The organism is Gryllotalpicola reticulitermitis (assembly GCF_042651345.1).
Lineage (GTDB): Bacteria > Actinomycetota > Actinomycetes > Actinomycetales > Microbacteriaceae > Gryllotalpicola > Gryllotalpicola reticulitermitis.
Genome location: NZ_JBHSCN010000005.1, coordinates 226,794 through 281,919 on the forward strand (window position 1 = coordinate 226,794; position 55,126 = coordinate 281,919).

General features: G+C 67.7%; 61 protein-coding genes and 2 tRNA genes (2 of these 63 only partly in view). 38 read left to right on the forward strand and 25 right to left on the reverse strand.

Translation table 11 applies throughout. From position 1 onward, the window contains the following. The 6 genes from ACFOYW_RS08195 to ACFOYW_RS08220 form a co-directional block, all read left to right on the forward strand. Positions 1-427: the end of a GDP-mannose 4,6-dehydratase gene (locus ACFOYW_RS08195; protein WP_390228372.1), read on the forward strand. The gene continues 560 nt to the left of window position 1, outside the view; the window shows 427 of its 987 coding nt (coding positions 561-987); its start codon lies off the left edge, out of view; the stop codon is at positions 425-427. A 195-nt stretch (positions 428-622) separates the two neighbouring features. Continuing rightward, positions 623-1,339 carry a hypothetical protein gene (locus ACFOYW_RS08200; protein ID WP_390228373.1) on the forward strand — a complete coding sequence of 239 codons (717 nt, stop codon included), beginning with the start codon at positions 623-625 and terminating at the stop codon, positions 1,337-1,339. Between the two features lie 101 nt (positions 1,340-1,440). Then, on the forward strand, positions 1,441-3,264 hold the full coding sequence (locus ACFOYW_RS08205) for a DUF4012 domain-containing protein (protein WP_390228374.1): 1,824 nt from the start codon (positions 1,441-1,443) through the stop codon (positions 3,262-3,264). Next, a complete protein-coding gene (locus ACFOYW_RS08210) occupies positions 3,261-3,797 on the forward strand; it encodes a hypothetical protein (RefSeq protein ID WP_390228375.1) in 537 nt (178 codons plus the stop codon). The genes ACFOYW_RS08205 and ACFOYW_RS08210 overlap by 4 nt, the downstream gene beginning before the upstream one ends. Positions 3,798-4,111: 314 nt before the next feature. Next, complete coding sequence (locus tag ACFOYW_RS08215; protein ID WP_390228377.1) at positions 4,112-4,672, forward strand: hypothetical protein; 561 nt, start codon at positions 4,112-4,114, stop codon at positions 4,670-4,672. A 125-nt stretch (positions 4,673-4,797) separates the two neighbouring features. Continuing rightward, positions 4,798-5,820 carry an LLM class flavin-dependent oxidoreductase gene (locus ACFOYW_RS08220; protein ID WP_390228379.1) on the forward strand — a complete coding sequence of 341 codons (1,023 nt, stop codon included), beginning with the start codon at positions 4,798-4,800 and terminating at the stop codon, positions 5,818-5,820. On the opposite strand, the gene ACFOYW_RS08225 is transcribed toward ACFOYW_RS08220, so the two are convergent. The 5 genes from ACFOYW_RS08225 to ACFOYW_RS08245 form a co-directional block, all read right to left on the reverse strand. After that, positions 5,813-6,265 carry a MarR family winged helix-turn-helix transcriptional regulator gene (locus ACFOYW_RS08225; RefSeq protein ID WP_390228380.1) on the reverse strand — a complete coding sequence of 151 codons (453 nt, stop codon included), beginning with the start codon at positions 6,263-6,265 and terminating at the stop codon, positions 5,813-5,815. The two genes, ACFOYW_RS08220 and ACFOYW_RS08225, sit on opposite strands and share 8 nt — an antisense overlap. Before the next feature lie 213 nt (positions 6,266-6,478). Continuing rightward, positions 6,479-6,552 (reverse strand) — tRNA-Pro (locus ACFOYW_RS08230). A gap of 98 nt (positions 6,553-6,650) precedes the next feature. Beyond that, complete coding sequence (locus ACFOYW_RS08235; RefSeq protein ID WP_390228381.1) at positions 6,651-9,113, reverse strand: transglycosylase domain-containing protein; 2,463 nt, start codon at positions 9,111-9,113, stop codon at positions 6,651-6,653. Between the two features lie 106 nt (positions 9,114-9,219). Further along, positions 9,220-10,161: a metallophosphoesterase gene (locus ACFOYW_RS08240; protein WP_390228382.1), complete on the reverse strand. Its 942-nt coding sequence runs from the start codon at positions 10,159-10,161 to the stop codon at positions 9,220-9,222. Beyond that, a complete protein-coding gene (locus ACFOYW_RS08245; protein ID WP_390228383.1) occupies positions 10,154-12,910 on the reverse strand; it encodes a transglycosylase domain-containing protein in 2,757 nt (918 codons plus the stop codon). Before ACFOYW_RS08245 ends, ACFOYW_RS08240 begins: the two co-directional genes overlap by 8 nt. A gap of 119 nt (positions 12,911-13,029) precedes the next feature. Between ACFOYW_RS08245 and ACFOYW_RS08250 the strand changes: the two genes are divergently transcribed. Continuing rightward, complete coding sequence (locus ACFOYW_RS08250; protein ID WP_390228385.1) at positions 13,030-13,185, forward strand: DUF4177 domain-containing protein; 156 nt, start codon at positions 13,030-13,032, stop codon at positions 13,183-13,185. Further along, positions 13,185-13,652, forward strand: a complete 468-nt coding sequence (locus ACFOYW_RS08255; RefSeq protein ID WP_390228386.1) for a RidA family protein — start codon at positions 13,185-13,187, stop codon at positions 13,650-13,652. Before ACFOYW_RS08250 ends, ACFOYW_RS08255 begins: the two co-directional genes overlap by 1 nt. Positions 13,653-13,825: 173 nt before the next feature. Here ACFOYW_RS08255 and ACFOYW_RS08260 read toward each other — a convergent pair whose 3' ends face one another. Together ACFOYW_RS08260 and acs are read right to left on the reverse strand one after the other, a co-directional pair. Further along, complete coding sequence (locus tag ACFOYW_RS08260; RefSeq protein ID WP_390228387.1) at positions 13,826-14,677, reverse strand: endonuclease domain-containing protein; 852 nt, start codon at positions 14,675-14,677, stop codon at positions 13,826-13,828. A 170-nt stretch (positions 14,678-14,847) separates the two neighbouring features. After that, positions 14,848-16,821, reverse strand: a complete 1,974-nt coding sequence (acs, locus tag ACFOYW_RS08265) for an acetate--CoA ligase (protein WP_390228388.1) — start codon at positions 16,819-16,821, stop codon at positions 14,848-14,850. Between the two features lie 351 nt (positions 16,822-17,172). On the opposite strand from acs, the gene ACFOYW_RS08270 reads away from it, so the two are divergent. After that, positions 17,173-17,640 carry a hypothetical protein gene (locus ACFOYW_RS08270; protein WP_390228389.1) on the forward strand — a complete coding sequence of 156 codons (468 nt, stop codon included), beginning with the start codon at positions 17,173-17,175 and terminating at the stop codon, positions 17,638-17,640. Positions 17,641-17,693: 53 nt separating this feature from the next. Here the strand turns inward: ACFOYW_RS08270 and ACFOYW_RS08275 are convergent, their stop codons facing one another. From ACFOYW_RS08275 to ACFOYW_RS08300, 6 genes are all read right to left on the reverse strand, one after another. Next, positions 17,694-17,888 carry a hypothetical protein gene (locus ACFOYW_RS08275; RefSeq protein WP_390228390.1) on the reverse strand — a complete coding sequence of 65 codons (195 nt, stop codon included), beginning with the start codon at positions 17,886-17,888 and terminating at the stop codon, positions 17,694-17,696. Positions 17,889-18,199: 311 nt separating this feature from the next. After that, positions 18,200-19,249 carry a hypothetical protein gene (locus ACFOYW_RS08280; RefSeq protein ID WP_390228391.1) on the reverse strand — a complete coding sequence of 350 codons (1,050 nt, stop codon included), beginning with the start codon at positions 19,247-19,249 and terminating at the stop codon, positions 18,200-18,202. 302 nt (positions 19,250-19,551) lie between these two features. Beyond that, positions 19,552-19,827, reverse strand: a complete 276-nt coding sequence (locus tag ACFOYW_RS08285; protein ID WP_390228392.1) for a hypothetical protein — start codon at positions 19,825-19,827, stop codon at positions 19,552-19,554. After that, positions 19,824-19,949, reverse strand: a complete 126-nt coding sequence (locus ACFOYW_RS08290) for a hypothetical protein (protein WP_390228393.1) — start codon at positions 19,947-19,949, stop codon at positions 19,824-19,826. The genes ACFOYW_RS08285 and ACFOYW_RS08290 overlap by 4 nt, the downstream gene beginning before the upstream one ends. Next, the gene (locus tag ACFOYW_RS08295; RefSeq protein ID WP_390228394.1) at positions 19,946-20,317 is read right to left on the reverse strand and encodes a hypothetical protein; all 372 of its coding nucleotides are present in this window, start codon (positions 20,315-20,317) and stop codon (positions 19,946-19,948) included. The genes ACFOYW_RS08290 and ACFOYW_RS08295 overlap by 4 nt, the downstream gene beginning before the upstream one ends. Before the next feature lie 334 nt (positions 20,318-20,651). After that, positions 20,652-21,236, reverse strand: a complete 585-nt coding sequence (locus ACFOYW_RS08300; protein WP_390228395.1) for a hypothetical protein — start codon at positions 21,234-21,236, stop codon at positions 20,652-20,654. Positions 21,237-21,259: 23 nt separating this feature from the next. Here ACFOYW_RS08300 and ACFOYW_RS08305 point away from each other — a divergent pair, with 23 nt between their 5' ends. The 7 genes from ACFOYW_RS08305 to ACFOYW_RS08335 all read left to right on the forward strand — a co-directional run bounded on the left by ACFOYW_RS08305 (position 21,260) and on the right by ACFOYW_RS08335 (position 25,130). Then, positions 21,260-21,430, forward strand: a complete 171-nt coding sequence (locus ACFOYW_RS08305) for a hypothetical protein (protein ID WP_390228396.1) — start codon at positions 21,260-21,262, stop codon at positions 21,428-21,430. Then, a complete protein-coding gene (locus ACFOYW_RS08310; RefSeq protein ID WP_390228397.1) occupies positions 21,427-21,591 on the forward strand; it encodes a hypothetical protein in 165 nt (54 codons plus the stop codon). The genes ACFOYW_RS08305 and ACFOYW_RS08310 overlap by 4 nt, the downstream gene beginning before the upstream one ends. Continuing rightward, entirely contained in the window at positions 21,591-22,187 is a 597-nt protein-coding gene (locus ACFOYW_RS08315; protein WP_390228398.1) for a hypothetical protein, read from the forward strand. Before ACFOYW_RS08310 ends, ACFOYW_RS08315 begins: the two co-directional genes overlap by 1 nt. An 83-nt stretch (positions 22,188-22,270) precedes the next feature. Then, entirely contained in the window at positions 22,271-23,101 is an 831-nt protein-coding gene (locus ACFOYW_RS08320) for a hypothetical protein (RefSeq protein ID WP_390228400.1), read from the forward strand. Positions 23,102-23,195: 94 nt separating this feature from the next. Further along, a complete protein-coding gene (locus tag ACFOYW_RS08325; RefSeq protein WP_390228401.1) occupies positions 23,196-24,266 on the forward strand; it encodes a hypothetical protein in 1,071 nt (356 codons plus the stop codon). Between the two features lie 172 nt (positions 24,267-24,438). Then, entirely contained in the window at positions 24,439-24,621 is a 183-nt protein-coding gene (locus tag ACFOYW_RS08330) for a hypothetical protein (RefSeq protein ID WP_390228402.1), read from the forward strand. Between the two features lie 26 nt (positions 24,622-24,647). Beyond that, the gene (locus ACFOYW_RS08335; protein WP_390228403.1) at positions 24,648-25,130 is read left to right on the forward strand and encodes a hypothetical protein; all 483 of its coding nucleotides are present in this window, start codon (positions 24,648-24,650) and stop codon (positions 25,128-25,130) included. 35 nt (positions 25,131-25,165) lie between these two features. On the opposite strand, the gene ACFOYW_RS08340 is transcribed toward ACFOYW_RS08335, so the two are convergent. Beyond that, on the reverse strand, positions 25,166-25,432 hold the full coding sequence (locus ACFOYW_RS08340) for a helix-turn-helix transcriptional regulator (RefSeq protein ID WP_390228404.1): 267 nt from the start codon (positions 25,430-25,432) through the stop codon (positions 25,166-25,168). A gap of 123 nt (positions 25,433-25,555) precedes the next feature. On the opposite strand from ACFOYW_RS08340, the gene ACFOYW_RS08345 reads away from it, so the two are divergent. Together ACFOYW_RS08345 and ACFOYW_RS08350 are read left to right on the forward strand one after the other, a co-directional pair. After that, entirely contained in the window at positions 25,556-26,182 is a 627-nt protein-coding gene (locus ACFOYW_RS08345) for a hypothetical protein (RefSeq protein WP_390228406.1), read from the forward strand. Between the two features lie 198 nt (positions 26,183-26,380). Then, positions 26,381-27,034 (forward strand): hypothetical protein, encoded by a 654-nt coding sequence (locus ACFOYW_RS08350; protein WP_390228407.1) that lies wholly within the window; start codon positions 26,381-26,383, stop codon positions 27,032-27,034. Positions 27,035-27,069: 35 nt separating this feature from the next. Here ACFOYW_RS08350 and ACFOYW_RS08355 read toward each other — a convergent pair whose 3' ends face one another. From ACFOYW_RS08355 to ACFOYW_RS08365, 3 genes are all read right to left on the reverse strand, one after another. Further along, the gene (locus tag ACFOYW_RS08355) at positions 27,070-27,387 is read right to left on the reverse strand and encodes a hypothetical protein (protein WP_390228409.1); all 318 of its coding nucleotides are present in this window, start codon (positions 27,385-27,387) and stop codon (positions 27,070-27,072) included. A 223-nt stretch (positions 27,388-27,610) separates the two neighbouring features. Continuing rightward, positions 27,611-29,317 (reverse strand): recombinase family protein, encoded by a 1,707-nt coding sequence (locus ACFOYW_RS08360; protein ID WP_390228410.1) that lies wholly within the window; start codon positions 29,315-29,317, stop codon positions 27,611-27,613. Then, a complete protein-coding gene (locus ACFOYW_RS08365) occupies positions 29,314-29,934 on the reverse strand; it encodes a hypothetical protein (RefSeq protein WP_390228411.1) in 621 nt (206 codons plus the stop codon). Before ACFOYW_RS08365 ends, ACFOYW_RS08360 begins: the two co-directional genes overlap by 4 nt. Positions 29,935-30,047: 113 nt before the next feature. Here ACFOYW_RS08365 and ACFOYW_RS08370 point away from each other — a divergent pair, with 113 nt between their 5' ends. From ACFOYW_RS08370 to ACFOYW_RS08435, 14 genes are all read left to right on the forward strand, one after another. Next, a complete protein-coding gene (locus tag ACFOYW_RS08370) occupies positions 30,048-30,767 on the forward strand; it encodes a CpaF family protein (protein WP_390228412.1) in 720 nt (239 codons plus the stop codon). Further along, on the forward strand, positions 30,764-31,846 hold the full coding sequence (locus ACFOYW_RS08375; RefSeq protein ID WP_390228413.1) for a type II secretion system F family protein: 1,083 nt from the start codon (positions 30,764-30,766) through the stop codon (positions 31,844-31,846). Before ACFOYW_RS08370 ends, ACFOYW_RS08375 begins: the two co-directional genes overlap by 4 nt. A gap of 170 nt (positions 31,847-32,016) precedes the next feature. Further along, a complete protein-coding gene (locus ACFOYW_RS08380; protein ID WP_390228414.1) occupies positions 32,017-32,211 on the forward strand; it encodes a DUF4244 domain-containing protein in 195 nt (64 codons plus the stop codon). A gap of 37 nt (positions 32,212-32,248) precedes the next feature. After that, positions 32,249-32,587, forward strand: a complete 339-nt coding sequence (locus tag ACFOYW_RS08385) for a TadE family type IV pilus minor pilin (protein WP_390228416.1) — start codon at positions 32,249-32,251, stop codon at positions 32,585-32,587. Positions 32,588-32,643: 56 nt separating this feature from the next. Next, positions 32,644-33,012 (forward strand): Rv3654c family TadE-like protein, encoded by a 369-nt coding sequence (locus ACFOYW_RS08390; RefSeq protein WP_390228417.1) that lies wholly within the window; start codon positions 32,644-32,646, stop codon positions 33,010-33,012. Between the two features lie 166 nt (positions 33,013-33,178). After that, positions 33,179-35,920 (forward strand): type I DNA topoisomerase, encoded by a 2,742-nt coding sequence (gene topA / locus ACFOYW_RS08395; RefSeq protein ID WP_390228418.1) that lies wholly within the window; start codon positions 33,179-33,181, stop codon positions 35,918-35,920. Next, on the forward strand, positions 35,917-36,567 hold the full coding sequence (gene tmk / locus ACFOYW_RS08400; protein WP_390228419.1) for a dTMP kinase: 651 nt from the start codon (positions 35,917-35,919) through the stop codon (positions 36,565-36,567). The genes topA and tmk overlap by 4 nt, the downstream gene beginning before the upstream one ends. A gap of 10 nt (positions 36,568-36,577) precedes the next feature. Beyond that, on the forward strand, positions 36,578-37,723 hold the full coding sequence (locus ACFOYW_RS08405) for a DNA polymerase III subunit delta' (RefSeq protein ID WP_390228420.1): 1,146 nt from the start codon (positions 36,578-36,580) through the stop codon (positions 37,721-37,723). Between the two features lie 50 nt (positions 37,724-37,773). Beyond that, complete coding sequence (locus ACFOYW_RS08410; protein WP_390228422.1) at positions 37,774-39,342, forward strand: alpha/beta hydrolase; 1,569 nt, start codon at positions 37,774-37,776, stop codon at positions 39,340-39,342. A 78-nt stretch (positions 39,343-39,420) separates the two neighbouring features. Then, entirely contained in the window at positions 39,421-40,074 is a 654-nt protein-coding gene (locus ACFOYW_RS08415) for a TetR family transcriptional regulator (RefSeq protein ID WP_390228423.1), read from the forward strand. Positions 40,075-40,180: 106 nt separating this feature from the next. Next, complete coding sequence (locus ACFOYW_RS08420; protein WP_390228424.1) at positions 40,181-41,914, forward strand: cytochrome c biogenesis protein CcdA; 1,734 nt, start codon at positions 40,181-40,183, stop codon at positions 41,912-41,914. A 120-nt stretch (positions 41,915-42,034) separates the two neighbouring features. Then, a tRNA-Thr gene (locus ACFOYW_RS08425) sits at positions 42,035-42,107 on the forward strand. 103 nt (positions 42,108-42,210) lie between these two features. Then, positions 42,211-42,624 carry a MerR family transcriptional regulator gene (locus tag ACFOYW_RS08430; RefSeq protein ID WP_390228426.1) on the forward strand — a complete coding sequence of 138 codons (414 nt, stop codon included), beginning with the start codon at positions 42,211-42,213 and terminating at the stop codon, positions 42,622-42,624. A 43-nt stretch (positions 42,625-42,667) separates the two neighbouring features. Next, positions 42,668-43,102 carry a nuclear transport factor 2 family protein gene (locus tag ACFOYW_RS08435; protein WP_390228427.1) on the forward strand — a complete coding sequence of 145 codons (435 nt, stop codon included), beginning with the start codon at positions 42,668-42,670 and terminating at the stop codon, positions 43,100-43,102. Positions 43,103-43,275: 173 nt separating this feature from the next. Here ACFOYW_RS08435 and ACFOYW_RS08440 read toward each other — a convergent pair whose 3' ends face one another. Continuing rightward, positions 43,276-44,253 (reverse strand): aldo/keto reductase, encoded by a 978-nt coding sequence (locus ACFOYW_RS08440; RefSeq protein WP_390228428.1) that lies wholly within the window; start codon positions 44,251-44,253, stop codon positions 43,276-43,278. Positions 44,254-44,331: 78 nt separating this feature from the next. On the opposite strand from ACFOYW_RS08440, the gene ACFOYW_RS08445 reads away from it, so the two are divergent. Next, positions 44,332-44,928 carry a TetR/AcrR family transcriptional regulator gene (locus ACFOYW_RS08445; RefSeq protein WP_390228429.1) on the forward strand — a complete coding sequence of 199 codons (597 nt, stop codon included), beginning with the start codon at positions 44,332-44,334 and terminating at the stop codon, positions 44,926-44,928. 13 nt (positions 44,929-44,941) lie between these two features. On the opposite strand, the gene ACFOYW_RS08450 is transcribed toward ACFOYW_RS08445, so the two are convergent. After that, positions 44,942-45,493 carry a hypothetical protein gene (locus ACFOYW_RS08450; protein WP_390228431.1) on the reverse strand — a complete coding sequence of 184 codons (552 nt, stop codon included), beginning with the start codon at positions 45,491-45,493 and terminating at the stop codon, positions 44,942-44,944. Positions 45,494-45,650: 157 nt separating this feature from the next. Here ACFOYW_RS08450 and ACFOYW_RS08455 point away from each other — a divergent pair, with 157 nt between their 5' ends. Then, positions 45,651-46,040 (forward strand): VOC family protein, encoded by a 390-nt coding sequence (locus ACFOYW_RS08455; RefSeq protein WP_390228432.1) that lies wholly within the window; start codon positions 45,651-45,653, stop codon positions 46,038-46,040. Between the two features lie 19 nt (positions 46,041-46,059). Here ACFOYW_RS08455 and ACFOYW_RS08460 read toward each other — a convergent pair whose 3' ends face one another. From ACFOYW_RS08460 to phoU, 3 genes are all read right to left on the reverse strand, one after another. Beyond that, positions 46,060-46,731 (reverse strand): aminoglycoside phosphotransferase family protein, encoded by a 672-nt coding sequence (locus ACFOYW_RS08460; RefSeq protein WP_390228433.1) that lies wholly within the window; start codon positions 46,729-46,731, stop codon positions 46,060-46,062. 9 nt (positions 46,732-46,740) lie between these two features. Continuing rightward, positions 46,741-47,277: a GNAT family N-acetyltransferase gene (locus ACFOYW_RS08465; RefSeq protein ID WP_390228434.1), complete on the reverse strand. Its 537-nt coding sequence runs from the start codon at positions 47,275-47,277 to the stop codon at positions 46,741-46,743. A 431-nt stretch (positions 47,278-47,708) separates the two neighbouring features. Continuing rightward, the gene (gene phoU, locus ACFOYW_RS08470) at positions 47,709-48,362 is read right to left on the reverse strand and encodes a phosphate signaling complex protein PhoU (protein ID WP_390228435.1); all 654 of its coding nucleotides are present in this window, start codon (positions 48,360-48,362) and stop codon (positions 47,709-47,711) included. A 170-nt stretch (positions 48,363-48,532) separates the two neighbouring features. Between phoU and ACFOYW_RS08475 the strand changes: the two genes are divergently transcribed. Further along, positions 48,533-49,123, forward strand: coding sequence for a hypothetical protein (locus ACFOYW_RS08475; RefSeq protein WP_390228436.1), 591 nt, complete (start codon positions 48,533-48,535; stop codon positions 49,121-49,123). Here ACFOYW_RS08475 and pbfA read toward each other — a convergent pair. Continuing rightward, positions 49,103-50,515 (reverse strand): (R)-1-hydroxy-2-aminoethylphosphonate ammonia-lyase, encoded by a 1,413-nt coding sequence (pbfA, locus tag ACFOYW_RS08480; RefSeq protein WP_390228437.1) that lies wholly within the window; start codon positions 50,513-50,515, stop codon positions 49,103-49,105. The two genes, ACFOYW_RS08475 and pbfA, sit on opposite strands and share 21 nt — an antisense overlap. 93 nt (positions 50,516-50,608) lie before the next feature. Between pbfA and ACFOYW_RS08485 the strand changes: the two genes are divergently transcribed. The 3 genes from ACFOYW_RS08485 to ACFOYW_RS08495 all read left to right on the forward strand — a co-directional run bounded on the left by ACFOYW_RS08485 (position 50,609) and on the right by ACFOYW_RS08495 (position 52,804). After that, entirely contained in the window at positions 50,609-51,385 is a 777-nt protein-coding gene (locus ACFOYW_RS08485; protein WP_390228438.1) for a DUF899 family protein, read from the forward strand. Positions 51,386-51,532: 147 nt separating this feature from the next. Further along, complete coding sequence (locus ACFOYW_RS08490) at positions 51,533-51,979, forward strand: PaaI family thioesterase (protein WP_390228439.1); 447 nt, start codon at positions 51,533-51,535, stop codon at positions 51,977-51,979. A 75-nt stretch (positions 51,980-52,054) separates the two neighbouring features. Beyond that, positions 52,055-52,804, forward strand: a complete 750-nt coding sequence (locus tag ACFOYW_RS08495) for an SDR family NAD(P)-dependent oxidoreductase (RefSeq protein WP_390228440.1) — start codon at positions 52,055-52,057, stop codon at positions 52,802-52,804. Between the two features lie 88 nt (positions 52,805-52,892). On the opposite strand, the gene ACFOYW_RS08500 is transcribed toward ACFOYW_RS08495, so the two are convergent. Beyond that, positions 52,893-53,474, reverse strand: a complete 582-nt coding sequence (locus ACFOYW_RS08500) for a TetR/AcrR family transcriptional regulator (protein ID WP_390228441.1) — start codon at positions 53,472-53,474, stop codon at positions 52,893-52,895. 42 nt (positions 53,475-53,516) lie between these two features. Beyond that, positions 53,517-55,126, reverse strand: the 3' portion of a protein-coding gene (locus tag ACFOYW_RS08505; RefSeq protein ID WP_390228442.1) for an FAD-dependent oxidoreductase. The gene runs 625 nt beyond the window's last position; the window shows 1,610 of its 2,235 coding nt (coding positions 626-2,235); its start codon lies beyond the right edge, outside the window; its stop codon occupies positions 53,517-53,519.

A 55,126-nucleotide genomic window follows, 5' to 3' on the forward strand; every position in this document is an offset into this window, starting at 1 on the left:
GCGGAAGATCACACTCGCGGCGGCTCGGATCAAGGCCGGCCTCCAGTCGTCAGTGACTCTCGGCGACCTCACCATCAGGCGGGATTGGGGTTGGGCGCCCGACTATGCTGATGCGATAGCGCGCATCGCGACCGGTGATGTCGCGGGCGACTTCGTTGTCGCGACGGGTGAGTCGCACACAATCGAGGACTTTGTACGCGCGGCGTTTGACTCTGCGGGAATCGCCGATTGGCGTTCACACGTCGACACTGATCCCGCGCTTCAACGACCCGCGGACGCGGCAGATCTCCGAGGCGATGCGTCCAAGATCCGTGAGACATACGGATGGGGCCCCACGGTTGGATTCAACGAGATTGTCCGGCGGATGGTTGAAGCCGATGTCGCGGCGCTCCGCCCCCGAGCGTCGCCCCCCAACCGGGGCACGTGAAAAGTATGTAAACAAGGGTTGCGCTCGTCCCGGGCGTGACTAATCTGAGCCTCGTCCGGACCGACCTCCGGCACTTATGGCAACACAAAGGGGCAACACCTGTGCGTTCGTTCGCGCAGTCGGAGGCCGGGCCGCGTAGTGGAAACACGCACGCAATTGACCTAAGCCACACCGACCTGCGGAATAGGACAGCTCATGCACAAGACACTCAAGGCGACTCTCTCGATCGCCGTCGGCCTCTCGCTCGCACTCGGGGTTCCTCTCGCGGCCAGCGCGACGCCCGTCGCCCCGGCTTCAGCCACTCAGTCAGTTGTGGCGGCGCGCGCGATCAGCGACTACCACTCCTACGGCTACGGCAACCACAGGCCGGCGCCCAAGCCGAAGCCGAAGCCCACCAAGCCGGCGTACCCGCCGACGAAGCCGCCGAAGCCTCCCGTTCAGCACCACCACCCGTTCTGGCACGGTGGGTTCTGGTGGTTCCCGTTCATCTTCCCGGCCCACACCTTCCACCCCCACGCGATCGTGCACGTGTGGATCACCGGCTTCGGTGGCTTCTCGTTCTTCGGAACGTTCGAGGCCAGCGACTCCGGCAGCCTGACCCTCGGGACCGCTGCCGCCGACGGCTCGCTCAACGCGCAGCTCAAGGCGGCCGGCGCCAAGGACCTCGCGGGCCAGACATTGAACGCCACGGTTACCGACAGCGCTGGTACCTCGTTGTCGCAGACGATCGCGGTGCCGTCCACGGCAACAACCACGTCGTCGGTCAAGGCGGTCGACTCTGCGACCCTCGCACAGTCGGGCACCTACATTTCGCTCGCGACCGTGTGGGGTGCCGTCGGACTCGTCGCCCTCGGTGGCGGTTTCCTCGTCATGCGGACCATCACCCGCCGCAGGAACCGCGCCAACCTCTGATTCCGGCACCGATGAAGGCTGCCCGCGCCGCGGGCAGCCTTCATCGCGTTGTGGGCTCGTTTCCGGAGGCCCTCACGGAACCCTCTGCTTAGATGGGGCGCATGTCGACAGCCGCCGCCGACCATCGTCCGCGTCGAGTACGCCGTGAACGGCGGGTGAGGTGGGGGTGGATCGTCCTCTTCGTCGTGCTGGTCCTCGTCGCGATTGCGGCTTGGGTCGGTGTCCGGGGCCTGCTCGCTGCCAACGACCTGCGCGTGGCCCTTCCAGCGGCCACCCGCATTCAGACGGCCGTCTTGGGCGGTGATTCGAGTGCAGCCGCCACCGGTATCGGCGATCTCCGCGAACGAGCGGACAAGGCGCACTCTCTGACCGATGACCCGGTATGGCGCGTGGTTGAGACAACACCGTGGCTTGGCCCGAACATGCGTGCGCTGAGTGGAGTTGCCGCAAGTGCGGCGACCGTGACCGGCGGTGGCCTCGATTCTGTGGCGAGCATCTCGGGTGAGCTCTCCGGTGGCGCTTTGAAGCCGAACAACGGTGCGATCGACCTAAAACCTTTGGCCGATGCTGCTCCGGCGCTCTCTAAAGCGAACACCGCGGTCCAGTCCGGGGCGGCGATGGCGGCTTCGCTCTCGACTAAGGGTGTCGTGGCGCCCCTGGCTAATGCCGTGACTCAGTACCAAGGAAAGATTGATGAGGTCGCGAAGCTGACGGACGCTGCATCTCGTGCGTCGGATCTGCTGCCAGGCATGTTGGGCCAGAACGGACCGCGCACATATCTCTTACTTGTGCTGAACAACGCCGAACTCCGCGCCAGCGGCGGCATTCCCGGCTCGGTCGTGCACATCACGGCGAATCGAGGGAAGATCACCTTCGATCAGCAAGCGTCTGACGGGTCCTTCGGGCCCTACAACGCGCCGATCACAGAGCTCGCCCGTCCGACCAACCTGTTGTTCACTCAGATTACTGGCGAGTACATGCAGGACGTTACGTTGACCCCCCACTTCGATCAGACTGCGCAACTGGCCGCCGCGATGTGGAAGCAAAAGTATGGTCAGAGCGTCGACGGCGTGATCAGCATTGACCCCGTGGCACTCAAATACATTCTTGAGGCGACCGGGGCGGTCACGTTCGGCCAGGGAACATCGTTTGACACTCAGCTGACGGCGCAGAACGTGGTCACGACTCTGCTTTCCGATGTCTACTCCCGGTTCAGCTCGCCCCCGACGCAGGATCAATTCTTTGGTGCCGCGACGAATGCTATCTTCGCAAAAGTCACCAGCGGGGATTTTGCGCCCAGCGCGATGTTGACGGCTTTCACTCACATTGGCGATGAGCACCGCCTGAACGTGTGGAGTTCTCAGCCGGCCGAACAGACGAAGCTCGCTCAAACGACGCTGTCGGGTGGCCCAGCACGCTCCGGTCCGGGAGAGCAGCGGTTCGGTGTGTACCTTGCGGACGGGACCGGGTCAAAGATGGACTATTACCTCCACACGTCGGTGAGCCTTGGTCATATCACCTGCCAGCCCGACGGCCCGCTGTACGTCGTTCAACTCACTTTGAAGAATGGTGTCGTACCGTCGAAGGCTGGCTCTCTTCCGGCATATGTCAGCGGTGGTGGCCAGTATGGAGTGCCGGTCGGCACGATGCGCACTCAGGTCACGGTCTATGGTTCGCCTGGGGTCGAGTTTGGAAACGCGTTCACGAGCACAGGCGCCGCGCAGCCCGTCAAGTACGTGAGAGACGGCGACCGAGACGTTGCCCAATACACGATTGACCTTAAGGCCGGACAGAGCAGCACTGTGCGCCTCCTCTTCAACTCGAAGAAGGGGCAGACCGGCACGGCCGCCGCAGACGTGACCCCCCAAATCAATCCCGTGTCGATCTCGACGGGGCGCTTTGAATGTGCGACGGTGCTCAAGTGATCTTCCGACGGCCTTTCGCGCGCGTTCTCGCCGCCCTCGGGCTCGCCAGCGTCATCGGCTTCGCCACCCCTCTCGCCGCTCAGGCGGCGTCCTACCCGCCTGCGTCGCCGGGTACGTTCTCGGTGATGGCGCACCCTGGCACGAACCGGGTCACGATCAACGGGCTCGGGGCGAATGCGAAGGTGACGGCGCTGGTCTCCGGCCGTGGGCCCGCGCCGGCACTGGGGCCGATCTCGGGGTCGCCGAAGACGCAGACCGCGAACCTCGCGGTCGGCAAGACGGATGCCGCGGGCTCGGTCACCTTCAACCTGGTCTTCGCCTCGGGGGCGACCGGCGTGTACAACGTGTCGGTGTCGACCCCCGACGGTCACAGCGTGTCCGGTTCGATGACCATTCCGAGTAAGAGCCGAAACTCGCTCAATTGGACCGGCGCCAATATCGCGTTATGGATCGTCTGGCTCGCCGGGCTGTTCATAATCGTCGGCATTATCGCCTTGCTCGCTAACATCGTGCGGCGGCGCGCGCGGGGCTGAATGTTTCAGTTCGGGTGTCATCATCGTTCACAGGCGACCCCCGAACGGGGCAAAATATTCGGCCGTCTAGTGCAGCTGCTTGGAGCGACTTCCGCGGAATTCCGCGGTTTTTGGCCCAATTCTGAGTGAATAATTTACGTGCGCTTCACAACTCGCGCTTCCCAGTTCATATTCAGGCACGTATAGTCGCTGGTGTACAGCAGTGCCGACCCGCTTTTGCTGTCGTCGTTCTTCCCTGCGGAAGGCGCCGCTGAAAGGGTCGCATCACAACCCAAAAATCAGATACGCCACAGACCACCAGGGGGTCCCACCACATGAAGAAGCTCACCAAGGCTGTTGCAGCCTCCGCGCTCGTCGCTGGCGCGCTGTTCGCCGTTCCGGCCGCTGCCAACGCTGCGACCTACACGCCCAATGTTCCGACCACCTACACGGTGAACGTTGGACCCGGCGGAACGTTCAACCTTGTCATCGCCAACGGTACGTTCATCGCCAACTCGACGCTCAACATCAGCATCTCGAGCACGGGCCCGGTCCCGACCGACGTGACCGCGGCTGTGTTCCACTCCGCGACCGCAACGGCCACCGGGTCGGCGAACGCCAACGGCGGCACGACCCTGTCGGGGACCGTTCCGACCGACGCCACCGCGCCGATCACCCTGACCGCGCAGGACCCTGCTGGTGACAGCGCCACCGTCACCATTGCGGCTGCCGCGACCACCACCACCACGACGACCACGTCCACCACGGGCCTGGCCACGACCGGTACCTACATCTCGCTGGCCACCGTCTGGGGTGCCGTCGGCCTCGTCGCCCTTGGTGGCGGCGCGATCGCGGTTCGTCAGATCAGCCGCAAGCGTCAGGGCGACAACGCCTAAGTCACGCTGAACTGAGAAAGGGGCGGAGCCGAAAGGCTTCGCCCCTTTCTCGCGCCCGCACGCGGCTGTCGCGGGGGAGCCGTGCTCGCGGGAATCCGATCGCATCGCCCTCGGTTGCACCCAACATGACTGCGCTCACCGACGTGCCCCTCAATGTTCTCGATCTCGCGTGGCGAGGGTACGGGCAGAGCAACGCAGACGCAGTGCGCGGCTCGATCGAGCTCGCGCAGCACGCCGAGTCGCTCGGCTACGGTCGCTACTGGTTCGCCGAGCACCACGGCATGCCGGGCATCGCCTCGTCATCGCCTGCGGTCCTGATCGGCGCCGTCGCCGCCGCGACCGAGAAGCTGCGGGTCGGGTCCGGCGGCGTGATGCTGCCGAACCACGCCCCGCTCGTCGTCGCAGAGCAGTTCGGCACCCTGCACGCCCTCTACGGCGACCGCATCGACCTCGGCATCGGCCGCGCCCCCGGCACCGACGGCGTCACCGCGCTCGCGCTGCGCCGCACGCCCGAGGGCCTCGACGCCTCCGGATTCCCGCAGGAACTACAGGACCTCATCGGCTTCTTCCACGGCAACATGTCGCCGAACAACCCCATGTCGCAGCTGCTCGCTGTACCCGGCCTCGGCGACGCGCCTGAGATCTGGCTGCTCGGCTCGTCGGGATTCTCAGCGCAGCTCGCCGGCCTGCTCGGCCTGCCGTTCGCGTTCGCGCACCACTTCTCCGGGGACAACACCGAGGCGGCGCTGCAGCTGTACCGCGAGTCGTTCCAGGCATCCGATTTCTTGTCCGCGCCGCACTCGATGCTCGCGGTGTCAGTGATAGCGGATGCCTCACCCGAGGCCGTTCGCCGCGAGATGCTGCCCGGCTCACTCTCGTTCCTGCGGTTGCGCCGCGGTCTCAAGCCCGAACCGGTCTCCGTCGACGAGGCCCTCGCCTACGAGTACTCGCCCCTCGAGCTCGACTTCATCTCGCACCGCAACTCGCGCCAGGCCATCGGGTCGCCCGACGAGGTGCGCGCACAGCTCGAGTCGCTGCTCGAGTCGACCGGCGTCGATGAGCTGATGTTGCAGCCGTCCGGTGCGAGCGCCGAGGGCCGTCGGCATTCCCTCGAGGTCGTGCGGGACCTCGCGCGTGGGGCTATTTGACGTCCGGCTCTTTCGAGTTGTAGCGGTCGAGTAGCGCGGCGAAGGTCGAGAGCTCGTCCTCGCTCCAGTCGGCGAGCCGCTCGAACGACGCCTTCCGCTGCTCGCCGCGAGCGCTCGTCAGTCGCTCCTTGCCGAGCTTCGTCAGCCGCAGTTCGCGGCCCCGGTGGTGCGAGTCTTCCGTGCGCTCGGCGTATTCGACGAGACCGTGATCGAGCAGAGCCGAGACCTGACGCGACACCGTTGAGCGGTTGAGGTGAAAGGAGTTCGCGACGTCAGTGGCGCGGCACCCTTTCGTCGATCCGATGTATTGCAGCAGCGAGTGCTCGACGTAACTGAGCGGCGCGGCGAGTCGGCGGGCCCGTGCGGTGCCCCGTCGGGTGATGACGTTCATCTCTTCAAAGATTGCGTCGAGCAACTGTGCTCGGGAGGATTTCGCGCGTGCCATGGGATGAAACTAGTGCTTAGGGGGCGCGGGTGCACCACGCATCCGAAAATCACTTGTGGCGCACTGGGTATTTCTTTGGCAGACTCATAATTGAGGCTTTCTCGCCCTTCGGCACGAACGGCTCGCGCGTCCATTCCGGGCAGCCAAAACAAAACCCCCGAACCCACGTTCTGTGAGTTCGGGGGCTTCCGATGTCCTAAGACATCACACCGGTCGGGGTAACAGGATTTGAACCTGCGACCTCCTCGTCCCGAACGAGGCGCGCTACCAAGCTGCGCTATACCCCGGTGGCCCGAAGGCCTCAGCCAGTCTACCTGACGTCGGCTGATGCTCCGAACCGGTCAAACGGCCGGCTGCGCCGATCGCCAGGCTGCCGACGCCGACGCTATTGCGTCGCGGTCGGCCCCGGCGCCGGGATCGTCGGTGGCGGCGACTGCGCCGGCGCCGGCGGCGCCGACTGGGCCGGGGGCGTCACCACCGGGGCGGGGGGCGCCGCCGGCTGAGTCGTGGTCTGCGGCTGCGGCTGCGTCGGCGCGGTGGTCGGAGCCGTCGTGGTCGGAGCCGTGGGCACCGTCGGAACGGTGAACTGCGGCGTGGTCACCGGCGCTTGGGAGGTGCCGCCGTAGAGCAGGCTTGCCGGGGGAGCCCCGAACTGGGCGCCGCCGTACTTCGCGTTGAGCGCTGCGATGATCGGCCGCGCGATGATCAGCTTCGCGTCGCCGCCGTTGATGACCTGGCCCGTCTGCGAATTGGTGAAGTACTGGTTGCGCAGACCGACCGTGCCCTCGACGTTGCCGACCCACGTCACCTGGGCGACCTTCGACGTGGTCGTCGCGATCCAGTTCTGGGTCGCGCCGGCGTTGCCGTTCACACCCGCGGTACCGGTCTTTCCGGCGAGCGGCACGCCGTCGTTCGGGTTGCCGAGAATGCCCGTGCCACTCGTCATGACCGTCTTGAGCGCGTACAGCACGGCGTTCGCGACGTCAGTCGGGATCGCCTTCGTGCACGTGGTCTTCGGCACGGGAACCGAGGCGCCCGTGTCGACACGAGTGATGCTGTTGATCACGATCGGCGTGCAGCTGGTACCGCCGTTGGCGAACGCCGCGTATGCCTGTGCCACCTGCAGCGGCGATACGTCGTTACCACTGCCGATCGCGCTCGAGGGCCCGGTGAACCACGGGGTGGAGGGATTGCCCGAGTCGACGCCCATCTTCTTTGCGAGCTGGTGCACGTCGCACAGGTTGAGCTGCTCGGCCATATTCATGTAGATCGTGTTGATCGACTGAGTCGTGCCGTCGAGCACCGTGTGGTACCCGTACTCCGAACTCGTGTCGTTGTAGACCTGGAACGTACCGCTATCGGAATATGGCGCGTTCGAACCACACGTACTCTTGAAGCTCGAGTTGTTGAACCACATGCTCGTGCCGTTGATGCCCTGGTAAAGGGTATGGCCGTTCTCGAGCCAGTCGGCGAGCACAAATGGTTTGAAGCTCGACCCCATCTGGAATCCGATCGAGCCGCCATACGGCGACGGGGTCACGTAGTTGACAGACGTCGACCCCGCGGGCGGATCAGGCGACTCGCTATACGTCTTGTTCTCGACCATCGTCACGACCTTGCCCGTGCCGACCTCCATCGAGGTCTGTGCGCCGCCGAGGTCGAGCGCGGGGTCGCTGTGCGGCAGGTACGAGTCCATCGACGCCTGGGCCGTGTTCTGCAGGTCGAGGTCGAGCGTCGTGTAGACGTTGATGCCGCCCTGACGGAACAAGGCCTGGCGGTCGGCGGCCGTCTTGCCGAAGGCCGAGTTGTTCAGAACGGTCTGCTGCACGTAGCTGCAGAAGAAGCCGGCGTCGTATTGCTGGGCCGACTGACACCCGCTCGGCGTCGGCGTGATGTGCGGCGTGATCGGCTGCTTCTCGGTCGCGGCAGCAACGGATGCCGTGATTTTGTGCTCCTTGACCATGCGCTCGAGCACATAGTTGCGCCGGTCCTTGGTGGCCTTGAACCCGTTGCTCGGGTTGCTGCTCACATTGGTCTTGGCGGTCTGGTCGATACGCAGGTTCGCCGGGTTGTTGAGGATGGCGACGAGCGTCGCCGACTCGTTCAGCGTGAGCTTCGCGGCCGTCGTGTTGAAGTAGTACTTGGCGGCGGCCTCGACGCCGTAGACCTGGCCACCGAACCCGACGAGGTTCAGGTAGCCGAGCAGAATGTCGTTCTTGGGGTACTGCTTCGCGACGCCCGTGGCGTAACGGATCTCCTGGATCTTGCGCGGCACCGTCTGGCCGGCTGCGTCCGAGTAGCACGTGTCGAGCTTGGTCTGCTGTGCGTCGCGGGTCTTCGTCGGCGCATTCGCGTCGACGGGGTAATCGGCTTCGCAGCGCTGTACGAGCACGTTCTTCACGTATTGCTGGGTGATCGACGAGCCGCCCTGCACGCCATTACCCGAGACGGTACTCGCGGCACCGCGCAGAATGCCGAGCACGTCGATGCCGCCCTCACTGTAGAAGCGCGGGTCTTCCGTAGACACGGCAGCATCTTTGACGTACTGCGAGACCTGATTCCACTTCACATCGACGCGGTTCTGGAAGTAGAACTGGGCGATCTTGACCGGCTGACCGCCCTTCGTCGCATAGAACGACGTGTACTGGTCGGGCGGCTCGATCTTGAGGTAATCGGGAAGCGAATTGAACGCTTCGACGCCCTGCTTGGTCACCGTGGTGCCCGCGATCGCAGCCGGTGCGAGCAGCGCCCCGACGAGGACCCCGGCGAGAAGACTCAGCCCGAGGAACGCGCCGAACGCCTTGCTCAGCTTGTTCCAGCGGCCCGTAGAATTCCCCGAAAGTGACACCCCTGCAGGTTAGCCGGGGCGTTTCAAAGACTCCCTAAAGCGGCGCTGAGTGCAGGCTGACCGTTGCGAATGTGTTAAGCGGGGTGCTAGGCGCGGGCGCGTTCGTTCACGCCGACGGCACGAGGGTGAGCAGGCTCGCCTCGGGGCGGCACGCGAAACGGAACGGCGCATAGATCGAGGTGCCGAGCCCGGCGCTGACGTGCAGGTAGGCCTCGTGCTCGCCGTGTTCCCAGCGGCTCAAGCCCTTGACCTGCTGTCGCGGCAGGTCGCAATTGGTGACGAGCGCCCCGAACCCGGGAAGGCACACCTGGCCGCCGTGCGTGTGGCCGGCGAGTAGCAGCCCAGCGCCGTGGTCGACGAAGTCATCGAGCACGCGCCGGTACGGAGCGTGGGCCACACCGATGCGCACAGCATCCGTGCCCTGCTCGTCGGGCAGCGTGCGCAGAGCATCCGCCGCCTGATCGAGCCGGTCGTAGCCACGGTGCGGGTCATCGACGCCGAAGAACTCGAAGCGCGTGCCCTTCACGTCGAGCACAGCCGCGGTGTTGTTGAGCGCCGTCAGGCCGATGCCATCGAGGTAGCGACCGAGGCCAGCGGTGTCGAGGTCCTTCGGACGCTGCGGCATCGTGCTCGGGCCGCCGAAATAACGCATCGGATTCTTCGGCGTCGGCCCGAAGTAGTCGTTCGACCCCCACACGTACACGCCGGGTGTGCCGCGGAACGGATCGAAAGCGGCACGGATGCCTGACAGCCCGTTCTCGTGACCGAGGTTGTCGCCGGTGTTCACGATGAGGTCGGGGTTCAGCTGGGCGAGTGCGGCGACCCACGACTGCTTGTCCCGCTGCCAGGGCGCCATGTGCAGGTCGGAGAGATGCAGCAGCCGCACGGGCTCTGCGCCGGCCGGGAGCACCGGCACGTTGAAGGCGCGCAGCGTGTAGCGGGTGCGCTCGACGAGGCTGCCCCACGCGACCGCGCCGGCACCGACCGCCCCGATTGCGACAGCGGTGCTGCCGAGGGCGCCGAGAGCCGAGCGGCGGGAGCTAGCCATTCTGGCCGCCGTTCTTGCCCTTGCTGCCGCCCGGACTCTTGCCAGGCGAGCTCTTGCTCGAACTGCCGCCGCTGACGGTCAGGGTGACCGTCGAGCCCTTGTTGACCGAGGTGTTCGGGGCCGGGCTCTGCGCGCTCACGGTGCCGTCTTGGTTGGCGCCTGCGTTGACCTTGCCGTTGAGCCCGACGGCGCCGAGTGCCTTGGCCGCGTCAGCGAGGGACTTGCCGATGAGCGTCGGCACGGCGACCTGGTTGCCCTTCGATGTGTACACCTGGACGATGGAGCCCTTGCTCAGCATCGTGCCGGCCGGCGGGCTCGAGCCCGCGACCTTGCCCTTGGCGACCGCCGAATCCTTCTGGCCGCCGTCCTGGTAGGTGAACCCGAGGCCGCCGAGAACCGTCTTCGCCTGGGCGACCGTGTCGCCTTCAAGGCTCGGCAGCTTCTGCTGCGGGCCGCTGACGAGCAGCGACTCGGGCTTCGGGAACTGGCCGCCGCCGTAGACGCGGTCGAGTTCCTGCAGGATCGGCTTAGCGATGTTGAACTTGACGTTGCGGCCCCAGATGCTGTTGTTGGGCCCGAAGTAGATGCTGCCGAAGCCGGTGTTGGCGTAGCTGCTGCCCACCTTGTGCGCCTGCACGTTGCCCACCCAGACCGCGTTCGCGACCTTGGTCGTCGAGGTGACGAGCCAGTTCTGCTCCGCGTTGTCGGTGGTACCGGTCTTGCCCATGATCGGCACGCCGTCCTGCGGGTTCGCGGAGACACCCGTGCCGTCGCCGATCAGCGGGCCGTTCTGGAGCGCGTAGGTCACGCCGGCTGCGATCTTCGGGTCGATCGCCTGCGTGCACTTCGTCTGGGGCACGGGGATCGACTTGCCCGACGAGTTCGTCACCTTGTCGATGTAGACCGGCGAGCACGTCTTGCCGCCGTTCGCGATGCCCGCGTAGGCGACCGCCATGTCGACGGGCGCGATGTTGTTCGTACCGAGGATCGACGCCGGGGTGTCGCCGAGCTGCGCCGGCACCGGCTTGCCCTTCGAGTCCGTCACGTTGACCAATTGGCCCTGGGAGTTGTACTGCTGCGCGTACGGGTAGGCCGGCTTGACTCCGAGCGCTGACGCGTCGCTCCGCAGCTGACACAGATCGATCTGCTGGCCCATCGTCGCGAAGGCGGTGTTGACCGAGAGCTGGGTGGCCCTCATCACCGTCATCGGGCCGCCCTCGCCCGGCGAGTCGTTTCCGACGGACCAGTTGCCCGCGCCCGCGAAGTTGTCGCATGAGCTGTGGAAGTTGGTCTGCGGAATCGAAACGCGGTTGTACGGCGCATTCACGACGTCGTTGAGGGCGTGACCGGTCTTCAGCCATTCGACGAGGCTGAACGCCTTATAGGTCGACCCGGTCTGGAATCCGCTCGATCCGCCGTGGTTGTAGTCGAAGGTGTAAGCGACCGGCGTCGAATTCTGTGATGGCGTGTTGGTCGCGTTGTACGGCCTGTTCTGCACCGCCATCACCACGCGGCCGGTGTTGAGCTCGACCGACACGTCGGCCGCGCCGAGATCGAGCCGCGGATCGGATGCCGGAATGTAGTCGCTCAGGTTCGTCTGCGCGCTCGCCTGCAGGTCGAGGTTGAGCGCCGTGTAGATCTTGAGTCCGCCGTGAGTCAGCAGCGCAGCGCGATCGGATGCCGTCGCCCCGAAGGCCGAGTTGTTCTGCATCTCGTACATGACGGCGTTGCAGTAGAAGGCCGCGTCTTGGCTGGCGGCCTGCGCGCACCCGGATGCCTGAGGCGTGATCTTCGGCTGGATCTTCGTCTTCACGGCCGCGTCGTACTGAGCCTTCGTGACCGTCTTCGCCTTGAGCATCGACCGCAGCACATAGTTGCGACGGTCGAGCGCCCTCGCGTAGTCGTTCTTCGCGCCGTTCAGCTTGTTGTTCGGCTGATCGATGCGCAGGCTGTTCGGGTTGTTCACGATGGCGATGAGCGTCGCCGCCTGCGGCAGCGTGAGCTTCGCCGCGGTCGTGTCGAAGTAGTAGCGTGCCGCGGACTCGACGCCGTAGACCTGACCGCCGAAGCCGGCGATGTTCAGGTAGCCGAGCAGGATCTGCTGCTTCGAGTAGCTCTTCTCGACACCAATGGCGAGCTTCATCTCCTGGATCTTTCGCGCAGGAGTCTGATCGGTGTACTCGTAATAGCAGTCCTGGTATTTCTTGTCCATCGCGGCCTGCGCGGCCTTCTGCTGAGCAGGAGTGCCCTGCGTGCCGACGATGACGTCGTACTTCTCGCACGTCTGCACACGCACGTTCTTCACGTACTGCTGCGTGATGGACGAGCCGCCCTGGGTCTCGGCGCCGGGGTGGATCGCGTCGCTGACGATCGCGCGCATCGTGCCCTGCACATCGATCGCGCCGTGCTCATAGAAGCGCGGGTCCTCGGTGCTGACCGCCGCGTCCTTCACGACCTGACCGACCTGGCTCCAGCTGTCGATGATGCGGTTCTGCGAATAGAAGGTCGCGATCGGAACCTGCTTGCCGCCCTTTTCCGCGTACATCGTCGAACGCGTCGCGAGGGGGTCGATCTTCAAATACTCGGGCAGGCCGTCGAACACGCTCGCGCTGTTGTTCGCTGCCATGCCGGTCACTGCGACGGCGGGCGTCACCGCTGCGGCCACCAGCAGACCGGCTACAACGCTCATGCCGATGAAGCCGAGCGCGCCTCCGACCACGCTTGTAGCAGTGAGTTTTCGGGCAGACATAGGATGCAGGTTACAGGCGCGAACCTGGCAGCCGACTTCGGCGGCGCCCCGGCGCGCCCATTTTCGCCGTGCACTGTGCGCCTCGTCGCGCCCAGCTGTGCCGACCCTGAGGAGACCCCGTGCCGCGCTGGGAATACATCACAACGCCCCTTCTTCTGCACCGTGAAACGGCGATCCTCAACAACTGGGGCTCGGAGGGCTGGGAGCTCGTGCAGGTCGTGACCGGCGCCGAGGGCGGCATGATCGCGTTCTTCAAGCGCCCGGTGGAGTCCTGATGCCGGCCGACGCGCAGCTCGCCGAGCTCGGCATCACGCTGCCCGAGGTGCCGGCGCCGGCTGGCGCATACATCCCCGCCGTGATCTCGGGCACGCACGTGTGCACCGCGGGGCAGCTGCCCTTCGTCTCGGGCCAGCTGGCCGCTACGGGAAAGGTCGGCTCGGGCGCCGACCTCGTGACGCCCGAGGACGCGAAGCGCTACGCGCGCCTCGCGGCGATCAACGCGCTCGCCGCTGCGCGCTCGGTGCTCGGAACGCTGGACCGCGTGACACGAGTGGTCAAAGTGGTCGGCTTCGTCGCATCCGATCCCGCTTTCACGGGTCAGCCGGGTGTTATCAACGGCGCCTCCGAGCTGCTCGGCGAGGTCTTCGGGCCGATCGGTGCGCACGCGCGCTCGGCCGTCGGCGTCGCGGTGCTGCCCCTCGACGCCCCGGTCGAGGTGGAGCTCACCCTGGAGTTCGCCTAGCCGGCACCCCGCCCAGCCGGCACCCCGCCTAGCCGGCATCCCGCCTGGCCGGCACCCCGCGTGGCCGGCATCCCGCCCAGCCGCGCGAGGGGCACACATCTCGGCCAACGGCACCCGGGCTCAGGCATCCGATGTGCCCTCCGGCCACTTTGCTGCCGCTCGCGCCGCGGCGTTCACGGCCACAGGTGCGCCCGCTGAGCGAGCAGCGCCGTGATCTCTCCAAAGGTTCGGTCCCAGTGATGGACCACGTCGGCATAGCTGAACCGCAGCACCGTGTAGCCCATTCGTCGCAAGAGCCGGTCGTATTCGCGATCCATCACGAGCTGTTTTGGGTCCTTCAGGTGCTGCACGCCGTCCAACTGGATGACAAGCCGTTCCCCGACCATCAGATCGACCCGGTGACCGTGGATCCTGACCTGCTCTTTGCAGGGGATGCCCGCGTGACGCAGTCGCACGCGAGTTAGTGACTCAAGCCCGGAGTCCGCGAGCCGGCTGACGTGCGGCAGAACACGGCCGAGCGCGGCCCCATGAACGGATGCGAGTGTGCGGAGCTCTTCGGTGGAGATGTGCCCCTGATTCAGCGCGGAATCGAATGTGACCACGGCGAGCTCCAGTGGCTGGCACTGCGCGACATGCATCAGCATGCTCCGACTCGACTCGATGGGGATCCGATCGCCGGCCGGATCGATCGGATGCTTCGTCCAGTGGACTCTGACGGGCAGCCGGCCGGCGTCGGCTCTGAAGTGCGAGTTGAGCACGCGCGGCGTGATGTGCAATCGCGCGTCGGACATCGTCCACAGGCCGCGCCGCTTTGCTGCCGAGATGCAGGCGATTCGGGCGCCCATCCGGACGGCGTGGAGGAAGAGCGGGTGCGCGTCAGCGCGGGCGACGAGCAGCCGCCCGATCGGCACGAGCACACCCCTCTCGAGCTGGCGCTTCAATTCGCCGGAACTCACGCCGTGGTGCCGAAGCTGCTGACGGGTTGCAAAGCCGTAGTCGGGGTCGAGGAGGGGTCGAATGTCCATTCCGGAAGCGTGATGCCACGCATCCGCTCATGGCGCCCGCGATCCGGAACTGTGGATGGATTCGACCTGTGGAGGGCAAGATGAGCGGCAGCCAACGAGTCGAGCGGCACACGAAAGCTGCAGCTTCGTGTGCCGCTCGGCGAGAAATGTGCCGCTCGTGCGTGCCGCGGCTACTTGACCGCCGTCGCGATGACCTGCATGACGGCCGTGTCGGCGAGGGTCGTCGTGTCGCCGACCTCGCGGCCCTCGGCCACATCGCGCAGCAGACGACGCATGATCTTGCCCGAGCGGGTCTTGGGCAGCTCGTTCACGACGTACACCTGGCGTGGCCGGGCGATCGGGCCGATCTGCTGGGCGACGTGGTTGCGCAGCTCGAGCGCGACGTCGTCAGGCGAGGTGGCGTTGGCGCGTTGCGAGTCCTTGATGATCACGAACGCGACGACGGCCTGGCCCGTGGTCTCGTCGGATGCTCCGACCACGGCGGCCTCAGCGGTGAGCGGGTGCGACACCAGAGCGGACTCGATCTCCGCGGTGGACAGTCGGTGGCCCGAGACGTTCATGACGTCGTCGACGCGGCCGAGCAGCCAGATCTCGCCGTCTTTGTCCTTCCGTGCGCCGTCGCCGGCGAAGTAGAACCCCTTGTCGGCGAACTGCTCCCAGTAGGTGGAGATGAAGCGGTCGGGGTCGCCCCAGATGCCGCGCGCCATCGACGGCCACGGCTCGGTGATGACGAGCAGGCCGCCCTCGTCGGGGCCGACGGATTCACCGGCATCCGTCACGATGTCGACCGAGACGCCGGGCAGCGGAACCTGCGCGGAGCCGGGCTTCAGCGTCGTGATGCCCGGCAGGGCGCTGACCATGATCGCGCCGGTCTCGGTCTGCCACCACGTGTCGACGATCGGCGTCGCGTCGCGGCCGATGATCTCGCGGTACCAGATCCACGCCTCGGGGTTGATCGGCTCGCCGACCGATCCGAGCAGGCGCAGCGAGGTGAGGTCGCGCGCCTGTGGGATCTGGCGACCCTGCTTCATGAAGCCGCGGATCGCCGTCGGCGCGGCATAGAAGAGGGAGACCTTGTACTTCTCGATGATGTCCCACCAGCGGCCGGGCCCGGGGGTCTCGGGGGTGCCCTCGTAGATCACTTCGGTCGCGCCGTTCGCGAGCGGGCCGTAGACGACGTACGTGTGGCCCGTGATCCACCCGATGTCGGCCGTCGACCAGTACACGTCGGTGTCGGCGTGCAGGTCGAAGACGTACTTGTGCGTGAACGCCGCCTGGGTGAGGTAGCCGCCGCTCGTGTGCAGAATGCCCTTCGGCTTTCCCGTCGTGCCGCTCGTGTAGAGGATGAAGAGCGGATGCTCGGCCGGGAACGGCTTCGCGGTGTGCTCGTCTGAGACCTGCGCGATCTCCTCGTGCCACCACAGGTCGCGACCCGTCGTCCACTCGACGTCGTTGCCGCCGCGCCTCACGACGAGCACGTGCTCGACCGAGGTCGCCGGCCCGTCGCCGTGGTCGATCGCGAGCGCCTCGTCGACCGCGGGCTTGAGCGGGGCGACCTTGCCCTTGCGCCAGCCGCCGTCGGCCGTGATGACGAGTTTCGCCTCGGCGTCGTCGATGCGGGCGCGCAGGCTCTCGGCGGAGAATCCGCCGAACACGACCGAGTGCACGGCGCCGATGCGGGCCACTGCGAGCATCGCGACGATCGCCTCGGGGATCATCGGCAGGTAGATCGCCACCCGGTCGCCCGACTCGACGCCGAGCGCGGTGAGCAGGTTCGCGGCCTTCTTCACCTCGTCGGTGAGCTCGGCGTAGGTGATCGAGCGGGAGTCGCCGGGCTCGCCTTCCCAGTGCAGCGCGACGCGGTCGCCGTTGCCGGCGAGCACGTGTCGGTCGAGGCAGTTGTAGGCGACGTTCAGCTCACCGTCGGCGAACCACTTGGCGAACGGCGGGTTCGACCAGTCGAGCGTCTGTGTGAACGGCTTCGACCAGTGCAGCAGGCTGCTCGACTGCTTCGCCCAGAATGCGAGGCGGTCGGTGCGGGCCGCGTCGTAGAGGTCGGGGGTCGCGATCGCGTTCGCCCGGAACTCGTCGCTCGGGGGGAATCGCCGGGCTTCGTGCAGCAGATTGTCGATGGTGTCGGCCATGGATGTCGCTCCTTTGCGAAACGGAGTTCTGCGGTGTTTTGGGGTGGCACGAAGGCAACGATTTGACCCTACGCCAACGCACCGACAGGGTCATTGCACTTTGTCTTGCGCAGTGTGCACTTTCGCGTACACTGAGTGACGGTTCGGAGTTTTGATTCCAACCCGCGGCGTGCGTGGTTCCCCCCAACTATCGCGCCGCTGTGGCGGCGCCAGTTCCCCCCAATTGGCGCCGCCCCCTTTTTTAAGGCGCGCGCAGGTCTTCCCCAGCACACGACGGCGATCGGATGCGTTCTCCACCGTTCGATCCGAGGCCGCCGCGGCGCCGCGACTGCGCCGCCTAGCGTGCTTCGCGTGACCGATTCCGCAGCCGCGACGTCGATGCATGGCGAGCCGCCCTCGCTGGTGCCGTTCGTGCCTCGGCGCGGTGCGCGTGGCGAGCGGTCACGCGGCGGCCCGACCCTTCTCGCTCCGGTAGCCGACCAGGCGCGGGGTGGCGCCGGAGCATCGGTCGGGCCGCCGCCCGCCACGGCGGTGTCGCCCGCGGTGGTGCTGGCTGCCCGAGCGGCGCCGGTCCCAGTGCCGCCGCCTGCGATGCCTGCGGCACTCGTCGAGACGTTCGGCCCGCTCGCGCCGTACCTCGCACTGCCGACGGTGACCGATGTGCTCATCGCGCCCGACGGGGCGCTGTGGCTCGATGAGGGGTCGGGGCTGAGACGTGATGCGGTCTGGTCGCTCGACGAGACAGAGGTGCGCCGGCTGGGTGTCCGTCTCGTCGCGCTCGGCGGCAGGCACGTCGACGAGTCAAAACTCAATATTTGACAGTACCTCGCCACGCTCGCCGCTATGGGATCGGATTGGCGCGGCTACCTCTCTTATAGGCCGAGCGCGCGACGGCGCTTGTATCGAGCTTTCGCCGCGCGGTGGCAGGTCTTGCATCGAGGCTTGCCGTCTTTCGAGGAAGGCCACCAGTAGCAGTTGTCGCCGACGAGCGCGTGGCCGCGCTGACACCTGGGGATATCGGCTCCGGGCTGGCGGGCCGCGCCGGGGATGAAGATCGCGGCGGTCATGCGGCCAGCGTAGTTCTGCGAGCTCGCGCACGGGGGAGCCCTGAGGGTCACAACGCGCGCCCGCGCGCCCGCGAGCCGGTCGACGTCGATATCGGCATCTGCCGCCCACCATCGCCGCGGTTGCCGATATCGCATCCTCGATATCGCCCGATATATCAAGTGATATCGCCGATATCGCCGTCTCATTTGTGGTTCTCGCCTCCGGCCCAGGCGGTGTCATATCGAGATATCGCATATCGGGCTACGCCCCGCCCCCTTTAGGGGGCGGCCCCTTGGGGCGATATGCGATATCTCGATATGACGGCGCGGGCCTACGGCTGGGAGGTGTCGATACGGGCGCGTCGTTGACGCTGTGCCTTGTAGAGCCAGCTCTGTGCGACCGGGCGCTCGTCGCTCGTCGTCCTCGTGCTCACCACCTCCCACATCCTCGGCTGCGTCATCTCATCCGGCACATACCCGAGGCTGTCGAGCCACTGCACGCCTATCTCGATGCGCTCCTCGCCCGTCAACTGCTGCGCACTGGTCGATATATCGGCGATATTGGCCCGATATACGCCCCTTCCCGCCAGTCCCGGCTGGTTGGGCATCCGGTCCTTTCTCATTGCGTTAGATGCGCGTGTGGCCGTTTCGCGCTCAAGCGTCATCACGGCCATCGCATAGGGCATCGCCTGCTCGTACTCGCCGTCATTGAGCACGACCTCGGGGAACCGCACCCGCCAGGTGGCCTCGGTGATCGCCCGCCGCCGTCCGATCTCCCTCTTGATCCGGCTCGCGGGGGTGTCGAGCTCGGCGGCGAAGCGCCACTGATCACGAGCGTCCTGAAGCTGCTCCGGTCCGTCGAAGTCTGCCTCCTCGGGCTCGTCGACGACGGGTGGCGTGATCGGAGCCGTTAGCCACGTCTCGATAGCGCCCATGTCGCACTGCGGGCAGGGAGAGCCGGTGTGGAGCTTGAACCAGCCGTTATCGAGGATCACGATGCGAGTGGTCGCGCGGTCGTCTTCATCAGCGGTGCGGTGCCAAAGGGGGCAGGGGAAGTCGAGCGCGAACGGCCTCTCCACCGTCCTCTTCGCGGCAGGGTCGAAGGCCTTCGCCTTCCTCACCGCGACGCCCATGCCGGTGAGCGCGACGACCCAGGCGTCGACGACATCGTGCGGGGTGAGGCCGCTGCCTGCGCGCTGAGACCACAGCGCCCACTCCCTGAGCTCGCGTTCGATCAGATCACGCGGCGTCTCGTCGGTGTCGAGCTCATCGAGCTCATCGAGCTCATCGAGCTCATTGACGCGGGGCTCTCCATCGGGCACGTCCGTGAAGTCGATACTGACCGGGGCGTGCGCGTACCCGGCTTCCGGGTTATTCTGCATGTGCTCTCATCTCAATTCGGTTGGCCCCGGAGTGAGTGGCTTGGGCCCGGGTTGGTGAGCCCGGGCCCTTCCTCTTTTTCCGGAGTATGCGGTGGCCCCGATGTATTGCTGGTACTGAGTATTGGTCGGCGCCGGCGATCACGCCAACTACCGCCTCGTTTATCGTCCGGGGAGTACCCCTCCCGAGCCGATAAAGCCGGTGACTGCGGATAATCCCAAGAGCAGCACCCACACGAGCGGCACGATGCCGGGCACGTCGAAGATGCTGCGGCGTTCGCGCCGGGGGCGGGGCTTGTTGACTGTCATCGCGATCCCGCACCCCCTTCAGCTGCGTCGTCGCGGTGATCGGCGGTGTGATGGAGGTGTTGGTGTAGCTCCTGCCCGATGCGCTGCACTTGGCCCCACGGCAACCACGTCGTCGTCACGACGGGGTGACCATCATCGGGACTCTCGTGGAGCTCTCGGACGACCAGGCCGAGGTCAGTCGAGGCGACGAGCTCCCCGACGTAGACGTTGAAGTCGTAGAGCGTGATCGTGACCGCCGCGCTCGCGTCGAACCCTGGTGCGACCTCATTCACTCCGAGACCTCCAGCGTCGGCGTGGTGAGCATGCCGACCACCGTCATCACGTCTTCATCGGTCAGAGGCGGCCAGTCGGCAACGGCGGCACGCGCCGCGGCGCGGATCTCCTCGGCGGTCATCGCTCGGCCGCCTCGTCGTCGTCGTGGTGGACGAGGGCGACGGTGTGACCGGAGCGCAGGGGCACGATGCGGGCGTTGTCGCCGTACTTCTGGGTCCACGGCACCCGCTTCTTCGGTGCCAGCGCCTTGCTGACGCGAGCCTGGCGACGGGCCTCATCGCGGCGGGCGAGGAAGCGGCGCACGTCCTCGGGGTCGACCATGAGGCCGCGACCGCGAAGGCCGGCGTCCTCGGGGAGGTAGCCGATCACTTCGCCGCGGCCGACGTAAGAACGGATTGTTTGGTGGGTGAGGCCGAGCTCGTCGGCGGCCTTCTTGACGGGGAGCAGCCGCTTCGGGCGCTCGGGCGTGGGGATGTCCGAGGGGGACATGGAGAACCTTTCGGCTCGAATCACGTCCCCTGCGCCGTCTACGGCATCACGCGCCCCGCTGCGGGCGCGACCTCACTAACCCGACGCTGCCTTACGGCTGCCCGGCTGGTCTTGAGGGCCTTGCGGCGGGGGTAGTAGTGTGCTCGACCAGTCGGCCCCAGGCATCCGCTCTGTCGCGCGACAGCGACGTGCGGTGGGGGAGTTGGTGCCCTCCGTCGTCGGAGACGACCGCCTCGTGTCAAAGTCTATGCGACAACTTCGCTCGCTGCTAGATTTCGGGTTTCATCAGGGTTTTTATAACACTCAAACCTCTAGACAGAGTCAAGCTGGCGACTTATGCTCGAAGCACATCGACCGCAACGCCGCTTCGGAATAGCGCCTTCGGGCGTCGCCGCAGAGCAGTCCTGATTAGGACAGGACAGCCATGCCCAAACCACAGCCGCCGCGCATCCAGCGCCGCTACCACGATCACGACCACCGCAGCGCCGATGAGCAGTCTCGCCGCGACCAGTGGCTTGTCGATAGGCGAGCTGAGAACGCCCGTCGAGCCACCGCCGAGGCGGTCGCGGCCTCGACGCGGCTGGAGCCGTCGGTGCGCGAGTTCGAGCAGAAGGCTGCGCAGGCTGCCGCCGATCGCACGCGCCGCCGCGTCGAGGCCGCGCTGGCTGAGCCGTGCCCGGAACCGACGTGCGACAGCCACATCGGCGGCTACTGCTTCAGCGGCGCGCGCGGGTTCCATGCCGGGCGGATGGCCGCTGCTGAGGATCGGCTGGCTGAGTCGGCGACGCGCAGTATCGGCCGTGCGCCTCTGCGCGGTGCCGAGACTGAGATTGAGGAGCTCGCGCGAGCTCAGCGCCGCGCGGCTCATGCCGATCTCGTCCGCGAGCGGCAGCAGCACGAGCGTGCTCGTCGCGAGCACCGCGAAGCGATGGGAATGCGCCGATGACCAGAGCCCGCGTCGGCTCGCCGACCAACCAGACGATCGCCGTCTACAGCGGTCGCGCCCTTCGCCGCCGTCTCGGCGAGCGCGCCGTGCAGCAGACGCCGCCCGAGCGGCTCGTACCGCTCGTCAAGGTCAATATCTCCGGGGCCGAGGCAAGGGAGCACAAATGAACACGAAGCCGCGAGATGTTCTCGCGAGCCCGCCCGAGAAGTCGGACGCACGGGATCGCCTCAGCAAGGACGCCCGCGAGCAGAGCCTCGCGCGCCGCGCCGACGAGACACAGTTCAACAGCCAGACCGAGGCATGGTCGGCACACACGAGGGGGATCTGATGCCCGTCAACGTCTCCGCAGTGCGCGCCAGCCGACTCGCCGCGCAGCGCCTCGCGTCAAGGGTGGATGACGCATCCGCCCGCGCGAACGCCGCGTTCGCGAGCAGGCCGAGCCAGCAGGTTCTGGTCTACGGCTCGGATGGGAACACCGCCCTCGGCCTCATCGCCGTCGCCGACATTGAGAAGGTGCAGGTCGTCGCAGACCCCGATGACATCGACGGCAAGGCAGCTGCGGGGCCGGTGCTGCTGTTCGACGCGATGGGCGATCCGGTCGGCTTCGCGCTGGCCTCGGCTCTCACCGAGGTGCCGGAGGTGCAGCCGGTCGGCGCGCCCCAGCTCGACAACATCCTGCCGCCCGGTCCGGACATGCCCGGCGCGCTGCCGAACGGCGGCGTGACGCCGAGCATTCAGGCATCTGGCAAGAAGCCGGGATGCGCGACGTGTGGCAAGCCGCATGGGCCGTCGTTCCACTCGCACTCCGCGCCGCGGAAGCAGATCCCAACCTCGATGCAGGCCGTTGCTCAGTACGTCGTCGGCCTCTCGGTCGAGGAGCGCGAGACGTTCGCGGACACCGTGAGCCGAGCCCTTCGCTTCTGACCCTCTCCCGGCGCCGCCCGGCATTCCACAGCGGCTCCGCTGGCGTGCGGCGCCGCGGCCACACCTTTTGAAAGGACACCATCATGGCGTACATCGCGCCGCCCCAGGTAGTCGCGGGACCGGCGAGAGCGCCGCTGCCCTACGGCATCTTCTCGGTCGTGGACTTCGAGACCCCCGACGATCCTCATTGGCAGGCAGGCGGCATCCAGTGGGAGTACCTCGACCCGTTCACGGTGCAGCTGATCGGACAGGTGCAGAGCCCCGAGAGCGACACCTCTGGGCTGCCCATCGAGTTCGACAACTCGGCAGACTTCGACTCTGGCGACCTTCCCGACCTCGACCCCGGGTACACCTCGGCGACGTTGTTCACCGCGATCGGCAGCTTCAAAGTGAGCCCCACCGCGTGGTCGGCGGAGCAGGCGCTGGAGCGCGCGACGACGGTGCTCACGACGTTCGAGGAGCGGCAGGTCGAGCACGCGTTGTGGAACGGTGACGTAGGCGCGAGCCCGAGCCTGACCGGCGCCGAGACCCTTGGCTCGTGGGATTACGAGTCGGCGCACATCGCGCTCGGCGAGCTAGAGCAGTTCATTGCGGACACCTACGGGTCGCTTGGAGTTGTGCACATCCCGCGCAAGATCGCGTTGACGCTGTTGCACAACGGCACGCTGTTTACGCGGGGCAACGCCCTCTTCACGGCGCTCGGCACGCCCGTCGTCAGCGGCTCCGGCTACCCGGACGGCGCGATGCGCGCCACGCCTGCGCTGCGCGGGTTCCGGTCGGAGATCTTCTCGGCGACCTCCCGCCCCGGCGACAACTTCGACCGCCTCCGCAATGACCAGTACGCCGTGGCGGAGCGGACCTACGTGATCGCGTTTGACCCGACCGGCGTGGGCGAGGTTGAAATCACCGCCTGACCGGCGGCACGGCTCCCCGGCCCGCGCGTGCGGCGATGTGTGGCGCGGGCCGGGGCACACATCGCCACCATGCATCGCCAGAAAGAAGCTCGACATGTCGCTGTTCCCCCGCCGTGAGCCCAGGTCGCGACCCGCTTCCCGCAGTCGCCGCCGCTGCCGCGACTGCGGCGGATTCATCGAGGCCCGCACGCCGACGACGAAGTACATCAGCACCCAGGCCGAGCTCCTGCTCGACTCCGAGAAGGCGGGCAACGGCGACGTGCGCGAGGTCAAGAGCATGGTCGATGCCAACCGGACGTTCATCCTCGGCCAGTGCGCGACGTGCCGCGCGGTGGCGGATCGTGCGAAGCACCTCGTCGCCGAGCACGAGGTGTTCGCCCTGAGACTGGGGACGCTGAGCTACGCCGAGGACTTGTTTACCTCCGGCCTCCTCGCTCTCGATCTGCTGGGCGTTCCCGCGGCTACGGCGGACGCCGCATTCACCAGCGCCGGTGCGAAAAAGGCAGTCGGACTCCTCGTCCGAGGCGACGTGGGGCTCGCGCACGCCGGCGCCGACGCTCGCTACCTCGGGCGCCTCTACCCCATCTTCACCATCCGCGGGCAGCGTCAGGGCGGGGACGGCACCCGCTGGTCGCACCTCGCCTCCGCCGAGGTTGACGCGGTGCGCGAGGGCTACCTCGCCTGGCAGAAGCTCCGCGTCGAGCGAACCCAGCCCATCCCCGCGCCCGAGGGCGGATGCATGTTCTGCGGCATCGGCGCCGTGATGGGCCTCGCCAGCCAGGGCGCCTCGATCTGGGGCAACGAGCGCAAGATCGACTCTCGCACCCTCGGTGGTCCCGGTCTCGGAACGATCACGGGGCATCTGTGCCCGGTTTGCCGGAAGAGCGTCGAGATGGCTGGGGCGTTCGGCGCGCAGACCCTCACCCGCGCGCTCCTCGACTACGTCGGCTACAAGCGCAACGTATGGGCCGGATACCCCGAGGCAGAGGGTCTGCAGGCGTGGGCAGTCACCCGCCGCGGTCGCGACGGCATGGCGAACCCGACGCCGTGGGCGCACGAGAAGGCGCTCGCCGAAGCGCGCCGGTGGGCCGCATCCGCCTCGAAAACGGCGCCAGGGGCGCTTGTCTGGGATGACGAGCACGGAGCGAGGCCCGCGGTTGCCTGAGGCATCCGTCGACTCGCAGAAGCGCCCACGGCGATGCCCGCGCGGCCACCTGATCGAGGGCTCCAACGCCAAGCCGTATCCGACAGTGGCGAACCCGAAATACCTCGTGTGCCGCGCATGCAATCGCGAATCATCTCGGCGGTGGCGACTCCGGCGCCGAGGCGAGGCACGCTTGCTCGACCGACTCGCCCGCGACGGCGAGCCTGCCGTGGCAGGCGACTGGGCCAGGTGGGCGATGAGGCTGCCGCCCATCGAGCGCGAGGCGCTGATCGACCGTACATCGAGGGCGACTGAGAGCGCCCTCAAGCGGCTCGCCGCGTTCAAGAAGCTCTCGGCCGAGAGGAGATCATCGTGACGGGTTTGTCGGACAGGTGTCGGAAAGTGATCAACGGCGTCCCGTGCACGGAGCCGCCGGTCAGCGGCGACGATTTGTGCTTCCGCCACGGCGGCAAGGTCAACCGGCTGACCCGCCGAACCGCGCGGCTGAAGGCGGCGCAGCTGGTGGAGCCCGCAATCGCTCAGATCGCGAAGCTCATGGTGACGGCGAAGAGCGAGGCGGTGCGGCTCCGCGCCGCTCAGGTCGCGCTCGACATCAACGGCGTCGGCGGCTACTCCTCGATGAAGCTCGATGAGATCGACGCCCGCTCGGTGCTGATGGACCGCATTCTCGCCTATCGCGCCGGGACCGGGCGTGAGATTGGGGCTCGCGACGACGACGACCGTGACGACGATGTGACGGATGCCGAGGTGGTCGAGGACACACCCGCCGTCACGACGACCGCGGACCCGAAGCGTAGGGAACTCCTCGACCGGCTCTCAGCGATGCGAGCCCGTGACGTGCACGAGGCGGGCGAGGCGGACTGATCGCCGCCGCGATGACCGCCGCAAGCCCCTTCGAGTCATCCGTCGAGAGCCTTGAAGAGTTCGGACGGCGGAACGTTCAGGGCGTGCGCAACGCGCCACCAGGATTCGAGCGATCCTCGCGAGGCTGGTCGTCCGGGGCGGCGGCTGCGTGGTGTGGCGGTCTCCATTGCGATGAGCGTTGATCGCGAGACCCCAGAGAGCTCGGACAGCTTCTCGTAGGTCAATCCGCGTTCTGCCCGCAGGCTGCTCAGCCGCAGGCGCAGCGTTTCGAAGTTCGGATTGAGGGAGCTCTCGGGCGACACATAGTCACGACACCCGTTCTGGGCCTTTCGAGCAGTACGGCTAGCCAGACAAACTGGTGGCTAGCCAGACCGTCTATTGGCTCTGGGGGATTCGCGCGGGAAACGCGGACGGAGGGAACAGTCATGGCACGCGGCGTCAACATCGGGCCGTTCAGCGTCAGCAACGGCGCAACTCGGGGGAAGCAGAACAAGCAGGTTCGGCTGCAGAAGAAGCAGCTCAAAACCGCGAAGGCTCAGCTTGAGGTCACGAACTCGCAGCTCGCGCACGACAAGGCCGCCGCCGAGGCTCAGACCGCTCAGGCCCTCGCCGCCGAGAAGGCCGCGCATGACCGCTGGTATTTCGCCCTCCCCGCCCCCAAGCAGGCAGAGTATGACGCCCAGCAGGCAGCGACCGAGACTCAGGAGGCCTACCGCGCCGTCGAGGAGAAGTCGCAGAGCATCGCAGCCGTGCGACTTCTCGATGAGAAGCGCTCGGCGCTCAAGTTCAAGAAGACGATGACGATCATCGCCGGCATCGCCGCGCTGATCTCCATCCCGCTGATTTTCGCCGGCGGTTTCGGCGTCGCGACCCTGATCATCGCGTTGATCGGCATCCCCGTCACCTGGTGGTGGGCGCCGCGCGCTCGTACGTTGCGCATCGAGCGGATGGTCGGCGAGTACGACGCGCTCACGGCGACCGCCGAAGCGGCGGAGGCGCGGTCCGCGCAGCTCGCAGCACGCGCTGCGCAGGCTGCTGCTTCTGGCAGCTAACCGAACCAGATAGCGCCTGCGCCTGTGCCAGTGGGTTGTTGGCTCGTGCGACACGCTGGCGGAGGAGGTCGAGCTCGCCGAGGCCGAGGATGCAGAGCGACGGCGGAAGCTCAATCCGCAGCCACCGACGCATCCGCGCGGGCTCGCGGGGTAGCTGACCCGGCTCATGTCGGAGGCTCGCGCTAGGTTCTGACCGTGATGGCCAATCCGCTGCTCCTGCTCGTCGCTCCGAGCGTTGCTCATGCCGCTCCGAGCTGGCTCGATGAGCTGGGGCCGTTCGGGCCGCCCGTCGTGGCGGCGATCGTTGGCGCGGTGGCTGGCTGGATCGCGTCCATCGCGACGGTCGATAGCCAGGAACGCGAGAAAGAGCGCTATCAGGCGAGGCGCGTGCTCATCGATGCGCTCAAGCTCCTCCAGGCCTACATCGAGCATCAGCGTGGCATCCACTTCCCCGATGTGACGATCTCGAACGGTCAGATCGGGATCGACAGCCGTGTCGAGTTTGTGGTTTCGACGTTCCGCCAGACGAGCCTGCTCGGGCACCGGGAGCGCGAGCACATCGAGGCTGACATTGAGCGGCTCGTTGGCTATCAGGCGACGTTCCGGACCAAGGATCGCGCGGCACTCCCGGCGTCTCTGGTCAACCGCGATGCGGAGTATGCGGCGAAGTCGCTCGCCCTCATTCCCGAGGTGAAGGCGGGCACGTTCCAGCGCGGGCTGCTGGAGGAACTGGCTCGTCCTGTCGCAGGCGACGCTGAGCACGAGCCCGCCGCCGTCGCGTGCATCCAGCAGATTGACCGCACGGTGGCCTATCTCCGCGGTCGTCGCTGGTGGAGGCCCTGGCGCGGGTGAGCGGGTGACATGTCACCGCGCGTCGCGAGTGTGGGCTAGAACTCGTCGCGCGGCCTCGAACTCGTCCCACCCCTCGGGCTGCCCTCGCGGGCCATCCGGTCGCGGATGCGCTGCGGCAGCCACGGGCTGTTGGCGAGGGCTTCGCGGTCCTGTTCGAGTCGCTGGTGGATGCGCGTCATCTCTACATCGGACAGCGGGCCGGGGGAGTGCGCTGGCTCGGGCGCGGGCAAATACTCGATGTAGCCGCTCACAGCCTCGCCGGGCTTAGGGCCGGTCCGGTTCCGCTCGTAGTTTTCCTGCTCTCGACGCAGCGCCTCGTCTTTGCGCTTCATCAGATCGTCCCAGGCGGACATGGGGTCTCCTTCGGTCATCGTTCATCGATGCCACGAAGTGACGCCCGGTGCGGCACCCGGGGGTCGGTGTGGCTTGAGCCACGCCACGCACAGGCCGCTGTGAGGTCGAGTGTAGACGATCACCGCCGCGCTCGCCCCTGCGGGTACGGAAAGGCCCCTCCGTCCACTCGGGAAGGAGGGGCCTATTTCGTCTGCGAGAAGCAAGCGTGGCGACGGCGGGCAGCTAGTCCGAGCCGGTCGCCGCGACCGTGGCCGAGGCATCCGCAGCCTCGACCGTGGTGCTCGGCCTCGGGGCGGCCGCGGTGCCGCGAGTGACCGGGGCGAGTTGGATGCGGATGGGGTCCCACTGGGAGCCGCGGGTCTTCGCGGGCACGATCGTGATCGTCATGAGGGAGGCGATCACCGCCTTCTTCATATCCAGCGGCGCGTCGAGGAAGGCCTTCCCCGGGTTCTCCGCCGACAGGATCGAGGAGGCGGCGTGGTCCTGAACCGCGCGGTCGAGGCGGGCCTGCACCTCATCGAGCTCCATCTGCACCCTCTCGGTGGCCTTGCGGTGGAGGGAGGCGGTGATGTCGCCCGCGGCGTAGTCGGCGTCGAAGCCCTCCAGACGAGCCCGAAGCACGTCGCGGCGGTCGCGGTCGGCCTGCGTCAGCGCCTCGGTGTCCGGGGCGAGGGCGGCGATGGTGCGGGGATCGTCGAGGCGGGCGATGACGGCCTCCGTCACGAACGCCTCCGTCTGCTTCGCGCCGATTGTGAGGTGCGTCCCGGTCTCGCATCGATACAGCCATCGCTTGGGGTAGTTCCGCTTCGCCGTGCCGCCGAGGGTCGTGCATCGGAGCACCCCACCGCACAGCACCGGCTCCCCGTGCTCGTCGACGACGGGCGCGCCGTCCTCGTCGAGGACGGGCTTGCCGCATCGGGCAATTCCCGAGAGCAGGTGTCGGGGGTCTGAGCCGTGCTTGCCCATGCGGTCGGGCGCGGCGAGGACGGCGACGAGCGCATCCCACGCCTCCCTCTCGATGATCGCGGGCCACACGGCGGCCCCGACGATCTCGTACGGCAGGGCGCGGGCGTGGCTCTTCCCCGGCATGCCGTGGGCGAGGAGGCCGGCGTTGCGGGGGCGAAGGAGCATGTCGCGGAGGGCACCATATCGCCAGGTGGGCTTGGGGGTGTAGCTCTCCGTCGTCGTGATGCCGGTGGCGGGGTCGGTGACTTTGCGGGTGCGCGGCATCACCGCCGTCGCCGTCCCCGGCTCGCCTCGGGCGACCCGCTCGTTGAGTTCCCGAGTGAGGCTGCCGAGGGAGCGACCGGCGAGCACCGACTGGGCGGCCCAGCGGATGACTGCGGCCTCGGACTCGCGGATCTCGAGGCCTCCCGTCTCGAAGCCGTAGGGACGCGGTCCGCCGCGATAGACGCCTTGGGCGGCCATCTGCGCCTTCGCCCGCTTCACCCTCTCCGCCGTTCGCTCGGCCTCTGCCGCATCAACGGATGCCTTGATGCGGGCGACCATGCGCCCGTCCGCGGTCGACAGGTCGTCGTTCCCGGAGACGACCGTGTGGAACTCGGTGCCGTGGGCGTCGTGGAGGTCGATGAGATCCTCGAACTCGCGCGGCCTGCGCGTGAGGCGGGAGTTCGAGTAGGCGAGTATCACATCGAACTCGCCGCTCCGCGCCGCCTGGAGCATGGAGGTGTAGGCAGGTCGCTTCTTCCTGCTCTTGGTCGAGGCCGAGATGTCGTTGTCGACGTGGACGTGGCTCTCCACGACCTCGTAGCCGAGGCGACGGGCGAGGGCTCGGCAGTCCTCCTGCTGGCGGGTGACGCCGTGCTCGCGGCCTTCGCGGTCGTCGGAGATGCGGGCGTAGATCGCGGCACGCCGCGGGGCGGCACCCTCTCGGATGCCGCCTCGCTGTGCCGTGGCCGTGGGGCTCACGCCTCGGCCTCGACGTGCCGCGTCTCCGCGACCTTCACGCCGTCGACCAGCACGACCGAGGATGCGGTGTCCTCGCCCGGCTTGACCTGCTGAGCCTCGACCGGCTCCGCCTCGACCGGCTCGGCCTTGGGGATGCCGTGCAGGATCGCCTCAACCACCGCCGCGGCCTTCGCCTTCGGGATGCCGAGGGTGGCGACGTAGGCCTCCACGGCCTCGCGCTTCGCCTGCGTGGTCGCCGCGGCCTTGGCCGTCTGGCTGGGGCGCGTCCAGCCCGTCTCGACCCGGTGCCGGGCCTTGATGAGCCCCTGGACGTAGCTCGGCGAGCAGGCGGCCTGGGCCGCGACCCAGCGCGCCGGTGCGCCTGCATCGGTGGCGAGGAAGATCGCACGCTGGCGTGCGATGACCGAGGCGCGGTCGGCCTTGTCGTAGCTGAGGCAGGCGCGGGACAGCTCGTCCAGCACCTCCGAGGGGAGCTCGGGTGCCTCGCTCGCCGCGGTCGTGGCGCTCGTCGCCTTCCCGGTTGTTGCCTTGCGGCCAGTGGCCTTGGGCGACTTCGCGGACTTCGACTTCTCGGCTTCCTCGACTTCGGTCGTCTCGGTGGTGTTCGTGGTAGTCATGATCTCGACATCTCCAAATGTCATGCGCCCTCGGTGAGTCTTCCCAGCTGCCGGGGGCGCTTTGTCGTGTGAGGCGGTTGCCTTACTGTCAAATTCTAGGTGTTGACGACGGAGTGCCCCTCGGCGACGTGCGACTTGGCAACGGCATCCGTGTACACGTCGCGCTGCCGCCGATCTCGGTCGGCGGGACGACTATCTCGGTTCGCGTGCCACGCGCGGCGGGGCTCTCGCTCGATCAGCTGGCCGCGGCCGGCATGATGTCGGCTGCGCAGCGACGGATGCTCGGCGCCGCCGTCGCGGCACGGAAGAACGTCCTGGTCACCGGTGCGACCGGTTCGGGCAAGACGACGCTGCTGGCGGCGCTGCTGTCGCTCGCACGCCCTGATGAGCGCATCGTCATCGTCGAGGATCTGGCCGAGCTTCAGGTGCGGCATCCGCACGTCGTATCGCTGGAGGCGCGACAGGCGAACCTCGAGGGCGCCGGCGAGATCGGGCTCGCGCGCCTCGTGCGCGAGGCGTTGCGCATGCGGCCCGACCGGCTCGTCGTGGGGGAGTGCCGTGGTGCCGAGATCCGCGAGCTGTTCAGTGCGTTGAACACCGGCCACGACGGCGGGGCCGGGACCCTGCACGCGAACTCGCTCGCCGATGTTCCGGCGCGCATCGAGGCGCTGGGAGCGCTCGCGGGCCTCGGCACCGACGCGATCGCGCGCCAGGCGGCCAGCGCTGTCGATCTCGTCGTGCACGTCGCGCGCTCCGAGGGGCGGCGTGTGGTGGCTGCGATCGGCGCGATGACGACCGATGCCTCCGGCCGGCTGCGCGTGGACCAGTCGTGACGTCGGCGGCCGCCGCGCTCGACGATGTCGCGGCGGTTGCGCAGCGCCTCGGCGTGCTGCTCGCCGCGGGCATCGCGCCGGAGCGCGCCTGGCAGTTCCTTGCGGCGCCGGCACCGCCACCGGCACCGGCACCGCCACCGGCACCGGCAGCACCGTCGGCATCGGCATCAGGCGCCGCGGCGCTCACGGCCGTGCCCCGCGATCCGCAGCCAATTGCCCGGCCGGGCCGACTTGCGGTGCCGGAGGTGGTGCGCGCCGCCGCTGACGCGGCGTCGCGAGCGGGCGACGTCGCGGATGCGATTCGGGCCGAGTGCGCCAATGCGCCGCCGTTTGCCGGCACGCGGCACCGAGCTGTCGCGTGGGGCCTGTTCGCGGCGACCTGGGCGGTCGCGATGCGCTCCGGGGCGCCGCTCGCGGCGACGCTGCAGAGCTTCGCGACAGGCATCCGTCGCGCCGCTGCACTGCATCGGGAGCTAAGCGTCGCGTTCTCAGGCCCGAAGGCCACCGCGCGGCTCGTCGGCGTGCTGCCGCTCGTCGCGCTCGGATTCGGACTCATCCTCGGGTTCGACACGCCGCGCGTGCTCGCGGCCACTCCGATCGGCTGGGCGTGCCTCGTGGTCGGCTTCGGCCTGATGACCGCGTCGCGCCGCTGGAGCCGTCGCATGCTCGCGGCAGCCGAGCCGCGCGATCTGGCGCCGGGGCTCGAGGCCGAGCTCGTCGCCGTCGCGATGGGGTCCGGAGTCTCGGTGGCGCGAGCGCGCGAGGTGGTGGCCGCTGCGCTCGCCGAGTACGCGCCCGAGCTCAGTGAGGGCACCCCGCAAGCGGTGGGCGCGGTCGATGCGGTCGACGCGGTGCTCGAGCTCGCGGCACGTGCCGGCGTGCCGTCCGTGGGGCTGTTGCGAGCCGAAGCCGAGCGGCAGCGCGCGGAAGCGGATGCGTCGGGCCGGGCGGCCGTCGCATCCGTCGCCGTGCGGCTCATGATCCCGCTCGCCGTCTGCGCGTTGCCGGCCTTCATGGCGCTGGGCATCGTCCCCGTGCTCGTCGCGCTCTTCGTCGACTCGGGCATCACCTTCGGCTGAGCGCTGGGCCGACCATCGTGCCAGACATGTCGTCTGCGAGGGGTCTTGCTCAGCACAGCACTCGATCCGGGTCGGTGTCTCACAATCCGGGCCTCGGCCGCCGCTCGAGGCGAGAGCGCACGCCACGATCGACACCAGCCCCGCGCCGCTCGTCAGTGATTGGAGAACTCATGAATCGAATCCGCACGGCTTGGGCTCGAGCGCGCGGCGTGGCCGGCGATGCCGGCTCTGCCACCGCCGAGTACGTGGTCGCCACCATGGCCGCTGTCGGTTTCGCCGGGCTGCTCGTCATCATCCTGAAGGGCGACGAGGTGCGCACCATGCTGACCGATCTGGTGCATCGTGCACTCTCGGTCGGCGGCTGACCGACCCGGCGTCGCGGGCGACGGCGAACGCGGCACCGTGACCGCCGAGTTCGCCGTCGTGTTGCCCGCGGTCGTTTTCGTGTTGGCGCTCTGCGTCGGTGCGGTGAACGTCGTGGCTCAGCAGGTGCAGCTCACGTCGCTCGCATCGAGCGCTGCACGGATGCTTGCGAGAGGTGACGATTCAGCAACGATGCACGCGCGGGTCGTCGGTGCTGCGGCGGGAACGGTGGTCACCGACGCGCCTGACGGCGATTTCGTGTGCGTCAGTCTGGCGCGGCCGGCGCGCTTCGGACCCGTCGACCTCGGAACGCTCGTACTGAATGCGCGCGCCTGTGCCCTCGGCGCGCAGCCGCTGCCGGGCGGGGCGCCCGAATGAACGATGCCCGAATGAATGGTGCCCGAATGGGCGGCGACCCAACGAGCACTCGCCGAGTGAACGCAGTCACGCGACCGCGGCGCGAGCTCGCTTCAGAGAGCGGCGCCGGCACGGTGCTCGCTGTCAGTCTGCTCGGCGCACTGGTCCTGGTCACCGGTGTTGCGCTGTTCGCCGTCGCGGTGCTCGCAGCGCAGCAGGGCGTGCAGAACGCAGCCGATTCAGCGGCGCTCGCGGCCGCCGACACGCTGTCGGGACGCTCGGTCGGCTACCCGTGCGAGAACGCGGCGCGGGCGGCGCGGTTGAATGACGCATCCGTTACCGCCTGCTCGAGCGATAACCTCATCGCAACGGTTGCAGTCGTGCGCGACTGGGCATCGTTACGGCTCACGGCCGAGGCCCGGGCGGGTCCGCCGGGCAGCCCCTGAGGCTGTTCTTTCCGTACAGGCCATGCAAAGTTTCGAGGAAGTGCCCCGACGGGTGTGTGTATCCTCAGCCTGCAAAGGCTTGGGCGGAAACACTCATGGTCGCTCGTGCGGGTCGCGTCCCGCAACAAGCTCGGGTAGTCGCTCGTATATATAGGTAAGGAGCCAGGTGGCGGGCAATAAGAAGCTGGTCATCGTCGAGTCGCCGACGAAGGTCAAGTCGATCGCGCAGTATCTCGGCGACGGCTACACGGTGATGGCTTCGGTTGGGCACATCCGCGATCTGATCGAACCAAAGGACCTGCCCGCCGACCAGAAGAAGGGGCCGCTCGGCAAGTTCGGCGTCGACGTCGAGAACGACTTCAAGCCCTGGTACGTGGTCTCCGACGGCAAGACCAAGGTCGTCAGCGACCTGAAGCGTGAGCTGAAAGACGCCGACGAACTCATCCTCGCCACCGATGAAGACCGCGAAGGCGAGGCCATCGCATGGCACCTCCGCGAGGTGCTCAAGCCCAAGGTGCCGGTGAAGCGCATGGTCTTCCACGAGATCACCCGCGAGGCGATCGAGGCGGCGCGTGACCACACCCGCGATCTCAACATGGAGCTCGTCGACGCGCAGGAGACTCGGCGCGTGCTCGACCGCCTGTACGGCTACGAGGTGAGTCCCGTGCTGTGGCGCAAGGTCGGGCCCGGCCTCTCGGCCGGCCGCGTGCAGTCGCCGGCGACCCGACTGGTCGTCGACCGCGAGCGTGAGCGGCTTGCGTTCGTTTCCGCGGGTTACTGGGACCTCGTCGCGCAGTTCGCGCCCGAGGCCGACGCCCAGAGCTTCGACGCCCGGTTGCAGCGGCTCGACGGCACGCGGGTCGCGCAGGGGCGCGACTTCGATGACGCGGGGCAGCTGAAGGGCCAGGCATCCGTTCTCACCGAGCAGAGCGCCGAGGCGCTCGCCGCCGCTCTCCGTTCCGAGTCCACGACGGTCTCGGTGAGCAAGGTCGAATCCAAGCCGTACTCGCGCCGGCCCGCTGCGCCGTTCACGACGTCGACGCTGCAGCAGGAAGCGGCGCGCAAGCTCCGCTTCAGCGCGCGCCAGACGATGAGCGTTGCGCAGTCGCTGTACGAGAACGGCTACATCACGTATATGCGTACGGATTCGCCGTCGCTGTCTCAGCAGGCGATCAACGCGGCCCGTTCGCAGGCCGCCGCCCTCTACGGCGCCGACACCATTCCGGACAAGCCGCGTCTCTACACGGGGAAGTCGAAGAACGCGCAGGAGGCTCACGAGGCGATCCGCCCGTCCGGCGAGGTCTTCCGCACGCCGGACGACGTGCGCAAGTCGCTGTCGGGCAACGACTTCCGGCTCTACGACCTGATCTGGAAGCGCACCGTCGCGAGCCAGATGGCCGACGCCAAGGGCTCGACGGCGTCGGTCGCCATCGAGGCACGCGTGTCGGGCGGCGTGCTCGACGGGACCGTCGCCGAGTTCAGTGCGTCTGGCACCGTGATCACGTTCCGCGGATTCCTCCACGCCTATGAGGAGGGCCGTGACGAGGAGCGCAACAGCGACGCCGCCGAGGCCGAGGCGAAGCTGCCGCCGTTGACCGTCGGCCAGAGCCTCGCCACTGCTGCCGTCGAAGCGAAGGGGCACGAGACCACGCCGCCGCCGCGCTACACGGAGGCGAGCCTGGTGAAGGCGCTCGAAGAGCTCGGCGTCGGGCGCCCGTCGACGTACGCGCAGATCATCTCGACGATCATCGACCGCGGCTACGTGACACTTCGTGGCCAGGCGCTCGTGCCGAACTGGATCGCCTTCTCGGTCGTCAAGCTTCTCGAGGACCACTTCGGCGACCTCGTCGAGTACGACTTCACCGCCGACCTCGAGAACGACCTCGACAACATCGCCAACGGCGACGACGAGGGCCGCGAGTGGCTGAAGGGGTTCTACTTCGGCACCGACGCGCACCGCGGTCTGCGCGGTGTCGTCGACAACCTCGGCGAGATCGATGCGCGCGAGGTCAACTCCGCGCCCATCGACGAGGGCATCACGTTGCGCATCGGCCGTTACGGCCCGTACCTCGAGGTCATCGACCCTGAGAATCCCGAGGCTGCTCCGCGTCGCGTCAACATCCCCGCCGATCTTGCGCCCGACGAGCTCACGCCGGCCAAGGCCCGCGAACTCGCCGAGGCTCCCGAACAGTCCGACCGTGTTCTCGGCCAGCTCGACGACGGCAAGCAGATCGTCGTGAAGGACGGGCGCTTCGGGCCGTACGTCACCGAGGTGGTGCCCGAAGAGGCGGAGGACACGACGGTCGCCGAAGTCGAGGCATCCGATGCCAAGCCCAAGCGCAAGACGACGAAGAAGCCGGCCGCCCCCAAGCCCCGCACCGCGTCGCTCTTCAAGAGCATGAGCGTCGACTCGGTCGACTTCGAGACGGCGCTCAAGCTGCTCGAGCTGCCGCGCACGGTGGGCAACGACCCTGAGTCCGGTGAGCCGATCCTTGCGGCCAACGGCCGCTACGGCGCGTATCTCAAGAAGGGCACCGATACCCGCAGCCTGCCCGACGGCGAGGATCAGATCTTCGACATCACGCTCGAGCAGGCACTCGAGCTGTTCGCGCAGCCGAAGTACGGCGCGCGCCGCGCTTCGAGCGCGCTGAAGGAGTTCGACGCCGACCCGGTGAGCGGCAAGCCGATCCGCGTGCGCGACGGCCGTTTCGGCCCGTACGTCACCGACGGCGAGACGAACGCGACGATCCCGCGCGGCGAGGACCTCGAGTCCGTCGACTTCGCTCGCGCGGTGCAGCTGCTCGCCGACAAGCGCGCGAAGGGGCCGGCCAAGAAGCCGGCGCGCCGGGCATCCGCTTCCTCCACCCCGAAGACGACCACCACCCGCAAGCCGGCAGCCAAGAAGTGACCGCGGGTCTGTACGTCACGGTCGAGGGCCTCGACGGTTCCGGCAAGACGACCCAGCTCGAACGGCTCGCGGCGTGGCTGACGGATGCCGGTCACACGGTGGTCGCGACGCGAGAGCCCGGAGGCACGGAGGTCGGGCAGCTCGTGCGCGACATCGTGTTGCACCACCGCGGCGATATCGCCCCGCGCGCCGAGGCGCTGCTGTTCGCCGCTGACCGGGCGCATCACATTGCCACCAAAGTGCGCCCGGCGCTCGAGCGCGGTGAGATCGTGTTGCAGGACCGGTACATCGACTCGTCGGTCGCATTCCAGGGCGCGGGCCGCGTGCTCGACCCCGAAGAGGTGCGGCGGGTGTCGGAGTGGGCGACCGATGGGCTGTACCCGGCGCTCACAGTGCTGCTCGATCTCGATCCCTCCGTCGCGCGGCAGCGTATCGACGCGGCGCAGAAGGTGTTCGATCGCATCGAGGCGGAGGCTGTCGAGTTCAATCAGCGCATTCGCGCGGCGTACCTCGGCATGGCCGAGACGGAGCCGCAACGGTGGCTGGTGATCGACGCGACACTTCCGCCCGACGAGATCGCGGCGGCGATCCGTGAGCGGGTTATGAGCCTGTTGGCAACTCGGAGCGTTGTCCGAGGCACCCCGTAGTCTGACTGTGATGAGCGTGTGGGCAGAGCTGACGGGGCAGCGGCAGGCCATTGCCGAGCTGCGCGCCGCCGCCGGGGTCTCGAGTGCCATGACGCACGCGTGGCTGCTGACCGGGCCGCCCGGCTCGGGTCGCTCGAACCTCGCCTTCGCCTTCGCGAGCGCTCTGCTCAGCAGCGCAGGCCCCGACGGCGACCCGGTGACCGATCGTCAGGTGCAGGCGCGTACCCACCCCGACCTGTCAGTGCTCGCGACGGAAAAGGTGATCATCACGATCGACGAGGTGCGCGAGCTCGTGCGCTCCGCGCAGTACTCGCCCTCGGTCGGCCGGTACCGCGTCATGGTGATCGAAGACGCTGATCGCATGACCGAGCGCACCAGCAATCTGCTGCTCAAGTCGCTCGAAGAGCCGCCGGAGCGCACCGTGTGGGTGCTGTGCGCGCCGAGCGATGCCGACCTGCTGCCGACCATCCGCTCACGGGTGCGCACCGTGCGGCTCACGGTGCCGTCGGTCGCAGACGTCGCTGCGCTTCTCGAGCGGCGCGACGGCATCGAGCCGACTCTCGCCGAGCAGGCCGCGCGACACGCGCAGTCGCACATCGGCATGGCGAGACGGCTCGCGACCAACGCCGAGGCGCGAGCGCGCCGTGACGAGACGATCGACCTGGCGCTCGGCATCCGTTCGGTGTCGTCCGCCGTGCTCGCCGCGGCACGCCTTGTGCAGATCGCCGCGGAAGACGGCAAGGCCATCACCGAGGAACGTGACGCGCAAGAGCGCGAAGACGCGTTGCGGGCGATGGGCATCGCGCCCGGGGGCACGGTGCCGCCGGCGCTGCGCTCGCAGCTACGTGCTCTCGAAGAGGACCAGAAGCGGCGCGCGACGCGCAGCTTGCGCGACGGTCTCGACCGGATTCTGGTCGATCTGCTGTCTCTCTACCGCGACGTCATGATGCTGCAGCTGGGCGGCGAGGCGCCGCTCGTGAACGTCGAGCGAGTGGCTCAGCTCGGCGAGTACGCCGCGCGGACCACTCCCGCGCGGGCGTTGCATCTGATGGATGCGATCACCGAAGCGCGCACCCGCATCGACGCCAACGTGAACCCGACGCTCGCGCTCGAGGCGATGCTCACGGCCGCGATCCACGTGCCGGTGGCGGCATGACCGGCGGCGGCGTGCGCGCACGGGAGTCGCGGCGGTCTCGGTCCGGCGTCATGCGGGGCGGGGTACGCCGGCGTGGGTTCCGCGCACTCGCCGTCTTCGTGGCGTCGATCGCACTGCTCGCAGGCTGCACATCGCTGAGCCCGAAGCTGCCGACCAAGACGTCGACTCCGGTGCAGACCGGTGTCTCGTCGTCGCCGACGCAAACGCCGGCCGATGCGGCCGCGACGCAGAAGTACTACACGCAGCATCTCGTGTGGAAAGACTGCGGCGGCGGGTTCCAGTGCACGACGGCCGAGGCGCCGATCGACTGGAGCCATCCGTCGCAGGGCGCACCGATCCACCTCGCGCTGATCCAGAAGCCTGCGAAGGGGCACGCGATCGGGTCGCTGTTCACCAATCCGGGCGGCCCTGGCGAGTCTGGTGTCGATTTCGTGCGACAGGGCACGGGCAACACGTCCGCGCAGTTGCAGCAGAACTACGACGTCATCGGGTGGGACCCGCGCGGGGTCGGCCAGTCCACCGAGGTCAAGTGCTACGACGACAAGCAGCTCGACGACTACGTCTACGGCATCCTGCCGGGCGCGCGCGGCAGCGCGCAGTGGCGGGCTGCGAGCGAGAAAGAGACGGCGGCGCTCGGGGCCGCGTGTCTCAAGAACACGGGCTCCCTGCTCGGCCATGTTGATACCGCGAGTACTGCGCACGACCTCGACATGCTGCGCAGCGACGTCGGCGACCCCAAGCTCAACTACCTCGGCTTCAGTTACGGCACGATGATCGGTGCGATCTACGCCGGCATGTTCCCCAAGAACGTCGGCCGCATGACGCTCGACGGCGTGGTCGACCCGGCATCGAGCTTCGACGACCTCACGACGCTGCAGGCGGGCGGCTTCGAATCCAACCTCAAGGCCTACGCGCAGTGGTGCCTCACTCAAGACAAGACCTGCCCGTTCCGTGGCTCCGTCAGCAGTGTGCTGAGCGACGTGTCGGCGCTGCTCAATCAGGTGCAGGCGCACCCGATCAAGAACTCTGACGGGCGCTTGCTCGGGGCCGGCACGCTCGAGACGGCGATCATCTTCCCGCTGTACAGCACCGCGTCGTGGCCGGCGCTCGACGTGCTGTTCAAAGACGTTGCGAACGGCAGTGCGAAGGTCGCCTTCGAGCTGGCCGACCAGTACAACAACCGCACGGCGGCCGGCGCATACACTGTCAACACCGTCGTCGCCTTCCAGGCGATCGACTGCCTCGACTACACCTTCGACACAGATCTCGGGCACATGCAGGCGCAGGCCGCGCAGCTGGCGGCGGCGTATCCGGTGGTCGGGCCGTTCTTCAGCTACGGCGGCATCGCCTGCTCGGGCTGGCCGGTGAAGCCGGTGCGCACGCCGGCGCCGGTGACGGCCGCAGGCTCGGCGCCGATCCTGGTGCTCGGCACCACCAACGACCCGGCTACCCCGTACCAGCAGTCGGTGAACCTCGCCCACGAGTTGCAGAACGGCCACCTGATCACGTGGCACGGCTCGGGCCATACGGCATACGGGCGATCGAACTCGTGCGTGAGCAACGCGGTCGACAACTACTTCGTCCACGGCACGGTGCCGGCCAGCGACCCGAACTGCTGACCCGTTGAAGCGCGCGGCCGCGGGTTCGCGCGTGCTCACGTGGTGCAAGTTTGCAGGGACTGCAACGATAATGGAGAGGTGACCGACCTCAAAGAACCCGGCTTGCGTGAGCGGAAGCGCACGGCGACCCGGCAGGGCATCGAACGCGCGGCGATCGAGTTGTCGCTCGATCGAGGCTACGAGAACGTCACCGTCGATGAGATCGCGGAGCAAGCGGATGTCTCGCCCCGCACTTTCTTCAACTACTTCCCCTCCAAAGAGGCCGCGGTCATCGGCCACGCCCCTGAGGGCCCCGAACCCGAGAAGGTCGCCGCGTTCCTCACAGCGTCGGCCGACGAGTCGATTCTCGACGGCATCCGTCTTCTGCTCGCCGCGTTCATCGACAGCAAGACCGACGAAGACACGCGCGCTGCGCATGAGCTGCAGGAACGCCGCATGCAGCTGATGCTGCGCTACCCACAGCTGTTCCGGCAGCGCATGGAGAGCATGGACGAGCTCTCGAACCAGATGACCGAGCTCGTCTCGAAGCGCCTTCTCACCCTCGACCCGAGCCTCGCCGGCGATGAGACCGAGCTGCGCGAGCGGGCTCGCCTCGTCGTGCTGGTGTCATTCGCGGGCATGCGCCACGCATGGGGCACCTGGGTCGAGCGGGGCGGAGCGGGCCGCCTGGGGGAGTGCGTGAAGCGCTCCTTCGAGCAGCTGCACCTGCTGTCGTCGCAGGTGAACGTCTGACCCTCGCAGTCCGCGCGGCGCCTGTCTGGGCGTTGCCCGCCGCGGTCAGCGGAGCCTAATCGCGGGCCAGGGGAAGCTCACAACATCTGGTGCTTGCCTCATCTTTGTGACGCTGGTTCTGGTCGGGTTTCTCGGCGGATTGCTGACGGGCATCTCGCCCTGCATCCTGCCCGTGCTTCCCGTGGTCTTCTTCGGCGGCGCGTCCCCCAACCGGGCCGCTGTCGAGTGGAATGAAGCGCCCCGCGATCGGCTGGGGCACCGGGTAGTCGCGGGTCGCGCGCGCCCGTTCCTCGTCATCGCGGGGCTCACACTGAGCTTCGCCGTGTTCACCCTGTTCGGCACTCTCGTGCTGTCCCTGCTGCATCTGCCGGCGGGGCTGATCCACTGGCTCGGGCTCGTGGTGCTCGTGCTGCTGGGACTCGCCATGATCGTGCCGTCGCTGGAGCGGCTGATCGAGAGGCCGTTCTCGCGCATCCCGCAACGCCAGGTGCGCACCGACCGCGGCGGATTCGTGCTCGGCCTCGCCCTCGGCGCGGTCTTCGTGCCATGCGCCGGGCCAGTGCTCGCGGCGATCACGGTGGCCGGGGCGACCGGCCGCTTCGGTGCGGGCACCCTGGCTCTCACGCTGGCGTTCGCCGTCGGCACCGCGATCCCGCTGCTCGTCTTCGCCCTCGCGGGGCGCCAGCTCACCACCCGGCTGCGCGCGTTCCGGCGCCGTCAGCGCGTCATCCGAACCGTGAGCGGTGCGGTGATGATCGCTCTCGCGGTCGCGCTCACCTTCAACGTGACGGATGCCGTGCAACGGTACATTCCCAACTACACCCAGGCGCTCGGCAACTCGCTCGAGAAAGGCGTGAGCACGGCGGCCTCGTCCGGCAGCGCGGCGGGCGGTTCCCTGCAGGCCTGCCAGACCGCGGCCTACTACGGCGGGGAGGGCCTCGAGGACTGCGGTGCGGCGCCGGCGTTCACCGGCATCCGTCAGTGGCTCAACACGTCAGACGACAAGCCGCTCAGTCTTGCCGCGCTCAAGGGCAAGGTTGTCCTCGTCGACTTCTGGGCGTACTCGTGCATCAACTGCCAGCGCGAACTGCCGCACGCTGAGGCGTGGGCGAAGACCTATGCCGCCGACGGGCTCGTCGTCGTCGGAGTGCACACCCCTGAGTACGCCTTCGAACAGGTGCCGGCGAACGTCGAAGCCGGTGCGAAACGGCTCGGACTCACCTTCCCGATCGCGATCGACGATCAGGACGCCACGTGGACGGCCTACGACAACCAGTCATGGCCCGCCAGTTACCTCATCGACGCGACGGGGAAGATCCGCCATGTCAGCGTCGGCGAGGGCGACTACGGGCAGGAGGAGTCAGAGATCCGGCAATTGCTGACAGCAGCCGATCCGGGCATCGTCCTGCCTGCCGCGACCAAGGTCGCCGATACGACTCCGCAGGACGCGCAGCAGTCGCCCGAGACCTACCTCGGCGATCAGCGCGAGCAGTATTACGGCGGGACCGGCTCGTATTCGTCGGGAACCCGCAGTTACGCGTACCCGAAGTCGCTGAAGAGCCAGACCTACGCCTTGACGGGGAAGTGGACGCTCGGCACTGAGTCGATCACGGCCGGATCGGGCGCCGGCATCCGCCTCGCGTACCACGCTTCGAAGGTCTACCTCGATGTCGGCGGAACAGGAACGCTTACCGTCACCGCGGGCGGCAAGTCGACGAAGATCACCGTGTCAGGAGCGCCCGACATCTATACCGTCGCCTCGAACTCGACCCCGAGGGACGGAACCGTGACGATCAGCCTCTCACCAGGGCTGCAGGGGTACTCGTTCACCTTCGGATAGCGCCTGTCGCGGGCCCGTCTCACGGGCGTCGTCGCGTCGGCGCGGCTGGCGGTGAGCGGATTTCCGCGGCCCGCGGCACTCCTGTAGACTTTTTGACGTGTGGGTGAGTGATCGCCCCGCGCCGCCTTAGCTCAGTCGGCAGAGCGATTCACTCGTAATGAATAGGTCAAGGGTTCGATTCCCTTAGGCGGCTCCGTGCATACGGCCTCAGATCGTTGAGAAATCAGCGATGTCGGTCCGTTCTGTGTTGGCGCCTGGTTTGACATGGAGTGCGCTCCACGTCGCAGGCTGGGTGTGTGAGTGACCTGCTGCTGCCGCATGCGCCCGTCCGGGTTCCGTTGGCGGGATTCGCAATCGGTGACGCGGCGCACGCATGTGGGGTGACGCCGGACACGTTGCGGTACTACGAGAGGGAGGATCTCCTTCTTGAGCCCACGGCCCGAGACGCCTCCGGGCGTCGCCGGTACACCGCCCGCGATCTGGCCTGGATTGCTGGGCTTGTGATGCTGCGCGAGACCGGGATGCCGATTGCGGGCCTGCGCCGCATGGCCGAGCTTTACCGCACCCCGGGTGCGGATGCCGAGCGGCTGCGGTTGCTCGAAGAGCATCGCGAGCACGTCATCGCGGAGCAGCGCAGGATCGCTCAGCACCTGGAGGCGATCGAGGCGAAGATCGCCTCCTACCGCGCCGCGCTGCGCGAGGCCGACTGAGGCCCTCGCCCTGCATCATCGATCAAAGAAAGCAGACACAACCATGCCCAGCGCCGAACGCGCCATCGAGAACCTCATCGCCCGCTACGCCTTTCTCGTCGATGACGGGGACTTCACCGGGCTCGGCGAGCTGTTGGACGCCGCCGAGTTCAACCTCGGGACAGCGGCTGCTCGTGGCAAAGCCGACATCGAAGAATTGGCCGCGGCCGTCCTGCAGACATATCCGGACGGCACTCCGCGCACTCGGCACGTGACCACGAACCTCATCATCGAGGTCGACGCGGACGCCGGAACCGCGAGTTCGCGTTCGTACTTCACGGTCTTCCAGCAGACCGACGACCTCCCCCTGCAGCCGGTGGCGTCCGGCCGATACCGCGATGCCTTCGAGCTCTACCACGGTCAGTGGCGCTTCGCGGCCCGTGAGGTCAGCACCGACCTCGTCGGAGACACGAGCCACCACGTCAAGCAGGCATCATGACCGGCCCTGTTGGTCCCTTCGTCTCGGGCTTCGAAGCCACCACGACTGCGTCCGAGGTTCTCGAGGGAGTGGAGCTTTCTGGCCGACGCCGTTGAGACGATCCGTCGACGCCGCGATGCGCCGGGGCCGCTCGCGAGGTGACGGTCAGCGCCCCGGCGGACCTATCGGTTAGTTCAGTCCCACTGGACGCCTTCGCTGTTGCGGGCACCGTAGGGCCCGTCCCCGATGGCCGTCTCGATGGCTGCGAGGTCGTCGGAGTTCAAACGCAGATCTGTAGCCGCGATGTTCTCAGCGACTCGTGCGGCATTCCGGGTACCGGGGATCGGCACGATGTAGTCGCGCTGAGCGAGGAGCCACGCGAGCGCGAGCTGGGAGATCGTGGCGCCTTTGCTCTCGGCGATTGCCGTGAGTCGCTGGACGATGTCGTAATTCCTCTCGAAGTTTCCGGGCTGCCACCAGGGAAGGCGCGAGCCGGAGCCCGAGCTGCGGCTGTCGGTGCTGTCGTAGTCCGCGGTCGACTTTTTCAGGCCGCCGGTAAGGAGACCTCGGGCGAGCGGCGAATACGGAACGAATCCGATACCGAGCTCCTCCAGGGTGGGAAACACCGTCTCCACCTCGCGGGTGAACAGGGAGTACTCGGTCTGCACGACGGACACCGGCTGAACAGCGTGAGCGCGGCGGATCGTATTCGGTCCGGCCTCACTCAGGCCGAAGTAACTGACTTTGCCTGCGTCGATGAACTCCTTCACGGCGCCGGCAACGTCCTCGATGGGTACGTTCGGATCGACCCGGTGTTGATAGACAACGTCGATGTGGTCGACCCCCAGATACCCCAGGCTGTTGTCGATGACTTCCCGGACATGCTCCGGGCGACTGTCATAGCCGTACTCGCGGGTGAAGCCGAACTTGGTCGCGAGCACGATCTCATCGCGGAAACCTTTCACGGCCCGGCCGAGGAACTTCTCGCCCTCTCCCCACCCGTACAGTTCGGCGGTGTCGAAGAGAGTCACGCCCAGTTCGTGCGCCTTGGTGATCGCGGTTGTGGCCTCAGCCTCATCGGTCGGCCCGTAGCCCAGGACGAGCCCCATCGCGCCGTAGCCCACCTCGGACACGGTCAAGCCCTGCCGGCCGAGTGTACGTGTCTTCATCATGCGTCCTTCCTTGCCGTAATCAGCACAATACGTCGTTTGTGACACAGTCTGCCATATTCGGCGCGATATGCTTAGCTCATGAATGCTCGACCGTCGCAAGCGGGCGGACTGCGCGAGATCACACGCGAAGCAGTCCGCGAACGCATTGCCGAGCAAGCGCTCATCCTCTTCGACGAGAACGGGTTCGAGCAGACGACGATCGAAGACATCGTGACCGCCGTCGGCATCTCATCACGCAGCTACTTCCGCTACTACGCCAGCAAGGAAGAGGCCGTAATCCGCGACCTCGTGGTCGGTGGTGCCAAGCTCCGAGACAACGTCGCTCAGCGCCTGCTCGAAGAGACCCCCTGGCAGGCACTGCACCACGGCATGCGCGACGGCGCCGAGCAGATCGACGCCCGGCCGGAGAAGTGGCTGAGAACGATGCGCGTCATCTACAGCGCAGCGTCACTGCGTGCACGAAACCTCGAGAAGCACCTCACGTGGTCGGCCCTGCTCACCCCGCTCATCAACGAGCACCTCGACGGCGACCCCAGGTTCGGTGATCTACCCGCTCGCACACTGGTCGGCAGAGCATTCGCATGCCTGGACGCCGCACTCGCCTCCTGGACAGAGGCCAACGCGGCCGCGCCGTTCAGGGATGCCATCGATGCAGCATTCGCTGTCCGCACGTGAAATCATTTCCTCTTCAACCGAGGTCGCCTGCTGCTCGAGCGGCAGCAATGGCATCCATGACGCGCTCAACGCATTGGTCAGGGTCCAGATCAGCAGTGTTGAGGAGCACGTCTGACTCGATCCGGTCGACCTCGTGCGACCAGCGCTCGTAGACCTCGTAGAGAAAACTGCGCTCCCGCGAGATTCCTCTCGTCGGGTCCGCTTGCGCCCGCACGAGCGCAAGGTCGAATGGAGCCGTGGTGACAGCCGTTACCGCCACCGCGCCCTCGGGGAGTTGAGCGAGCAACCGTGCCACTTCCTCGGCTGCCCCTGACCCCTCGGCGATGACGCAGCTCAGGTCCGAGCGAGCCCAGCGGGCGACGACCAGCTCGAACACGTGATGCGCGGTGTCCCAGCTCGGCAGGGTCGGAAGGGCCATTGCGGCGATCCGATCCAGTTCCACCAGGGCGACGCTTTCGCCTGCTCGGCGCAACGCTTCGGAAAGAGCCACCGCGACCGTGCTCTTGCCCGATGCCTGCGGTCCCGCGATCACGACGAGCGCGAGCGGCGGTGAAGAAGGCGTCATCGCTCCAATCTGCCCCAGATAGCTCGCGAAGGACGCTACGACCCCTAAGACGATGCATCACGGATGCCGTGACCAATGGTGCCGCAAGGGGAGCCTCCGTTGCGCGTGCGCTCGGATACCGCTTTCGGCGACCGATGCCCGCGAGTACGGTCGCGGCATGACGAGCATCTGGCCATTCCTGGCGGTCACAGACGTCGACGCAGCCGTCGCGTTCTACGTGGATGTGTTCGGCGCCGAGGAATCGATGGAACGATTCCGATCCGACGACGGCTCACAGGTCGCGGTGTTGTCAATCGATGGGCAACCCGTCGGGGTGGCGACGGAAAGCCCGGAGTTGCGCACGTTGAGTCCGCCGGCCGCGGGCGGCACAACCGTGCGCATCCATCTGGATGTCGACGACCCCGACAGCGTGGCCGCCAGCGCGGTCGCGGCAGGAGCCGAGGAGATGTTCCCTGTGGCCGACCAGCCCTACGGGGTTCGACAGGGACGCGTCGTCGACCCCTTCGGCCACCACTGGCTGATCAGCGGCCCAAGCCGATCGGCCTAAGCTCGCGTGGCCCGCTCGCCTATAGTGCGGTCGCCAGCTGGTCGGGGATGCCGCTGCGGCCAAGATCCATGAGACCGATGAACGCCGCGCGTCCCAGGTCGAGGCCGAATGGGGACACCGACGCGGTTTCCCAGTCCAGGAGGACACCGACCCCATCGTTGTCGCCGGGATCGAGGTAATTGCCGCTTCCGGGGTCACCGTGCGTCACGACCAGCCGCGTAGTGCCGCTGACCACCGCAATGGCCTTGTCGATTTCGTCTGCAAGCGCCCGCGTCAGTAGAGGACGGACGAGGTTCAACCGATCCCGATGATCGGTGACGAACTCGGCGGCCGTGATGCACGGGAGCGGACACGAATCCGTGCTCACGTCGAGCAGAGACGCGAGATCTCGGCCGAATCTCCACCATCCCTCAGGCGTGGTGGTGCGCACCCCGTTTTCACGTGTGATGACGAGGTATGGATACCCGTCTGGCGTGGTGCCCGAGACGACGACGCGAGGTACCCGCACCCCCGCCGCGGCCAAGAAATCCAAGGCCGCTTCTTCATTGCGAAGCCGGCCGTGCGCGCGCTGGATCTTCACCACGACCGCGCGTGTTCCGATCGTGCCGTAGCGGGTCTCGTTCTTCGTTCCGCCTGTGGTCCGCTCGCCGAGCTCGACCACGTGGCCATCTTCCAAAGAGAGCACGTCCACCCCGTCACGCTATTCGGGCCTGCATTCTTCGTCGGGAATGGCAACTCGCGGCGGCGCTGGACTTATTCCTGAGCGGCGTCGTGGACCAAGCAGCGGGCGAACGAGGATGAGCGTCGGCCCCGGCCAATCGAGTCCGTCATGCTCCTCCAGCGGCGTGAACCCGACTTTGCGGTAGAACCCTCGGGTCTGCGCGTAGGCGGCGTTGTCGAAGGACGGGCCGACCGTGTGGACGGACAACATCACGCAGCCGTCGGCTTCCAGGTCCGAAGACACTCGCTCAACGAGCAGCCGGCCTACGCCGCGGCCCCGAGCACGCGGGTGCACCGCAATGAGGTGGAGTTCGGCGGATTCATGGAAGTGCCGACGAGTGAGCGCAATGCCTACTACTGCACCGTCGTGTACAGCGACGATGCTCCCGTAGCCGGTGTCCTCGGCTGCAGCGACGTAGTTGTCAACGGCGACGGGATCGCCGAACCAGTCGGGAAGTGCGTCGAGGATGCGGCGCGCGTCCGGCCCGCTGCGACGTTCGACCGTCTCGATGCTCACGAGCCCAAGCCTGACACGGGGCGGTCTCCATTCGGACATGCCGCCATGGGGACGAGAGGAGGCGCGCCCGTGAAGCCGTCGCTTGGGCTCGAAACGCATCGCGAGGTGCGCTCAGTGGTTCTCGCCCACCGCGCATCGAACCCGAGAGTGTTCGGTTCGGCGGCGCGCGCCGCTCGGTGTGCCAGTCGACGTAGTGACACCGAAGGCGCTCCCGGCTTCATTTCGCGCGCGCGTACTTGCCGAAGCGGCGCCGGTGTGACTGAGCCACGCTTCCGGTCCGTTGCGAACCTCGTCGAGATCGCGCCGACCGCCGTCCCGGAATTCAACGCGGCCCTCGACGATCTCGGTGTGACCCTCTGACGGGATGCGGTGATCTCGGCTGCGGCCGTTCTGCGGGGCTGAGCCTGAGCGGCCCGCGCGCAAGCGCCTGCTCACCTGCGCGACATCACCCACTCGCCGGTCGAGAGGTATTGCGCACGCTTGGCGATGGACACGGCCTGGTCTCCGAAGCGCTCGAAGAACCGAGTCGCGAGGGTGACGTCGACCGTTTGCTCGGTGGTTCCGGTCCAGTCGGCGCGCAGGACCGCGTCGAAGACGCTCCGGTGAAGCGCATCCGTGCGCGCATCGTCTTCGATCAACTGCTCGGCGAGCTCCAAGTCCTGTGTGCGCAGCAGGCGATTCAGAAGCTCGGCGGTCCGAATGTCTTGAGCGGCCATCTCAATGAAGATGTCGCGGAGGGCGTCGGGTGCGACATGTTCGGGGTAGTGGCGCCGGGTGAGCTGAGCGAGGTGGCGGGCGAGGTCACCCATGCGTTCGAGCAGCGCGCTCATTCGAAGCGCGCCGACCACGACACGAAGATCTCGGGCGACGGGCCCCTGGCGAGCGAGGATCTGGATGGACAGCTCGTCCAGCTCGATCGAGAGTCTGTCGATCGCCGGGTCGCCGCTGATCACCTGATCGGCGAGTGCGATGTCTGCGGTGTTGAACGCCGTGCTGGCGTTGCGGATAGCGTCGAGCACGAGGTCGGAGATCAGCACCAGACCGTCCTGAACCGAACTCAGCTCCTGTTGAAACACTGCGCGCATCACGTCACCTCTATTGACAAGTAAAACAGCTGGCGCCCTGCGCGCCAGGGGGTTGCGATTGGGTGCGTGAGGAGTGCACGTCCGGGCGAGCCCGGCCTGAGTGCTAGGATACAACTTAGATACAAGACATCGGCTCCGTTCCGCTTGATGGCTGAGGAGGTCACACGACCATGGAGACACTGTCCGCACCCGCGCTCGCTGCGCTGCCCGCTCGACCGTCCTGGGCGACCCTGCGCGGCGAGGTGCGGCGCTCGACCTGGGGTCCTGATGGGCTGGCGATGTCGGTGACGAGCTTCGCGGCTCACCGTCGCTTCCAGCAGGTCAGCGCGTGGGCAGCGCCTGCGCCCGGCCGTGATCTCGCGATGGCGCCCATCCGTCGAGTCGCGGCGCCGGCGAGTGGCAAGGGCGCAGGCACGGTCACGATGGACGACGTGATGGCGCTCCTTCGACCGCGCCGAGCCCTGGAGCGACTCGCGCTGCAGATCGTCGGCGAGCGACGGATGCATCGGCGACGGGTGCTGGCCCTGTCCGGCCGGATCCCGCAGGGTGCGGACCCGGCCGCTACCCCGTTCGGCATGCTGAGCGGGGGCGACTCATTCCGCTTCCTCGTCGACGCCGGGCGGGGCATCGTTCTGCTCGCGACCGGCTTCGCGGACGGTTCGGTCATCGACCGCGTCGAGTTCGCGGCCCTCCGCTTCGATATTCCCCTACTGAGCCACGCGGACAGCGCGCCGCCGCGATCACGCCGCCGAAGCGCCTGACACCTCGGCGGACACCTCCGCAAACGCCGCCTCGAGCGCAGCGAGCGCCTGATCGAGCTCGCCGTCGGAGATTGTGAGCGGCGGGGTCAGCGTGAGCACTGATCCCATCGTGGTCTTGAAGCTCAGCCCGCGCCGCAGGCACGCGTAGAGCACGGACTCGGCGAAGCGGCGGTTGGGGGTCAGGTCGTCCGGGCCGGCGACGAGCTCGATGCCGAAGAACAGTCCGCGGCCGCGGACGTCGCCGATCACCTCATAACGAGCCGCGAGCCCGCGCAGCCGCGCGAGGAACTCGGCGCCGGCACGATCAGCGCGCTCGACGAGGTGCTCGTCGTCGATGATCTCGAGCGTCGTCAGGCCTGCCCGCGCCATGAGCGGGTTCTTCTCATGCGTGTAATGGCCGAGCGCCCAGTCCTGGGCGACATCCAGTTCGGGTTTCGCCAGGACCGCGGCGACCGGGATCGCACCCCCGCCGAGGCCCTTGCCCCAGACGAGCAGATCGGGCACGACGCCTTCGTGCTCACTCGCCGAGAAGCGGCCGGTTCGCCCGAGGCCGGTGGGGATCTCGTCGAAGATCAGCAGCGTCCCGGTCGCGTCGCAACTGCGCCGAACGGATTCCCAGAACCCGGGCGGCGCCGGTGTGGGCAGCGCGCGCATCGGCTCGGCGATCACTGCGGCGACATCGCCCTGCACGCGCAGCGTGTAGTCGATGAGCTCGGCCAGCGGCCGCCCGCACTCGGGCGTGTGCGGCTGGTCGGCGCGGTGACCGACGCCAAAGCGGTCGCGGAAGCATCCGAATGGCGGGACGTGCTCGGTTCCGGAGAGCAGCGGCCCGAGGGGTCCGCCACGGAACAGCTGCTCGCCGCCGACGCTCGCGGCGCCGAAGCCGGCGCCGTGGAACGACTCCCAGAACGAGAGCGTCCTGTGCCGCCCGGTCGCCACGCGTGCGATCTTGAGAGCGACCTCCACCGCGTCGGATCCACCGGTGGTGAGCAGCACCCGCTCGAGGCCGGTCGGTGCGTGCGCGACCAGCGACTCTGCGAATCGCACGCTGATGTCGCTCGTGAAGCGGCGCGGGACGAAGGGCAGCTCGGTCAGCTGCCGGGTGAGCGCGTCGATGAGGCGCGGATGCCCGTAGCCGATCTGGTGTGCGGAATTGCCGTGGAAGTCCAGATAGCGGGTGCCGTCGGTTCCGATCAGCCACGACCCTTCGGCGCCCGCGATCGACGTCAGGCACGGGGTCGACACGGACTGCTTCAGATACACCGCCGAGTCTCGCTGCAGAAGCGTGCGATCGTCGGCGCTCCGCGCCTCATCCCACGCCCGCCGCAGCGGCCCCGAATTCGTGTCGCTCTCGCTCGCAGCCGGACCGGATGACGACGCACCTGCACTCATGCGGCAGACCATAGCCGAGCGAAACGACGACGAGTGCGGCGTCGCTCCCTCGGGCGTACGATGCGCGCGGGATCGCACCCCGAGGAGGACGTCATGACCACCACCGACGACCAGCCCGCCGCAACGCGGGCCATGCCACCCATCGTCGATCGCGCCACCTGGCAGGCTGCGCGCGACGAGCTTCTGGTGCGCGAGAAGGCGCACACGCACGAGGGCGACGCCATCGCGGCGGCACGCCGACGCATGCCGATGGTCGAGTTCGACGGCACGACCGAGGTCGTCGGCGCCGACGGCCCCGTGCCGTTCATCGACCTGTTCCAAGGCCGTGACGAGCTGCTCGTCTACAAGCACATGTGGCACGACGGCGCGCCGCTGCAGGGTCAGTGCGAGGGCTGCACCGTCACGGCGTGGCAGCTGAAGGACGCGGTGTACCTCAATGCACGCGGCGTCTCCTTCGCGATCCTGACGGAGGGACCGTGGGAGGAGGTGCCGCCCTACCTCGAGTTCATGGGCTACACGCAGCCCTGGTACTCGGTGCGCGGTCTCGACGAGCCGATCGGCGGCGCGATGGGGCACCTGACGAGCTTCCTGCGCGACGGCGATCGCACTTTCATGACGTATGACATCACCGGGCGCGGCACCGAGATGGCCGGCCCGTCGTTCGCGCTGCTCGACATGACCCCGTACGGCCGCGGCGAAGCGTGGCAGGACAACCCTGAGGGCTGGCCGGCAGGCGATAGCGCCTGCTGGTACTGGCGAACGGATGCCTCGGGCCGGCCCGGCTCGGACACCACGCGCCCCGCCCCGCAGTGGACCCGCCCGGGCGCGGGCCCGGTCACCTCGTTGGGGCGGCACGAGCACCACCACTGAGCCCGTCGGGCGCGGCGCCGGCCGGGCAACTGTGCCCGGGCGACACACATCGCCGCGCCGCGCCCCGTGCGGTTGTGCGGATCGGCACTGGACGGTGACGGGAGACCGCGCGTGCGCTGAGCTTGACCCACAAGCAAAGGAGCACGAATGACCGACCTGACGCAGCTGAGCGGCCTTGAGCAGGTGGCGGCACTCGCCTCAACCGGCAAGCCGTTCGCCCCGATCGCGGAGCACTTCAACATGACGGAGGTGGGTTACGCCGTGGGCGACGTCACCTTCGAGGCGACCCCCGACGCAAGCCACTACAACCCGATCGGGACGGTGCACGGCGGCTTCGCGGCCGCGTTGCTGGACTCGGCCTGCGGAAGCGCGGTGCATACGACGCTGCGACCGGGGGAGGCATACACGTCCCTCGAGATCAAGGTGAACTTCCTGCGCACGATCACAACGGACACAGGCACGGTCCGCGTGCACGGCTGGGTCACGAAGACCGGCTCGCGTGCGTCGTTCGCCGAGGCCGACATCCGTGACGCGGCGGGCAAGGTGCTCGCGACGGCGTCGAGCACGTGCGCGGTGTTCCCCGCCAAGGGCTGAGCCGGCTTGCGTTAAATGAGGTGATCTGTTCAGATTGGATAACTGAACAGATCACCTCATTTACGGAAGGCTCTCATGCCCCAGGACCTCATCGGCCGTAGCGCCCTCATCACAGGCGGCAATAGCGGCATCGGCCGCGCGGTCGCCCATGACCTCGCCGCTCGCGGCGCCCATGTCATCGTCAGCGGCCGCGACGCGGCCCGCGGCGAGCACGTGGTCGCGGATGTACGCGCAAGCGGCGGCACGGCCGACTTCATCGCGACGTCGCTCGCCACCGAAGCCGACGCGCGCGCTCTCGCGACCGAGGCCGCCCGGCTCGCCGGCGGCAAGATCGACATACTCGTCAACAGCGCCGGTGTCTTCCCGTTCGGTCCGACGGCCGACGTCGACGAGGCCACGTTTGACCAGGTCTACGACGTCAACGTCAAGGCGCCGTTCTTCCTCGTCGCCGAGCTCGCACCGCAGATGGCGGCCCGTGGCTGGGGCAGCATCATCAACCTGACCACCATGGTGGCTCACTTCGGGGCGGCGGGCATGGCCCTCTACGGTTCGACGAAGGCGGCTCTCGTGCTGCTCACGAAGGCATGGGCCGATGAGTTCGGCCCGAGCGGCGTGCGCGTCAACGCGGTCAGCCCCGGGCCGACCCGTACCGAGGGCACCGCCGTCATGGGCGACGGGCTCGATCAGCTCGCACAGACGCTGCCGCTGCGCCGCCCGGCGCAGCCGGAAGAGATCGCGGCAGCGGTCGGCTTCCTCGCGGGCGACGCGGCGTCGTTCGTCAATGGCGCGATCGTGCCGGTCGACGGCGGCCGTATCGCGGTGTGACCCGGGTATGACGCGGACGGTCTGAGACCGGCTGAATGACGGATGCCTCGAGCCGCCGCGCTCGAGGCATCCGTCATGTCGGGCGTGCTCAGCCGACGGCGGAATCGAAAATCGCGGCAGCAGCGACACGCGCGCTCGCCGCCCACGCGAGATCCGGCCGCGTGTGGGCGCCGACCATGCAGCCGTCGTACAGCATCACCAGTGCGAGCGCGGCCGGATCGCGCCGCTTCGGGCTCGCGCCGGCTTCCGCCAGCAGCCCGTCGAAGAGGCCGAGCGCCCACCCGCGATGCTCGAGGTTGACGGCGTGGGCGGGCGAGGACGCGTCGCTCTCGGCCTCCGCGTTGATGAATGGGCACCCGTTGAAACCGCCGGCCGCGAACCACTCGCCCAGCAGATCGAAGACCAGCAGCGCCTTCGACCGCGCATCGCCCTCGTGCGCGGCGAATCGCTCGGCCACGACGTCGCGCCACGCGGAGCTGCGGCCGCGCAGGTATTCCGCGACGAGATCGTCCTTGCTCGGGAAGTACGTGTACATGGTCGCCTTCGAGACATCGGCCTCGGCGGCGATCGTGTCGACGCCGGTCTCGTGCAGGCCGCGCTCATAAAACAGACGATCGGCGGTGCGCACGACGCGTTCGAGTGCGGGGCGCTTGCGGGTGCGGGTCTCCATGCGCCCATGATACTGAACAGGTCTGTTCGTTGTCGGGTGCGATCAGCTGGTGGCGACGCCATAGGCGCGTACAGCGATGACGTGTGCGTGTGGAGCGCCATTGGTCGCCTCGATGCGGAGCCGAAGAGAGTCGCAGTCGATCGGCTCCCTGAAGGTGTGCACCACACGGCGCCGGCGATTGTCGCGACACGCGACGATCGTCTGCCACCGGCCGTCGAGCCGTGACTCGAGCGCATAGTCGCGCACGAGGGTTGGCATCGCCTCGGGCTCCGTGATGTGGTGGTGCAGATTGACGAGATCCTCGTTGACGTCGTCGTCGAAGATGAACTCGACGCTTTCGAGACTGACGGTGTGCGGCCAGTCGAACCGCAGCCAGGGCGTCGGGTCGTTCGCGAGTGCATCCGATGCCCAGAAGTGCGGGCCACCGAAAGGGCGCAGGTAGCCGTCGCCCACGCGGGGCGCCGCGAACGCATCGCCGGCATCAATGCGTGCCCAGAGGCCGGCGCCGAGGAATGGGTTGTCGTCCCACTCGCGCAACTGCTGCGGGCGGTCGTGGGCCGGTCCGAGCGGGCGGCGCGTGAAGGTGAGCGTGCCCGGCATCCGATCGGTCGCGACGTGCGCCGCGACAGCCGCGTTGGCCTTGACCACGACGAACAGATTGCCCGTGTACTCGGCGCTCACGGCGAGCGGCAGCGTCACGAACTGATCGGCGCCGGCCGTGAGACGTATGGGGCCGCCGCCCACTTGCATCGTCCCGGGCACATAGTTCTGGCGGCGGTGGGGGATTGTCGCCTCGTAGTAGAGCTCGGTCGCGGCGCGCACGTCCAGCTTGAGCGTCAGGGCCGAATTGCCGCTGCTCGCGGGCACCACCATGGCCACATCGGCGTCAAGCGGCCAGCGCGCCGGAGCGTCGGCGGACTCGAAAGCCGTCAGCGTGCTCGAGGCCGTGATGGCGGCGGCTGTGACGAGGTCGTCGGGGTCGATGTGGCGGATGCCGATAAGCGATCCGTCGTGGGCTAGCAGGCGTTGCTGCAACCGGCGCCCGTCGACCTCGCGTGGGTCGGACCCGCACTCGCCGCAGAGTGCTGCGGCCGTGCCGGCTGCTTCCCCGAGCGTGGCACACGTGGCCATGACCCGGGTCGAGCCGAAGGCGACGTGAGAGGCGGAGATGTTCCTGCCGGCCATCAGCAGATTGGTCACATTGCGCGAGTACAGCGACCGGTAGGGAATCGGGTAGACGCCGTCGGCGAAGCGCTGCTTCGTGCCGCCTTCCGTCGCATACATCCCCCCGGGCGGATGCAGGTCGATCGACCAGCCGCCGAATGCGACCTGATCGGGCTGATCGGCCTGCTCGATGATGTCGTTCTGGGTCAGCGTGTAGTCACCGACGAAGCGGCGGTACTCCCGCTTCCCGGGCAGCGAGCCGACCCATTCGAGCGTCATGTTCTCCGCGTCGAACTTCCCCGAGTTCTTGATGTAATCCCAGATGCCGTAGACGACCGACCAGAGCTCGTCGCGAATGCTCTCGTTGTCGTGCACGATGTCGTCTTCGCCGCCGGTCTCGATCCACCAGTACGCGCAGCCGTCGTCCCCGGCGCGGATTATGCGGTTCTCGGGGATCGTGGTCGCGGCGACGTCCATCGCGAACGCCG

Bases quoted from the DNA above. Each gene is read 5' to 3' on its own strand.
- ACFOYW_RS08320 (WP_390228400.1), top strand. From the start codon at position 22,271: ATGGCGTACATCGCGCCGCCCCAGGTAGTCGCGGGACCGGCGAGAGCG.
- acs (WP_390228388.1), bottom strand. From the start codon at position 16,821: ATGGCCGACACCATCGACAATCTGCTGCACGAAGCCCGGCGATTCCCC.
- ACFOYW_RS08350 (WP_390228407.1), top strand. From the start codon at position 26,381: ATGGCCAATCCGCTGCTCCTGCTCGTCGCTCCGAGCGTTGCTCATGCC.
- ACFOYW_RS08220 (WP_390228379.1), top strand. From the start codon at position 4,798: ATGACTGCGCTCACCGACGTGCCCCTCAATGTTCTCGATCTCGCGTGG.
- ACFOYW_RS08225 (WP_390228380.1), bottom strand. From the start codon at position 6,265: ATGGCACGCGCGAAATCCTCCCGAGCACAGTTGCTCGACGCAATCTTT.
- ACFOYW_RS08495 (WP_390228440.1), top strand. From the start codon at position 52,055: ATGCCCCAGGACCTCATCGGCCGTAGCGCCCTCATCACAGGCGGCAAT.
- ACFOYW_RS08245 (WP_390228383.1), bottom strand. From the start codon at position 12,910: ATGTCTGCCCGAAAACTCACTGCTACAAGCGTGGTCGGAGGCGCGCTC.
- ACFOYW_RS08205 (WP_390228374.1), top strand. From the start codon at position 1,441: ATGTCGACAGCCGCCGCCGACCATCGTCCGCGTCGAGTACGCCGTGAA.
- ACFOYW_RS08445 (WP_390228429.1), top strand. From the start codon at position 44,332: ATGAATGCTCGACCGTCGCAAGCGGGCGGACTGCGCGAGATCACACGC.
- ACFOYW_RS08405 (WP_390228420.1), top strand. From the start codon at position 36,578: ATGAGCGTGTGGGCAGAGCTGACGGGGCAGCGGCAGGCCATTGCCGAG.
- ACFOYW_RS08255 (WP_390228386.1), top strand. From the start codon at position 13,185: ATGCCGGCCGACGCGCAGCTCGCCGAGCTCGGCATCACGCTGCCCGAG.
- ACFOYW_RS08475 (WP_390228436.1), top strand. From the start codon at position 48,533: ATGGAGACACTGTCCGCACCCGCGCTCGCTGCGCTGCCCGCTCGACCG.
- ACFOYW_RS08310 (WP_390228397.1), top strand. From the start codon at position 21,427: ATGAACACGAAGCCGCGAGATGTTCTCGCGAGCCCGCCCGAGAAGTCG.
- ACFOYW_RS08295 (WP_390228394.1), bottom strand. From the start codon at position 20,317: ATGTCCCCCTCGGACATCCCCACGCCCGAGCGCCCGAAGCGGCTGCTC.
- ACFOYW_RS08200 (WP_390228373.1), top strand. From the start codon at position 623: ATGCACAAGACACTCAAGGCGACTCTCTCGATCGCCGTCGGCCTCTCG.
- ACFOYW_RS08455 (WP_390228432.1), top strand. From the start codon at position 45,651: ATGACGAGCATCTGGCCATTCCTGGCGGTCACAGACGTCGACGCAGCC.
- ACFOYW_RS08435 (WP_390228427.1), top strand. From the start codon at position 42,668: ATGCCCAGCGCCGAACGCGCCATCGAGAACCTCATCGCCCGCTACGCC.
- ACFOYW_RS08215 (WP_390228377.1), top strand. From the start codon at position 4,112: ATGAAGAAGCTCACCAAGGCTGTTGCAGCCTCCGCGCTCGTCGCTGGC.
- ACFOYW_RS08275 (WP_390228390.1), bottom strand. From the start codon at position 17,888: ATGACCGCCGCGATCTTCATCCCCGGCGCGGCCCGCCAGCCCGGAGCC.
- ACFOYW_RS08365 (WP_390228411.1), bottom strand. From the start codon at position 29,934: ATGACTACCACGAACACCACCGAGACGACCGAAGTCGAGGAAGCCGAG.
- ACFOYW_RS08315 (WP_390228398.1), top strand. From the start codon at position 21,591: ATGCCCGTCAACGTCTCCGCAGTGCGCGCCAGCCGACTCGCCGCGCAG.
- ACFOYW_RS08410 (WP_390228422.1), top strand. From the start codon at position 37,774: ATGCGGGGCGGGGTACGCCGGCGTGGGTTCCGCGCACTCGCCGTCTTC.
- ACFOYW_RS08485 (WP_390228438.1), top strand. From the start codon at position 50,609: ATGACCACCACCGACGACCAGCCCGCCGCAACGCGGGCCATGCCACCC.
- ACFOYW_RS08450 (WP_390228431.1), bottom strand. From the start codon at position 45,493: ATGACGCCTTCTTCACCGCCGCTCGCGCTCGTCGTGATCGCGGGACCG.
- ACFOYW_RS08500 (WP_390228441.1), bottom strand. From the start codon at position 53,474: ATGGAGACCCGCACCCGCAAGCGCCCCGCACTCGAACGCGTCGTGCGC.
- ACFOYW_RS08355 (WP_390228409.1), bottom strand. From the start codon at position 27,387: ATGTCCGCCTGGGACGATCTGATGAAGCGCAAAGACGAGGCGCTGCGT.
- ACFOYW_RS08325 (WP_390228401.1), top strand. From the start codon at position 23,196: ATGTCGCTGTTCCCCCGCCGTGAGCCCAGGTCGCGACCCGCTTCCCGC.
- ACFOYW_RS08305 (WP_390228396.1), top strand. From the start codon at position 21,260: ATGACCAGAGCCCGCGTCGGCTCGCCGACCAACCAGACGATCGCCGTC.
- ACFOYW_RS08260 (WP_390228387.1), bottom strand. From the start codon at position 14,677: ATGGACATTCGACCCCTCCTCGACCCCGACTACGGCTTTGCAACCCGT.
- pbfA (WP_390228437.1), bottom strand. From the start codon at position 50,515: ATGAGTGCAGGTGCGTCGTCATCCGGTCCGGCTGCGAGCGAGAGCGAC.
- ACFOYW_RS08380 (WP_390228414.1), top strand. From the start codon at position 32,017: ATGAATCGAATCCGCACGGCTTGGGCTCGAGCGCGCGGCGTGGCCGGC.
- ACFOYW_RS08290 (WP_390228393.1), bottom strand. From the start codon at position 19,949: ATGACCGCCGAGGAGATCCGCGCCGCGGCGCGTGCCGCCGTTGCCGAC.
- ACFOYW_RS08240 (WP_390228382.1), bottom strand. From the start codon at position 10,161: ATGGCTAGCTCCCGCCGCTCGGCTCTCGGCGCCCTCGGCAGCACCGCT.
- ACFOYW_RS08440 (WP_390228428.1), bottom strand. From the start codon at position 44,253: ATGATGAAGACACGTACACTCGGCCGGCAGGGCTTGACCGTGTCCGAG.
- ACFOYW_RS08490 (WP_390228439.1), top strand. From the start codon at position 51,533: ATGACCGACCTGACGCAGCTGAGCGGCCTTGAGCAGGTGGCGGCACTC.
- ACFOYW_RS08280 (WP_390228391.1), bottom strand. From the start codon at position 19,249: ATGCAGAATAACCCGGAAGCCGGGTACGCGCACGCCCCGGTCAGTATC.
- phoU (WP_390228435.1), bottom strand. From the start codon at position 48,362: ATGCGCGCAGTGTTTCAACAGGAGCTGAGTTCGGTTCAGGACGGTCTG.
- ACFOYW_RS08345 (WP_390228406.1), top strand. From the start codon at position 25,556: ATGGCACGCGGCGTCAACATCGGGCCGTTCAGCGTCAGCAACGGCGCA.